Source organism: Actinomadura sp. 6K520 (assembly GCF_004349245.1).
Classification (GTDB): domain Bacteria; phylum Actinomycetota; class Actinomycetes; order Streptosporangiales; family Streptosporangiaceae; genus Spirillospora.
In genome coordinates this window covers 1-57,671 of record NZ_SMLC01000026.1, presented here as the reverse complement: position 1 = coordinate 57,671, position 57,671 = coordinate 1, and the positions used below count along the sequence as shown (strand labels likewise).

Sequence of the window (57,671 nt, the reverse complement as noted above, 5' to 3'; positions counted from 1 at the left end):
GATCGGGACCGTCGTCGACACGCCGTCGCCGCCGCTGACGCCCTTCATCGCCCACATCATGCGGACCAGGTGATGCAGATGGTCGCCGTCGTCCACCAGGAAGTTGCTGGTGGAGTTCATCGCGAGCGGGATGCTCTTGAACGGGTTGAGCATCGTTCCGGGGCTCGCCGCCTTCTTCATCAGCGCGCCGAAGAACTGCTGCTGGTTCTCCACCCGCTGGAGGTCGGCGCGGGCGTAGGCGCGCGTCCGCACGTAGCCGAGCGCCTGGGCGCCGTTCAGCGTCTGGCAGCCGGCCTTGAGGTCGAGCCCCGCCTTCGGGTCCTTGATGTCCTCCTTGACGCACATGTCCACGCCGCCGATGGCGTCGACCACGCCGACGAAGCCGCCGAAGCCGATCTCGGCGTAGTGGTCGATGCGGATCCCGGTGGCCCCCTCCACGGTCTGGACGAGCAGCTTGGGGCCGCCGAACGCGAACGCCGCGTTCAGCTTGTTGCGGCCCTTGCCGGGGATCGGGACGTAGGAGTCGCGCGGGAGGCTGATGAGGGACGTCCCTCCGGAGCCGTAGTGCAGCAGCATCATCGAGTCGGTCCGCCGTCCCGACGCGAAACCGGTCTTCAGCTTGCGCTGCTCGGCCTTCGACAGGCCCTCGCGGCTGTCGGAGCCGACGATCAGCCAGTTCGTGCCGGGGGTGTCGGCGACGCGGCCGGGGTAGTCGACGAGCACGGCCTCCCGCTTCAGCCGCGAGTCGAGGTAGAAGTAGCCGCCGACGAGGACCAGCAGCAGGACGACCACGATGGCGCCGAACACCCGCCCGGCGCGGCGCCGGCGGCGCCGCCGGGGCGGGGGCCCGCCGTACGGGTCGCCCTGGTCGTACCGCCCTCCGCCGCGAAGCTGGTCGCCGGCGTACGGGTCGTCGTACGGATCGTAGGAGTCTCCGTGCCGTTCCCGCCCGTAGGCCGCGGGCTGGTGGTGCTCCGCCCGAACGGAGTGATGCCTGCTGCGAGCCACGCGTTCGCCCTCCTTGCGTGTCCAGCCCTCCGGCCAGCCGTCGCTCATGCCGTAGACCTTAGACTTCCCGGGCGTTCCCCGCGTCCTTCTCCTGCATGATTGTCCGCTGGTATAAATCACCGCTCTATGTGACACATGCAGCGGAAAGCGTCCTCCCTGGGGCGCACACTGCCCTTGGCGGGCAGGACGTGCGGAGGGCGGCGCATGGGTACACGACGGCGGTTTTCCAGACGGTCCACGTCGGGCGGGCGGAGGAACCGGCGCCTCCGGGGAGCCCGTCCCGGGTCCGAGTTGCCGGAACTCAGCGTGCACACGTGGCACGCCAAGGACCGGGAACTGGCCGAGACCGGCCTCGTCACGGTGGCGCGGCGGCTCCCGGCGGTGATCGTCCAGGCGACGCGGCTGGCCTGGCGGGCGAGCCCCGGCGACACGGCCGCGACGATCTCGCTCAACCTCCTCGCGGGGATCTTCACGGCGTTCTGGCTGCTGGCGACGACCGGCGTCCTCACGGCGCTGTTCAGCACCGGGCCGACGCCCGACCGGGTCCGCGACGCGCTGCCCTCGCTGGCGCTCGTCGCGGGCGCGGTGGCACTGCGCGCCGGGCTGCAGGCGTGCGCGGGCTGGTCGCAGTCGCGGCTGAACCCGCAGGTCCGGCGGCTCGCCGAGCTGCGGTTGTACGAGGCGACGACGGCGGTGCACCTGGCGGCGCTCGACGACTCCGAATTCCTCGACGAGCTGCAGCGCGCGCAGACGCGCGGCCTGACGTCGGCGCCGCGGGTCGTCCAGCAGGCGGTCGACGTGCTCACCGGGGCCGTCGGGATGATCGCTGCCGCGGGAACGCTCGGCGTGCTGCATCCGCTGCTGCTGCCGCTGCTCCTGCTGACGGCGCTCCCGGAGGGCTGGGCGTCCGTGCGCAGCGCCCGGATGCAGTACCTGACGATGTTCTCGCTGGTCGAGGTCGCCCGCCGCAAGTGGATCCTGTCCGACCTCATGGTCGAGCGGGAGCACGCCGCCGAGGTGCGCTCGTTCACCATGCGGCCGTTCCTGCTGGAGCAGTACGACCGGCAGGCCGACCACCAGCGGGTCGTCGAGCTGGACCTCGCCCGCCGCCAGACCATCGCGAAGGTCAGCGGGGACGTGCTGAAGGGCTTCGCCACGGCGGCCGTCTACCTCGCGCTCGGGCTCATGCTGTGGAAGGGGGCGGTGCCGCTGGCGGTGGCGGGCACGGCGGTCCTGGCGATCAGGTCGGGCCAGTCGTACCTGGCCAACCTGGTGTTCGCGGTCAACCAGTGCTACGAGGAGGGGCTGTACTTCGGCGACTACCTGTCCTTCTGCGAGAAGGCGGAGCGGCGGATCCCGCGGCGCGCCCTACCCGGCGCGCGGGAGGCGCGGGAACGGCTCCCGGACGACTTCGGCCGTATCCGCGTCCGGGACGTCATGTTCACCTACCCGGGGGCGGACGTACCGTCCCTCAACGGCATCTCGCTGGATCTGCGCAGGGGCGAGGTGGTCGCGCTCGTCGGCGAGAACGGCTCCGGCAAGACGACCCTCGCCAAGATCATGGCCGGCCTGTACGACCCGGACGCCGGCGAGGTCCGGTGGGACGACGTGCCGCTGACGAAGGTGCCCCCGCGGGAGGTGTGGGAACGTATCGCCGTCATCGCGCAGGACTACACGCACTGGCCGATGACCGCCCGGCAGAACATCACGATGGGGCGCGGCCGCGAGCACGTCCCCGGCGAGGACGAGAGCCCGGCCCTGCTCGCCGCCGCCCGCGCCTCCGGGGCCGCCGAGGTCGTGGACGATCTCGCCCGCGGGTACGACACGCTGCTCGACCGCCGGTTCAAGGGCGGCGCGGAGCTGTCGGGCGGGCAGTGGCAGCGCCTCGCCGTCGCCCGCGGCTTCTTCCGCGACGCGCCGCTGCTGATCTGCGACGAGCCGACCGCCGCCCTCGACGCGCGCGCCGAGCACCAGCTGTTCGAACGGATCCGCACGCACGCCGACGGCCGGACGGTCCTGCTCATCACGCACCGGCTCGCCAGCGTCCGCTACGCCGACCGCATCTACGTCCTGGAGCACGGCAAGGTCATCGAGGAGGGCGACCACGCCGCGCTGATGGCCCGGGGCGGCGTGTACGCCGACCTGTACTCCCTCCAGGCCGCCGCCTACGGCGCCGGCGCGTCCGCCGCCGACCCGCGGGCGCCGGCGGGCTAGCCGCCGGGCGGGCTAGATGTAGGGGCCGAAGCCGATGCCGGGTTCGCGCCGGGGCGCGTCGGGGAGGTCCGCGGGGCGCAGCGTCCCGACCTCGGCCGCCGCGACGCCGTCCGGCTCCGCGTCGTGCTCGGCGGTGATGCGGCGCGCCTGCCGGGAGATCGCCGCCTCCAGCAGGTTGCGGACGAGCCGCGCGTTGCCGAACGAGGAGCCCCGCGGCTGCGCGGCGACCAGCCGGCGCACCCCGTCGAGGATTCCGGGTGCCAGCGCGAACCCCGCCTCCGCCGCCATGAACTCGAAGATCGTGACGAGCTCGTCGTCGGAGTAGTCGGGGAAGTGCAGCACCTTCGGGAACCGGGACTTCAGCCCCGGGTTGGCGTCGAGGAAGCGCTCCATCTCGGCGTCGTATCCGGCGACGATGACGACCAGGTCACCGCGGTGCTCCTCCATCAGCCGCAGCAGCTCGGCGACCGCCTCGTGGCCGAAGTCGCGCCGGTCGCCGCCCGAGGACGACAGCGTGTACGCCTCATCGACGAACAGCACGCCGCCGAGGGCGCGCTCGACCGCGCCCCGCACCCGCGGCGCCGTCTGCCCGATGAACTCGGCGACGAGGTCGGCGCGGGTGACCTCCACCAGGTGGCCGGACGACAGCAGCCCGAGCCGCGCGTACACGGCGGCGATCAGCCGGGCGATCGTCGTCTTGGCCGTGCCCGGGCTGCCCATGAACACCATGTGGCGGGACGGGGACGCCGGGGACAGCTTGGCGTCGCGCCGCAGCTGCTCGGCGCGGACCTCGGCGACCAGGGAGGACACCTCCCGCTTGATGTCGGCCAGCCCGATCAGCCGGTCGATCTCGGCGAGCGGGTCGCCGGGGACGTCGTCGCGCCCGCGGCTGAGCGTGTCGGGGAGGTCCGCCAGGAGGATCTCGTCCAGCGACTCGGTCTCGTCGACGATGCCGTCGGCGAGGACGCGCCGCCCCTGCATCGCCACCGCCCGGTCGAGCAGGTTGATCATGGCGCGGGCGTTGCCGAACCCGCGCTCGCGCGGCGCGGCCTCGGCCAGCTCGCGGACCCGCTCCAGCACCCCGGGCGCCAGCTCGAACCCCGCGTCGGCGGCCTTGGCGGCGAACACCTCGACCAGCTCCTCCTCGGTGAGGTCGGGGAACCGGACGGTGCGGGGGAAGTGCGCGGCCAGGTCGGGACGCGACTTCAGCAACCCGTTCAGCTCGGCCTCCGGGCCGGTCAGCACGACGAGGAGGTCCTCGGTGCGGGCCTGGAGGCCGGTGATGAGGACGTCCAGGACCTCGCGGCCCCGCGCGGCGTCCGCGGCGGCCGAGACCAGGGCGTGCGCGTCACGGACGACCAGGACGCCGCCGTGGGCCTCCTCCACCGCCCGCCGGACCCGCAGGGCGCTCTCGCTGGCGTACTCGCCGAGCAGGTCGGCGCGCTCCACCTCGACCAGGTGGCCGGAGGACAGCACGCCGAGGTCGGCGTACAGCCGGCCGAGGATGCCCGCGACCTTGCTCTTGCCGGTGCCGGGGTTCCCGATGAACACCAGGTGCCGGGGCAGGTCCCTGGCCTTCATGCCCGCCTCGCGGCGCAGCCGGGCGGCCTTCGCCTCGGCGACCAGCGCGTCCACCTCGCGCTTCGCGGGCTCGATCCCCGCGCACGCGGCCAGTTCGGCGAGCGGGTCGGTGCCGGCGGAGCGGCCCGGGATCAGCCGGTGCGGCAGGTCCGCCGCCGTGACCTCCGGCGGGCCGGCGGGCGCGGCGCCCGCCTCCCCGGCCGCATCCCCCGCCTGAGTCTCCTCCGCGGCGCGCAGGGCCGCGGCGGCGACGGCCTGCCCCGCCATGTGCTCCACCAGCCGGGCGCCGCGCAGGTTCAGCAGCGGCGGGGTGCGGCGCAGCATGCCCGCGGCGGTCGCGGCGGCCTCCGGCCCGACGCGGGCGCCGCGCCGCGCGACGGCCAGCGTGAACAGCTCGGCGAAGTCGTCCTCACCGAAGTCGCGGGTGCGGGCCACGTCGAACGCCCGGACGAGCGCCGGGTTGGCGTCGAACAGCCGCCGGTCGCCGCCGGGACGGCACAGTGCGACGACGCCGAGGGACGGCGAGCGGGCCATGAGGCGCCGCAGCTCCTCGACGGCGGCGGCGCCGCAGCGCTCGTGCGCGGCGAGCTTCTCCAGGTCGTCCACCACCAGGAGCATCCGCCCCTCCAGGCAGTCGCGGACGCGGGCCTGCAGCCACAGGACGGCGTCGCTCACCCCCAGCGACGCGAAGACCTGGTCGGAGATCCACAGCGCCTCGCGGGCCGCTCCGCCCTCGGCCAGCCGGCGCTCCGCCACCTCGGCGGCGGTGCCCTTCCCGGTCCCCTCCGGGCCGGCGATCAGCAGGCGGACGGGGCGTTCCCCGGCCAGCCGCGCCCGGACCGCGGCGTCCAGGACCCGCGACAGCTCCGGCTGCCCGACCAGCGGGTCCGGGCCCCCGCCGGCAGCCTCCTCGGCGCGCCGTGCCCGGCCGGTCCCGGTTCGCTGGGGGTCCTCGCCGCCCAGCGAGGTGCCGAGCGTGTTGCGGACCCGCCGCGCGGTGAACAGCCGCCGCAGGTCGGCGTGGAACGCGCGCACCGGCACCCGGCAGCGCGGGCTCACCGGGGAGTCCGGAAGCCCCTGCACCGAGCCCGTGATGCGGACCGCCATGTCCAGCCACGCACGCGCGGCGTCGGCCTCGCCCGCGACCAGCCCCCGGGCCAGCCACGCGCGCACGTCCTGCTGCCACGCGTCCGTCGCGAAGCCCTCGCGGGCCGCGCGGAACCGCTCCTCCACGTTCTCGTAGCGCGTCGTCCCCAGGACGACGGCCAGTTCCGCCGGGACGACCGGAGCGTCGGCCGCGAGCAGCAGCCGGGCGAGGGCGGTGTCGGGCTCGTCCCCGTCCGCGACGGCCCCCGCCAAGCGCTCGTGTGCGGCCTCCAGGCCCGCGCACGCCCACCCGAGGTAGCCGACGGGCCCCGCCAGCTCGGGCAGGACGGCCAGTTCCTCATCGGTCAGCCCGGACGTCCACGACTCCTCCAGGCGCCCGATGGGGACGCTCATGTCCAGCTCGCGCAGCTCCGGGTCGGCGGCGCGCCGGTCGAACAGCTCCATCAGCGCCCGCCGGCGCCGCTCCACCGGCTCCAGCCCCGCGAAGACGTCCAGCCCCGCGCGCGCCAGCTCGAACATCACCGCGCGGCGCTCGCGGTCGTCCCCGGCCGGTTCGGGAAGCCACAGGCCCGGCGGACGCCACCGCCCGCCCTGCGTGAACCAGGCCAGCGGGTCCCGGACGGCGGTCTCGGGCTTGGCGAGGAACGCCGACAGCAGCTCGTAGTCGACGTCGCCCCGCGACCCGCCCCGGACGGCCGACGCGCCGAGCAGGAACGTCAGCAGCGACCACTGCTCCGCCCCCGCCGCGCTCGTGCCGCCGCCGTAGAAGTCGCTGAGCTGCCTGGTCAGCACCACCGCGCGCGGGTCCCGGTTGTACTCCACGGCGCGTTCGCGCATCTCCTCGTACAGCCCGTCGGGCACCCGCCATGGACCGTGCGCGTACACGTCCAGGACGGGCTCCTCGGTGAGCAGCACTTCGAGATGGTCCGGCAGCCGGGGGGAACTCACCTGGGGGGTCCTTCTCCTACACAGCGGATCGGGCACTGTCCGACAGCACCCTACGGCCGGGCACGACCGCGCACACCCCCCGGCGCGCGGCGGGTTGGCAGGGGGCCGCGCCGTCCGCAATAGTTGTCACATGGAAATGATTCGCTTCACGAACTTGCACGGACCCGAGGAAGTCCCCGCGTGCCGCTCCTGGAAATGACCACCCGGCCGCACGCCGGACGTGCCGTCGTGCGGCTGCGCGGAGACCTCGACATCGCCTCCTCGGAGGACCTGCGCGTGTACCTGGACGCCGCCCGCCGCGAACACGGCGAGCGCCTCGTCCTCGACCTCGCCGGCCTGGAGTTCATGGACTCCGGCGGCCTCTCGGTCATCGTCTCCTGCTACAAGGCCGTCACGGCCGCCGGCGGCAGCCTCACCATCGCCGCGCCCCCTCCGCTCATCCGCCGCACCCTCGCGATCACCGGCCTGCACCGCCGGATCCCGGTGGCCGACACGCTGGAGGAGGCCATCGGCGATCCCGACCCCGCCTGACCCGGCGTGACCCGACCACGCGGGGAAGGACGCTAGTGCTCGGAGCGAGACGGTCCCTGGCACCGGGCCGCACCGTTCGAGCCCCCGTCCCCCCGGAGGGCGAGGTCCCCGCTCCACGCCACCAGGGCGGGGCGCTTGGGGCCCCGGCCGTCCCCGGAGGAACGGCCGGTGGCGCGGCGCCCGATCCACGGCAGGAGGTAGGTGCGGGCCCAGCGGACGTCCTCCCGCCGCGAGGTCAGCCAGTCGGCACGGTCCAGCGGCGGCCAGGGCTCGCGCCAGTCCTCGCCGGCGGCAAGCCCGATCGCCTCGGCGACGCACAGGGCCATGCGGCGGTGCCCCTCGGACGAGAGGTGCAGGCGGTCCTCGTACCAGGCGCGCGGGTCGTCGAACACGCGCAGCGGCCACAGGTCGACGACCGTGCAGCCGCGGCGGTCGGCGATGGCGCGCAGGTGCATGTTGTAGGTGGCGGCCCTGCCGCGGATGCGGCCGCCGCCGCGCAGCCCCCGGGTGTCGAAGCCGGTGAAGACGACGACGCGGGAGCCGGTGGCGCGCAGGCGGCGGACGGCGTCGTCGAAGACGACCGCGAGCGCGTCGGGATCGGCGCCGGGGCGGATGATGTCGTTGCCGCCCGCGCACAGGGTGATGAGGTCGGGGGCGAGGTCGACGGCGCGCGGGACCTGGTCGTCCACGATCTGCCGCAGGACCTTGCCGCGGACCGCGAGGTTGGCGTACCGCAGGTCCGGGTTCCGCGCGGCGAGGAACTCCGCCAGCCGGTCGGCCCAGCCGCGGAAGCGGTCCTCCTCGCCGGGGTAGGGGTCGTTGAGGCCCTCGGTGAAGCTGTCACCGAGGGCCACGTACGTCTGAATCGGCTCCAATTCGCTCATCGCAATCCCCATCACCGGTTCATGGTCGATCACGTAGAGAATGATGCATCCTGCACACGACCTACGCGACCGTAACCCGGCCGGTTCCAGGGGGCGCCGTGTCCGCGCCGGGCGTCAGGTCCAGCTGGGCGACGCCGTGCCCACCTGCCCGCCGGACGCGGCAGGCGGCGCGGACGCCCCCGCGGGCGGCGAGGCGTGCATCGACATCGCGTGCTGGACGAGCGTGATCAGCACCTGCTTGGTGGACTCGCGGCTCCGCGCGTCGCACTGGACGATGGGCACGTGCGCGCTGATCGACAGCGCGTCGCGGATGTCCTCGACCGCGTACTGGAACTCCCCGTGGAACCCGTTGACGCCGACCACGAACGGCAGGCCGAGCTCCTCGAAGTAGTCCACCGCGGCGAAGCAGTCCTCCAGCCGGCGGGTGTCGACCAGCACCACGGCGCCGATGGCGCCGCGGACGAGGTCGTCCCACATGAACCAGAAGCGGTGCTGCCCGGGCGTGCCGAACAGGTAGAGGATCAGTTCGCTGTCGAGCGACACGCGCCCGAAGTCCATCGCGACCGTGGTGGTCGTCTTGTCCGGCACGGCCGACAGGTCGTCCACGTCGGCGCTGGCCGCGGTCATCACCGCCTCGGTGGTGAGAGGCATGATCTCCGAGACCGACCCGACGAAGGTGGTCTTGCCGACACCGAAACCGCCGCCGACGACGATCTTGACCGAGGTCAGCTCGGCCTCTCCGCCGTGCGACCCCGGGGCCGGAACCTGGTCAGAGCTTCCGAAGGCCACTGAGCACCCTTTCTAGCAAGCGGAGGTCCGGCTGTCCGCCGGTGGTCGTGGCGGGCTGGGACTGGTGCAGCCGCAGCAGCCCCTCGACGGCCATGTCGGCGACGAGCACCCGTGCGACGCCGAGCGGCAGGCGCAGCAGGGCGGAGACCTCGGCGACCGAGCGGGCCGACCGGCACAGGTCCATGATCGCCCGGTACTCCGGGGTGAGCACGGCCACGTCCCGCGGCGGGTAGGGAGCCGCGGTGACCAGCGCCTCGATGGCGAGATCGTAGCGCGGCCTGGTGCGTCCCCCCGTCACGGCGTACGGGCGCACCAGCGAACTGTTCTCGCTCTCCGCCCGTTCGGGGGGGCGTCCCGGCGCGGGCGCCCGCCCATGGTCACCCGGCCAGCGCCCGGGGCCCCCGGGACTGCCTCCGAAGCTGCCTCGATCCATGTCGCCGACCTCCGTCAGAGTCAGTCACGGTCAATAGCGGGCGGGGCCGGCGCCCATCTCCGTCACCGGAGGACCCGAGTACGGAGGCTGCCCCTGCTCCGGCGCGCGCAGCGCGGGCGACAGCACGCGCCCCACCCGCTCCACCAGCAGTGTCATCTCGTACGCGACGAGTCCGAGGTCGCAGTCCGGCGCCGCGAGCACCGCGAACACCGACCCGTTCGTGATCGACATCACGAACAGCAGGCCGCGGTCCATCTCGACGACGGTCTGGTTCACCCCGCCCGCGTCGAAGATCTTCGCCGCGCCCTGGGTCAGGCTCATCAACCCCGAGGCGATCGCCGAAAGCTGGTCCGCACGCTCGGGCGGGAAACCCGACGAGTACGCCATCGGCAATCCGTCCGAGGAGACCACGACGGCGTGCGCGACCTTCGGGACACGGTCCGCGAAGTTCGTCACCAACCAGTTGAGATCCTGCCCGCTCACCGGGTGCCTCCTGTCTCGCCGTCACCCTGTGACGGCGCCTCACCTGACGTGCCTGCGCCGCGGGCCTCGTGGCGTCCCCGATGGACGCCGCGCTGGAGGCTCGCGAAGCGGTTGCGTACGACGTCGGCCGTCTGGCCGTATCCCTGCCGTTCCTGCGCCGGGCCGCCGGGCGCCTGCCCGCCCGGCACAGCCTGCCCTTGAGCGGGGCCCTGTGGCAATGCCTGGCCCGCCGCCGAACCGGCTCCGGCCTGCGGGTTCCCGGCCGGCGCGGCCGCGCGGCCGACCGCCCCCGGGACCCGGTTCTTGCCCGGCACCCGCTTGGGCAGCCCGACATTGGTGCGCGTCGTCGCGACGGGCTCGCGGGCGGCCTCGGCGGCGCGGAAGCCCGCGTCCGCCGGGGACTCCCAGCCCCGCGCGGGGTTCTCCCCCGGGTTGTCTCCCGACCTTCGCATGAACCACTCCGATTGCATCGCGTCGAAGATGGGCGAACGCTCGGGCCCTCGCGGTGGCGCCTTCTGCTCGGGCGGCGCCTGCACCGGCGGTGCCTGGGGCGCCCGCACGGACGGTTCGGAGACGGGCGGTTCCTGGTACGGCTCCTCCGCCGGGTGCCGCCTCGGCATCCCGCCCGGCTGCGGCGCCAGGTCGCCCGTGTCCCACTGGGACGTGCGCCGCCGCAGCCCGGGGCCGGTCTGCGAGGCGTCGCCGTAGGGGTCCCGCGGCCCCTGCCCGGTCTCGCCCACCTGCTCCAGCGGCCCGGTCTCCCACGGGATCTGCCGCGAGCCGCCCGGCTCGGGCACCATCGGCTGGGCCTCCGGGACGACGGACTGGGGCCCGCCCTGGGGACCGCCCTGGCCGTAGACGCCGTTGGCCGTGCCGTCCTGCCGCTCGTTGCGGGGCTGGAAGAGGCCGTTGGGACCGTCGTCGACCGGCCGTCCCGGCAGCTGGGCGCCGGGCCGGCGGATGGGCAGCTCGCCCGGCCGGCGCGGCGGCTGCCGGTCGCCGGGCTGGTACGGGTCGTCGGCGGGCCGTCCCTGGTCGCCGTGCGACACGGTGGGCAGCGGCCCGGTGCCGGGGAACGAGCCGTGGCCGCCGCCGGCGGCGGGGATCGGGCCCGTCTCGTTCATGGCCGGCTGGGGGCCGGTCCCACCCCGCAGGGAGCGCAGCGGCCCGGTGCCGCCGACCATCGGGTGCGCCCCGGTCCCGCCGCCCATCGGGGCGCCGGAGGGCCCGTAGTCGTCCTGGGCGAACCCGCCGCCGGTGCCGATGGCGGGCGGCTCGGTGGTCGTGGTCAGCGCGGCGAGCTGCTGGCCGTCGCTCTCCCGGCCGCTCAAGCCGCGCCCGCCGAATCCGCCGGACTCGCCCGGGGTGATCACCGCGTCGGGCAGCACCACGAACGCGGTGAGGCCGCCGCCCTGGGCGGCGCGCAGCTCCACGCGGATACCGTGCCGGACGGCCAGGCGGCCGACCACGAACAGGCCCATGCGGCGCGCCGCGGAGAAGTCGATGACGGGCGGGTTCGCGAGCCGCCAGTTGGCCTGCTCCAGCTCCTCGGCCGACATGCCCACGCCGTTGTCGGTGATCTGCAGCATGGCGCCGCCACCGCTCAGCATCTGGCCGGAGACGGTCACCTTGGTGTGGTCGGCGGAGAAGACCGTGGCGTTCTCCACCAGCTCGGCCAGCAGGTGGACGAGGTCGTTGACGACCGGGCCGCCGACGGTCATGTCGCCCTGAACCCGTAGCGCGACCCGTTCGTACTGCTCGACCTCGGACAGCGAGGCGCGGACGACGTCGATCAGCGGAACGGGCTGGTTCCACCGGCGCACCTGGTCCTGGCCGCCGAGGACGAGGAGGTTCTCATTGTTGCGGCGCATGCGGGTCGCCAGGTGGTCCAGCCGGAACAGGTTCCCGAGCTGCTCCTCGTCGCGCTCGCTCTGCTCCAGCTCCTCGATCAGCTTCAGCTGGCGCTCGATCAGGGACTGGCTGCGGCGCGAGAGGTTGACGAACATCGCGTTGATGTTGCCGCGCAGGACCGCCTCGTCGGCCGCCAGCCGGACCGCCTCGCGGTGGACCTCGTCGAACGCCCGCGCGACCTGGCCGATCTCGTCGGTGGAGTCGATCTCGATGGGTTCGACCTCGATACCGCCCGCGGCGGCCTCGGGATCGCGCAGCCGGTCGACCAGGCCCGGCAGCCGGGTGCCGGCCACCTCCAGCGCGCCGGACTGCAGCCGCCGCAGCGGCCGCACCAGCGAGCGGGCCACCAGGATGACGGTCGCCAGGACGATCGCGAGGACGAGGAACAGCAGCACCCCGTCCCGGATCGCGTCGGTCTGGGCGCTGGACTTGGCGTCATCGGCGCCGGCGGCGAGGTCCGAGGCGATCTTCTGCTCGACCGTGCGCAGCTTGTCGATGCGCACGCTGGAGTCCGACATCCAGTTGGTCGCGATGCGGCTGCCCAGCCTGACCTGCAGCTCCGGGGAGGCGTCGGCGACCGCGAGGGCCCGCAGCCGGGTGACCTCCGCGCGGTCCAGCTCCGGGCCGGTGACGGTGTCCTCGAAGAGCTGCAGCTGCGCCACGGTGGCCGAGCTGCGGAACGCCTCGATGCTCGTGTTGAGGTCGGCGCGGGCGTCGTCGACCGAGGCGCGGTCGATCGGCAGGAACTGCCCCTCCCACAGCGCCGCGGCGATGAGGGCCCGCTCCCGGGACGCGGCATCCTTGGCGCTCGCGAGGTCGGCGAGCGCCAGCGCCCCCTGCGCCAGCTCGGGCGTCGGGGCGTCCTGGGAGACCAGCAGGTGGTAGCCGCTGAAGTCGTCGACGAACTCGCCGTACTTGTCGATGATCGGGCCCGGCGCCAGGCGCGCGGACAGGGCCCGCAGCGCCGGCAGGTCGTTGACCCGGTCGAGGACGTTCCCGAGCGCAAGCTCCAGCCCGGGCGCGCTGATGTCAAGGCCCTCGGCCGCCGCCTGTACCTTGCGGGCGGCCGCGTCCACCGCGGCCTGGCGCTGTTTCAGCTCCTCGTCGTTGACGGCGCGCGCGCCGCCCGCGGCCCGGCTCGCCATCGCGTCGCGCTCGTTCTCCACCTCGTGTGCGAGCGCAGTCAGTTCCTTACCGAGCGTAGCCATCTGGCCCGTCCGGCGGTAGGCGTCGGCGTCCTCCATGGAGACCTCGACGCGAAAGCCCGCAAGGAGTGCGGCCACGATGGTGGGCACCGCGATGAGGGCGAAAAGGCGCGTCCGCACGCGCCAGTTGCGCAGCTTGAACCGGCCTCCCAGGAAGCCTCGCTTGGGGGCGTCTTCGCTGGCAGACGGGCCTGGCTGAGGGGACTGCGGGGCCATCTCGGCCCCTTCGGCTTTCCGCACTGCCCTCCGCTACCTCTCAATGGGTCGATCGCTCGCGGCGCACAGTGACCCTGAACGAGATCCGGGTCGTGTCACCTGCCCGCACCACTGTGGGCAAGCGCGGAACATTGCAACACAGAGCAACCATCATGGCCAACCCGAATGATCACACAGGTCTAGACTTGTGATGTAGGAGACGTAAATGTCACAGCTTGCTCATGTGTGTTCACATATGTGCACGTAAAGCTGGCATCTCCCCCATAGCGCGCCCGCGGTGCGCTACGCTCCCCGCTCGTTGAAAGATCAGCTTTCAGCCAGCTTCCCCCGCAAATGGAGCATTGATCATGTCTGCTTCCCACCGCCGCACCATCCTCGGCGGCGCACTGGCCATCGCGCTCGGGCTCACCATGGTCGCCTGCGGCGACTCCGACGAGGGCTCCTCGGCCAACGGCCTGGAGAAGACCGATATCACCCTCGGCACCATGACCATCGCCGACACCGCCCCCGTGCAGATCGCCATCGACAAGGGCCTGTTCAAGGCCGAGGGCCTGAACGTGAAGACGGAGGTCATCCAGGGCGGCGCCGCGGGCATCCCGCTGCTCAAGAGCGGCCGCCTGGACTTCAGCTTCGGCAACTACGTCTCGCTGCTGACCGCCGGCATCAAGGACCCCGGCTTCAAGCCCAAGATCGTCGCCGAGGGCTTCCAGAGCGCCTCCAAGACCCACACCGTGATGGTGCGCAAGGACTCGCCGTACCGCACGATCAAGGACCTCGAGGGCAAGAAGATCGGCGTCAACACCCGCCGCAACATCAGCACGCTGCTCGTCCGCGCCGCCGGCAAGCCGCAGGGCGTCGAGCTGGACGAGGACAAGAACTTCGTCGAGGTCGCCCCGCCCGCCATGGAGCAGGCTCTGAAGTCCAAGAGCGTCGAGGCCGTCCAGGCGATCGAGCCGTTCGGCACCCAGATGCAGCAGTCGATCGGCGCCCGCATGATCTCCGACCTGTCCAGCGGCCCCACCGCCGACTTCCCGATCGCCGGCTACGCCGCCACCGAGAAGTTCATCCAGGACAACCCGAAGACGACCGCCGCGTTCCAGCGCGCGCTGCAGAAGGCGCAGGGCATGGCGGCCGACCGTAAGCTCGTGCAGGACATCCTGCCGACCTACGCCAAGGGGATCACCGAAGAGGTCGCCTCGACCATGAGCTACGGCACGTTCCCGACCACGCTGAACGCCACCAGGCTCCAGCGCGTGGCGGACGTGATGCTCCAGTTCGGCTACGTCGAAGAGAAGATCGACGTCAAGAAGTTCATCGCCGAATCGGCCGCATGAATCATCGCCGCATCGTCTTCGGCGCCGCCGGGGTGGCCGGTGCGGTCGCAGTCCTCGAGGTCGTGAGCCGTACCGGCCTCGTGGACGCGTCCGCCCTCCCCCCGGCGACGACCGTACTGGGGGAGGCCGGGAAGCTCGCCGTCGACGAGGAGTTCCTCGTCGACGTCGCGGCGACGCTGCAGGCATGGTTCGGCGGGCTCGCGCTGGCGGTGCTCGTGGCGGTGCCGCTGGGCGTCCTGCTCGGCTCGGTACCGCTGCTGGGCACCGCCGCCCGCGCGCTCGTCGAACTCATGCGGCCCATCCCCTCGGTCGCGCTGATCCCGCTCGCCATCATCCTGTTCGCGGACCCGACGCAGATGAAGATGTCGCTGATCTTCTACGCGTGCCTGTGGCCGATCCTCATCAACACCCTGTACGCGCTCCGCGACGTCGACCCGGTCGCGAAGGACAGCCTGCGCAGCTTCGGCTTCGGAACGCCGTCGGTGCTGTGGCGCGTCTCGCTGCCGAGCGCCGCGCCGTTCATCACCACCGGCGTCCGGATCGCCGCCTCCGTCGCGCTCATCGTGGTGGTCAGCACCGAGCTTCTGGCCGGCGGGGTCGACGGCGTCGGCATCTACCTCAGCTCCACGCAGGCCGGCGGTGGCCGCACGGACCTGCTGCTGGCCGGGGCCGTCTGGGCCGGTGTCCTCGGGCTACTCGCCAACCTGGCCCTTCTCGGGCTGGAACGGATCGCGTTCAGGTGGCACTCGGCGAAGGTGGAGGGCGTCACGTGAGCCTCATGAAAGCCCTGCGCGGGTTCGTCGAGCGCGCCTGGCTCGTCGTCCTGGTCTTCGTGCTGTGGGAGGTCGTCACCCGCGCGGTGAACGAGACCTACTTCCCGCCGCCGACCCGGATCGCCCAGGCGCTGCACGAGCTGTGGTTCTCCGGGCCCGCGTCCAGCCTGTTCCTCACCGAGAACGCCACCGACGACTTCTCCACCAGCCTCACCCACCTGTTCATCGGGTGGGGCGCCGCGGGCGTCGCCGGCGTCGTGGTCGGCGCGGCCATCGGCCGGTCGCAGATCCTCTACGACATGGCGAGCCCGGTACTGGAGTTCTTGCGCGCGGTGCCGCCGCCGACGCTGCTGCCCTTCTTCATCATCGTGTTCCAGCTGGGCGCCACCATGCAGATCGTCACGATCGCGTTCGGCGTGGTGTGGCCGGTGCTGCTGAACACCTGCGAAGGCGTCCGCACCGTGGAGTCCCTGCAGCTGGAGACGGCCAAGGTGTTCGGCATCGGCCGGTTCCGCCGGCTGGTGACCATCATCCTCCCCGGGGCCTCTCCCAAGATCTTCGCGGGGCTGCGGGTCGCGCTGTCGTTCGCGCTGATCCTCATGGTCATCTCCGAGCTGTTCGGCAGCACCGCGGGCATCGGCTCCGAGCTCATCGGCGCCCAGCGCTCGTTCGAGCTCCCCCGGATGTGGGCCGGCATCGTCATGCTGGGCATCCTCGGCTTCGTGTTCAACGCCGTGTTCATGCTCCTGGAACGCCGCGTGCTGGCCTGGCACATCGGTGCCCAGCGGCTCGCGACTTGACCGATGCCCCCACGCTGACGACCCTCATGACGTACACACAGAAAAGGTGGCCGTGATGCTTCAGATAACCGGCCTCACCCACTCCTACGGAGGAGACGGGCTCAAGGTCCTCGACGGCCTCGACCTCACCGTCCCGGACGGGCAGCTGGTCAGCATCGTCGGGCCGTCCGGCTGCGGCAAGTCCACGCTGCTGCGCTGCATCGCCGGGCTGATCCAGCCGACCGGCGGCAGGCTCACGCTGGACGGCAAGCCGGTCAACGGCGTGCCCGACGACCTCGCGGTGGTGTTCCAGGACTACAGCCGGTCGCTGTTCCCCTGGCTGAGCGTCCGCGACAACGTGGCGCTGCCGCTGCGCCGGCGCGGGAAGTCGCGCTCGGAGCGGCGGGCCGCCGCGGAAGAGGCCCTGGAGTCGGTGGGCCTCCACGACGCCGGACGCAAGTACCCGTGGCAGCTGTCCGGCGGCATGCAGCAGCGCGTGTCGATCGCGCGGGCACTGGCCTACCGTCCCTCGCTGCTGCTGATGGACGAGCCGTTCGGCTCCGTCGACGCGCAGACCCGGGAGGACTTGGAGGACCTCGTCCTCCAGGTGCACCGCACGGAGAAGATGACGATCCTGCTGGTCACCCACGACATCGACGAGAGCGTCTACGTCGGTGACCGGGTCGTCGTCCTCAACCGCTCGCCCGCCCGGGTGCACGCCGACCTGCCCGTCGGGCTGCCGTCCGTCCGCGACCAGATCGACACCCGCGGCCTGCCGGAGTTCGTCCAGCTGCGGGCCGAGGTCGGGCGGCTGGTCCGCGGCGGCGCGCGGGTGCCGGGCGCGGCCCCCGCCGACACGCGGCCGGCCGGGGCGGCGAAGGCGGAGGGGGCCGGCGCGAAGCCGGCCCGCTGACGCACGGCTCGACTGCACGAACCACCGCCGTGCGCGGCGGTCGAGGAACGAGACCGGGGCGGGCGGGGCCGCCGGCACACCGGCCCCGCCCTGCCCGGACAACGGAGGGCGATTCATGCGCGTACTCATCGTGGGTGCGGGGATCGGCGGTCTCACCACCGCCCTGAGCCTGCACGCGGCCGGTGTCGAGGCGCTCGTCGTCGACTCCGCCGTCCGGCTGCGGCCGCTCGGCGTCGGCATCAACCTGCTCCCGCACGCCGTGCGGGAGCTCACCGAGCTGGGGCTCGGCGACGAACTCGCCGAGACCGGCGTCCCCACCGCCGAGACGGTGCACTTCGACCGGTACGGCGGCCGGATCTGGGCCGAGCCGCGGGGACGCGCCCTCGGCTACCGCTGGCCGCAGTACTCCATCCACCGCGGCGAACTGCAGATGCTGCTGCTGGACGCCGTCGTGGCGCGGCTCGGCGAGCAGGCCGTCCGCACCGGGACCGTGTTCGAGGGCTTCGAGCAGGACGGGGACCGCGTGCGGGCCCGGCTGCGCGACCGCGCGTCCGGCACCGCCGACACCGGCACCGCCGACGTGCTGATCGGCGCGGACGGCCTGCACTCCGCCGTCCGGGCCCAGCTGAACCCGGGCGAGAAGGCGCCGCTGTGGAACGGGATCAGGATGTGGCGCGGGGTCACCGAGGGCGAGCCCTTCCTGACCGGGCGCACCCTGGCCATCGCGGGCAGCAACGCCGCGTCCAAGATGGTCGTCTACCCGATCTCCATGCGCGCCGAGCGCATGGGCAGGGCGCTGCTGAACTGGGTGGCCGAGGTGAGGCTCAGGGACGACCGGCTTGAGGAGGCCGCCGACTGGAACCGGACGGGCCGCCTGGAGGACGTGCTCCCCCACTTCGCCGACTGGACGTTCGACTGGCTCGACATCCCGGCGATGCTGTCCGGGGCGGCGGAGATCCTCGAGTACCCGATGGTCGACCGCGATCCCCTCGACCGCTGGACGTTCGGCCGGGTGACCCTGCTCGGCGACGCCGCCCACCCGATGTACCCGATCGGGTCGAACGGCGGGTCCCAGGCGGTGCTCGACGCCCGCGTCCTGGCGCACGAGCTGGTCAGGGCCGCCGATCCCGCCGCGGGTCTGCTCGCCTACGAGCGGGAGCGCCGCGAGACGGTCAACGCCATCGTGCTGGCCTGCCGCGACATGCCCGCCGACCGGATCCTGCAGACGGTCAGCGAGCGCGCCCCGCGCGGTTTCGCGGCCATCGAGGACGTCCTGGCGCCGAACGAGCTGGAGACCATCAGCGGCGCCTACCGGCAGACGTCCTTCGACGACGTCGACGCCCTGAACACCCGCGCGTCCTACACGATCGCCGGCTGAGCGCACCGGCCGCGGGCGAGCGCGGGCGGCTACTTGGCGTCGGCGTACCGGTCCACGATCGCGATCTCCATGGGGAACACGACGGGGGTGTCGCCGAAGAGGAGCCGCCGCGCCTCCCCGGCCGAGTCGCGGACGGCGGCGGCGACGTCCGCGGCCAGCTCCGCCGGGGTGTGCACGATGACCTCGTCGTGCTGGAAGAACACCAGGCGGGGACCGGCGGACGGGCCGGAGCCGAGCGCGGTGAGGCGGCGGCGCAGCGAGGCGAGCAGGGCGAGCGCCCAGTCGGCGGCGGTCGCCTGGACGACGAAGTTGCGGGTGAAGCGGCCCCGGCTGCGCAGCGCCTGCGCGGCCGGGCTCCGCCGCTCCGGGTGGGGGCCGTCGTCCCCCGCGGCGGTCAGCTCGCGCCAGCCGGCCGACGGCGGCGGGCAGGTGCGCCCCAGCCGGGACCGGACGAGCCGCCCGCGCTCCCCCGCCCGGGCGGCGGCCTCCACGTACTCGAACGCGTCGGGGAACCGGTTCTTCAGGACGGCGAGGAGCCGCACGGCCTCACCCGTCCCGCCGCCGTACATGGCGGACAGCAGCGCTAGCTTGGCCTTGTCCCGCGCGCTCATCCCGTCCTCCGGCACCGTCGCCGCTCCCGGCCCGGAGTCGAAGGCGCCGGAGAGGGCGGCGTAGAGGTCGCCGTGGGCGGCGGCCTCGGCGAACGCGCGGTCGCCCGCGAGGGCCGCCAGCACCCGGGGTTCGAGCTGGGCCGCGTCCGCGACGACGAGCGACCAGCCAGGGTCGGCGACGACGGCGCTGCGCAGGACGCGCGGGATCTGCAGGGCGCCGCCGCCGCTCGTCGCCCACCGGCCGGACACCACCCCGCCGGCCACGTACTCGGGGCGGAACCGCCCGCCGCTGACCCAGGTGTCCAGCCACGCCCAGCCGTGCGCGGTGTGCAGGCGCGCGAGTTCCTTGTACTCCAGCAGCAGCGGCACCGCGGGATGGTCGACGCCCTTGAGCACGTGGGCGCGTGTCGAGGGGATCGGGTGCCCCGCCGACGCGAACGCCTTGAGGAGCTGCGCCGGGGAGTCGGGGTTGACGTGCGTGCGCGGGCCGAACGCGGCGCCGATGCGGTCGGCGAGATCCTGGAGCCGGCGGGGACGCAGGCCGCCGGAGGGGCGCGGTCCGAGCAACTCGGTGAGCAGCGCGTCGTGCTCGGCGGCCGACCAGGGCAGCCCGTCGTGCCCCATCTCGGCCGCCGCCAGCGCCCCCGCCGACTCCGCCGCCGCGAGCAGCGCGAACCGTCCTGCGGCCCCCGGCCCGCCACCGGCCGATCGGCGAGTTCCGCCCGGCTCACCCTTCAGCCCGGCGATGGCGCGCTGCTGCTCGGCGTGCACGGCGACGACCTGCGCGATGTCGTCGGCGGGCTCGTCCCGGTCGGCATCGTCGTCGAAGAGCGACGCCTGCGCCGGTTTCTCCCGCGGCGGTGCGTCCGCGGGCACCGGCTCCCCGCGGGCCCGCGCCCACGCCGCCCGGACCGACCGCGGCTCCCCGTACCGTCCCGCGTGGCCGAGCAGAAGGCTCTCGACCAGTTCCAGGTCGTGGCAGCGCCCCACCCGCACGCCCGCGTCCAGCAGCCGGGGGTAGAGCCGCACGGTGGACGGCCACACCCAGCGCGGCGCCTCGGACCGCTCCCGCTCCCCGATGGCCGCGACGAGGTCGGGAACGTCCTGGGCGGGCCCCGCGGGCGTCCCGTCCTCGGCGAGCGGCCGGAGCGCTCCCCCGCCGCGCACCCCCACCGCCACAGCGACCTTCACGGGCTCATTCTGACGCGCGCCACCGACACGGCGCGCACGCGAAGACCCCTCCGCGACGGGTGGGGCGGAGGGGTCTGCGGCGGGGCCAGGGCCGTAGCCCCCGGGGTGTGCGGCCCGCCGGTCAGGCGACGAGCGAGACCTGCTGGCCGGGCGGGGTGTCGCCGTAGCGGTCGACGACCTTGTTGAGCTGGAGCTGGTAGTAGAGGACTCCGAAGCCGAAGATGCCGAGCAGGAATCCGATGCCGCCGCTGCAGGTCGCGGGGAGGCCGGCGGCGCGCTGCGCCGCCGCGATGCGGCCGCCGAGCTTGACGAACATGACCAGCGGCCAGATGCCGAGCGTGACCGCGCCGAAGAGCATCGACAGCAGCGCGTTGACCGCGGAGTCGCCGACGCGCCGGTCGTACGCGTGCAGTTCGGCGTGGACCTTGTAGAACCACACGAGGCCGTAGATGCCGAAGGTGATGATCGGCAGGCCGAGCCAGGCGGCGACCGGGTTGCGGCGCTTCATGTTGGCCCCGGCGCCCACGGCGGCGGGTGCCTGCTGCTGCTGCTGGTGGACGGGCGCGTGACCGCCCTGGTGGACCTGCTGCTGGTAGTGCTGGCCCTGACCCTGCTGTGGGTAACTCATGGTGGTGCTCTTCTCCTGTGACGCGGTCTCTTTCCGGCCGACCGCCTGTTACCGATCACCCGTCTGACGAGCCACGACTGTAACGGCATTGCCGCACGTCCCGCGCCAGGAACACCCCTTTTGCCAACTCTTCTGGGCGATTCTCCAATCTCAGCGGCCCGGGCACCGCCCCCGCCACCGCCGCGACCACGCGACGATCCCGACGATCAGCGCAGCGGAATGGCGACCTCGTCCTCGCAGGGCGGGTTGGTCTCCTGGTCACCGCAGCCGGTGGCCGCGTGGCAGCGGATCCGCAGTTGCGACTCGGTCACGTCCACGCGCAGGAAGCTCTTGAAGAACGGCGGGTCGTCCCAGTCGGCCAGTTCCGAGCGAAAACGCTGCGGCAGCTTGTGCACCGGGGCCCGCAGGAACCGGGGGCGGTGCCGGCCACCGCGCGGGACGCCCAGGAGCGCCGCGACGAACCGCGCGCGGAAGGAGGGGTCGGGGCTCTGGTATCCGCGGGCGGGCGTGATGCCGAGCCTGCGCCGGACGGCGGCCGTGGCCTCCTCCGGGGTCAGCTCGAAGAGCTTCGGCAGCCGCAGCCAGCGGCCGTACAGCTTGCTGTAGCGGGACAGGGAGTCGCCGCGCAGCGGGTAGCAGCGGAACCGGTCCTCCTCGACCACGCGGGTCCGGGGGATCGTGTGGGTGGCGTGCATGAACGCGCCTCCGCCGCCGGAGACGATGTACTGGATCGTCCGCCCGTCGCCGGCCGGGACCGGGTAGCGCTGGTAGTTGTGGATGTCGCCGCCGATCGCGGCCACGTAGTTGTGGGCCGGGTCCCGGACGATCTCGTCCACGGTCCCGCCGCCCTCGATCTTCCCGGGCCGGTGCTCGTCGTCCACGTACAGCGGTTTTCCGGTCACGAGCAGTTTGGGTTTCGGACCAGCGGAGACCTCACGCAGCCAGCGGCCCTGGCCGCGGTCGATGGTGCCCGTGATGCCGGTGTCGATGCCGATGACGCGCAGCGACGGCGTGTCGATCGCCCAGTACGGGCCCGGCTGGACGGACCGCTGGCCCGGCGCACCCCGGTACCGGCGGCGGGCCTCCTCCAGCGCGCGGGCGTCCAGTTCGCCCGGTGAGCGCCACAGCAGGCGGGGCACGAAGGAGAGCGGGCCGCGCCACGGCGGCGGGGAGCAGTCCGTGTCCAGCTCGCAGAAGACGTTCAGGAAGCCGCGCAGGCCGTCGTACCAGTCGTGGTTGCCCGGGATGGCGTAGATGGGGGCCGGATAGTCCTTGTAGGGGCGGAAGAACTTGCCCGGGTACTGGTCCGCGTCGCCCGCCGGGTAGATCACGTCGCTGGCGATGATCATGAAGTCGGTGCCGGCGGCGGCGTTCAGCAGCGGCGGGACCACGGCGTACTGCGACCGGTCGCCCTCGCCGGTGTCGCCGAGCAGGGCGAACGAGAACTCGGGCTCGGAGCGGTGGACGGTGAACGCGGCCGGCGTGCCCCGTTCGCGCAGCGCGGCGACGCAGCGGCGGCGGATCGCGTTCGAGGGATCGCCGAACAGGTGCGCCACCACGTCGTTCCGGGAGCGCCACAGCACCCTCGGGCGGCGCCAGGAGAAGTCGGGGACGCGCTCGGGCAGCAGGTCGTGGAACGTGCCGGGTTTCCGGCAGACCCATCCGGCGCCTGCCTCTGAGGTGCGCGAGTTGTCGGGGTACTCCTCGGCACTCACGGGGACGCCTCCGGGGGGAGAGCCGTTCCGTCCGGCGCGTGTCCGCGCGCAGGCTCCGGGCAGCCTGCCGTGGGCGAAAGGCTCGGGTAGGGGTTCGCACAGCCTGGCCGGAGGCGATCTCGGCCGTCAAGCGACTCGCCGCGGCCGGCGTGTGATCTTCACGCGGGCGGCCGGTCGCGCGTGTGCGTGGTGGACGCCGGCGCCACCCCCAGAGACGCCGGCGCCACCACGACGAGGGCGCCCGCGGGTGGTCATGAGTCCCCCCAGAACGGCGAGCAGTCGCCTTCTCATGACCCCGTCCGCAGACGGCCCCAACGGTCCCTAAGCGGGACGTAACTGACGCTATCCGAGGAGCCGTAATGCGGGCGTAAACAGACCCAAACTTCCCGGCCAACTCGGGGACATGACGTTCTCGCAGGTCAGAGGCGGATGCGAGGGGTCAGGGGGCCAGGACGCGGAGCGCGCCGGGCATCACCCGGGCGGTGACCGGCAGCACCCCGGGCAGTTCGCCGTCCGCGCCGTACGGGAGCGTCCTCCCGGGCGGCCCGGTCAGCTCGATCCGGACCTCGCGGCCCCGCATGACCTCGACCTCCGGCCGCCGTACGTGCGTCCCGTCCGCCAGCTCCCGCATCACGGAGAAGAACAGCTTCTTCGGCGCGCTCCGGATGAGGATCACGTCGAGCATCCCGTCGTCCACGCGGGCGTCCGGCGCGATGTGCTTGCCGAATCCGTAGTAGCCGGAGTTCGCCGCGACGACGGTGTAGCCCTTCCGGGCGAACGACTCGCCGTCCACGGTGATCAGGTAGTCGGCGGCGCGCCACGAGATGATCGCGCGCAGCGCCCCGACGTAGTAGGCGGCGGAGCCGCGCAGCAGCCGCGTGTTGTTGGCGTTGTCGTTGGCGACGGCGTCCACGCCCGCGTAGACGCTGCCGAGCACGGGCGTGCCGTTGGCCTCGATGGCGTCCACCGCGCGCGGCTCGCCCTCCAGCAGCAGCTTGGCCAGCTCCTCCGGGTCGGACGGGACGCCGAGCTGCCGCGCGAAGTCGTTGCCGCGCCCCGCCGGGACGATGCCGAGCACCGCATCCCTCCCGGCGTCCAGGCCGGCCAGGGCGCCGCCCACGCAGCCGACCATGCCGTCGCCGCCGACGCCGAGCACGACCCGCCCGGTGCCGGCGGCGGCGCGGGCGACGTCGTGGGCGTGGCCGAGGCCGCGGCTGTACTCGACGGCGACGTCGGCGCCCGCCTCACGCAGCAGCCGGGCCAGCGTGATCAGCGACGAGGCCGAGGCGGCGTCGCCCGCCGCCGGGTTGACGATCGCGGTGAACGAGCGCGGACCTTGCTCGGGGCCGGGCATGTGCTGTGCTCACTCCTCTGCGGCCAGCGGGATGAGCACGCCCGGGTTCAAGATCCCGGCGGGATCGACCCGCTCCTTGACGGCGCGGAGCACCGCCGCGCCCAGCGGCCCGATCTCCCGGGCGTACCAGTCGCGGTGGTCGGTGCCCACCCCGTGATGATGACTGATCGTCCCGCCCGCGTCGATGATCGCGTCGTTGGCGGCGCGCTTGGCCGTGTCCCAGTGCGCCACCGGATCGGCGCCCTGCGCGGACACGACGGTGAAGTACAGGGACGCGCCGGACGGGTAGACGTGCGAGATGTGGCACATCAGCAGCGGTGGCGTGCCCCCTCCGGACAGCGCGCCGATCAGCGCGGACCGGACGGCGTCGTACAGCCGGGGGATGTCCGGCCAGAACGCGGCGGTCTCCAGCGTCTCCACGAACGCGCCCGCGTCCAGCAGGGCGTCGCGCAGGTAGGGGGCGTTGAACCGGCCGTGCTCCCACTTCTCGCCCGGCCCGGTGCCGAGCGGCTCGCCGCCGGCGGCGCGCAGCACGTCCGCCGCCTCGGCCCGCCGTTCGGCGACCCGCCGCGCGGTGCCCTCGAACCCGAGCACCGCCAGGCATCCGGCGGCCCCGGCCTGGCCGGCTCCCTCCTCCGCCCCCCGCCCCGGCGTTCCGATCGCGGCCGGGTCGGCGAGCCCGACCATGGTCTCGGTCTCGTCGGAGAGCCGCAGGACCGCGGGCAGCGGCCCGTCCTGGGCGAGCCGGCGCAGCGCGGCCGCGCCCTCGCCGAACGACGCGAACCGCCAGCCCTCGTACTCCCGCGCCTCCGGGACGGGATGGATCCGCACGGTCACGGAGGTGATCACGCCGAAGGCGCCCTCGGAGCCGAGGACGAGCTGCCGCAGGTCGGGACCGGCGGCGGACTTCGGCGCGCGGCCGAGGTCGAACGTGCCCTCCGGGGTGGCGGCCGTCAGGCCCACCACCATGTCGTCGAAGCGCCCGTATCCCGCGGACGCCTGCCCGCTGGACCGCGCCGCCGCGAACCCGCCGATCGACGCCCACTCGAACGACTGCGGGAAGTGCCCGAGGGTGTAGCCGCGCTCCCCCAGCCGCGCCTCGGCGGCCGGGGCGCGCAGGCCGGGCTGCAGGACGGCCGTCCGGGCGGTCTCGTCGACCGAGACGACGGCGTCCATGCGCCGCAGGTCGAGCGCGATGAACGCGCCGGCGCCCGCGCCGTCGCCCCTGCCGCCGACCGTGCCGTCGAGCGAGGGCGCCAGCCCGCCGACGACCGAGGTGCCGCCGCCGAACGGGACGACCGCGATCCGGCGCTCCGCGCAGGACCTCAGCACGGCGAGGACCTCGTCGTGCGAGCCCGGGAGGACGACCGCGTCGGGCGCGTCCGCCGTCTCGCCGGCGCGGATGCGCAGCAGGTCGGGCGTCGACTTGCCGCGGGTGTGCCGGACGCGCGTCTCGGTGTCGGCGCGGACGTTGGAGTCCCCGACGATCTTCGCCAGCGCGGTCAGCTCGCCGTCGCCGAGGCGGCAGCCGGGGACCTCGACGTCGGCGAGGGCGGCCGGGGGCCGTTCGGCGGGCCGCACCCCGAGCATGTCGCGCAGCAGCCCCGCCACCGGTTCCGGCAGCGGCGCGGCCCGGCCCGGATCGCCCCAGCCGCTCCACAGCATGTCCCGCGTCTCCACCCGCGCCTCCCGTCACCGGCCTGCCGCCGGCCTCGAAACTGTGCTTACACTGTGACACATGACGTCGAATCGTCACAAGAAAGCGGGCCGCGCCCTCCGGGTACGCCACGGGGCGGAGCGTGACGGCACGGGCGGTGCACGCACCGCCGACGACACCGTCCTCGACGCGGCCCGCGACTGCGTGCTGGCCGTCGGGGTGCGCCGCACGACCCTGACCGACATCGCCCGCCGCGCCGGGGTGTCCCGGATGACGCTGTACCGCCGCTGGCCGGACGTCCGCACGATCGTCGCCGACCTGATGACCCGCGAGTGGGTCGGGCTCGGCGACTCGCTGCAGCCCCCCGACGACGGCCGCCCCGTCCGGCCCCGCTTCGTGTCGGGCCTGGTCACCGGGGTACGGACGTTCCGCGACCACCCGCTGCTCCGCAAGATCATCGAGGTGGACCCGGAGCTGCTGCTCCCCTACGTCCTGGACCGCTGCGGCGCGAGCCAGCTGGTGTTCCTGGAGCTGTTCGAGGAGGCGCTCCGGGCCGGGCACGCCGACGGCACCGTCCGCCGCGACCATCCGGCCCGGCAGGCGCGGGCGGTGCTCCTGGTCGTCCAGTCCTACGTCCTGTCGGCGCCGACGATGCTCGACGACGCCGACCCCGACCTCGGCTCCGACGCCTTCGACGAAGAACTCCGCCACATCCTGGAGAGGATGCTCGCGCCGTGAACACTCCGGAATTCGACGCACGGACGTCGCTCAACGCGGCGCGCAGGGAACGCGAGCTCGCCGCACTGCCCGGCGAGGTGGTGGACGTCCTCGTCGTCGGCCTCGGCGCGACCGGCGCGGGCGCCGCACTGGACGCCGCGTCCCGGGGGCTGTCGGTCGCCGCGATCGACGCCCACGACCTGGCGTTCGGCACGTCCCGGTGGAGCTCCAAGCTCATCCACGGGGGCCTGCGCTACCTCGGGTCCGGGCAGGTGGACGTGGCGTACGAGAGCGCGGTCGAGCGCGGCGTCCTCATGCGGCGCACCGCCCCGCACCTCGTCCGCGCGCTGCCGTTCGTGATGCCGATGACCCCGGCCGTGTCCGGCTCCCGCGCGCTGGCCGTCGGCGCAGCGGTGCGCGCGGGCGACGTGCTGCGGCTCGCCGCGCGCACCCCGCGCTCGGTGCTGCCCGGCCCGCGCCGCCTTTCGCCGGTCGAGACGCTGCGCCTCGCGCCCCCGCTGCGGCCGTACGGGCTGCGCGGCGGCCTGCTGTCCTGGGACGGCCAGCTCGCGGACGACGCGCGCCTGGTCACCGCGCTCGCCCGGACCGCCGCCGGTCATGGCGCCCGCATCCTCACCCGCTGCCGGGCGGTCACGCTGACCGGGGACGGCGCGCACGTCCGGGACGAGCTGACCGGCCGCGAGTTCGGCGTCCGGGCGCGGTCGGTGGTGAACGCGGCCGGCGTCTGGGCGGGCGGCCTGGTGGACGGGGTGCGGCTGCGCCCGTCGCGCGGTACCCACATCGTGGTTGGGGCGGACACGCTGCGCGGGCTGTCGGCCGGGATGCAGATCCCCGTCCCGGGCGCCGCCAGCCGGTTCCTGCTGGTGCTGCCGCAGGGCGACGGCCGGGTCTACGTGGGCCTGACCGACGAGGCGGCCGACGGGCCGATCCCGGACGTGCCCGAGCCGACCGAGAGCGAGATCGGGTTCCTGCTCGACATCCTCGGTTCGGCGCTGGACGTCCCCGTGCGGCGGGCCGACGTGATCGGCGCGTACGCCGGGCTGCGTCCCCTGCTGGATCTCGGCCGCGGGGGCGACACCGCCGACATCTCCCGGCGGCACGCCGTGCTGACCTCGCGGGACGGCGTCGTGACGATCGTCGGCGGCAAGCTCACCACCTACCGGCGGATGGCGCAGGACGCCGTCGACGCGGCGGCCCGCGCCGCCGGGCTCGACGTCGCGCCGAGCCGGACCGCCCGGCTGCCGCTCGTCGGCGCGGGCCCGCGGGACCGCCTGGACGCGCTGGACGCGCCGTCCCGCCTCGTCCAGCGGTACGGGATCGAGGCGCCGCTGCTGACCGCGCTCGCCGCGGAGGACCCCGCCCTGCTCGAACCGGTCGTCCCGGGGCTGCCGGTCCTCGGCGCCGAGCTGGCCTGGGCGGTACGGCACGAGGGCGCGCTGGACGCGGGCGACCTCCTCGACCGCCGCACCCGGATCGGGCTCGTCGCACCGGACCGCGCGGCGGCGCTCCCGGCCGCCGAGGCGCTGCTGCCCCGCGCCGCCCTGCGCTGACCAGCCCCGTTTCCGGGGGGCGGCCCCTGATCACGAATTCGGCCCGCCGTGTTTGCCCGCCGTGCGTTAGGTTACCCTTACCTAATCGACGAAGATCGACGGGGGGTCTCCTTGACGCGTGGCAACGGCTGCGGGCACTGCCCCGGCAGCCACACCGGAGAGCGGCCGTGCCTGGCGAGCGCGACCGCCAAGGCGGGCGCCTGGCTGCTCATCGAGCATCCGGGCCCGTGGCCGGAGCGCGTCGAGGACCTGGCCCGGCCCGCGCCCATCGCCGAGGCCGTGCGCGCGGCACAGCGGGCGGGCGTGCGGCCCCAGCTGATCCGCCGGCCGGGACGCCGCCGCGGCATCCCGCCCGTCCAGGTCTACGCCGCGTTCTCGCGCGGCACCGAGGTCTGGATCGAGGGCCGGGAACTGGCCGACCCCGCGGAACTGCGGGAACTCGACCTGGGCGCGCTGGCCGCGGGCCGGTCCCCCGGCCTCGGGGAGCCGGTGGCCGAGCCGGTGCTGCTGGTCTGCACGCACGGGCGCCGCAACGCCTGCTGCGCCCGCACCGGTGCGCCGCTGGCCCGGGCGCTCACCGCACGTTTCGGGCGCCTCGTCTGGGAAACCACCCATGTCGGCGGTGACCGATTTGCAGCGAATTTGGTATGTCTTCCCCACGGGCTCTACTACGGCGACCTGGACGAAACCCACGCGGTGACGGCGGCGGACGCCTACCTGCGCGGCGAGGTCGCCCTGGACCGGCTGCGCGGGCGCGGCGGGACGCCGGAGCCGGCGCAGGCCGCGGAGCACTTCGTCCGCGCGCACACCGGCCGCCTGGGGCTGGACGAGGTGACCGTGGTGTCGGTCACCGGGGGAACATCTCGGTACGAAACGGTCGTTGCTCTACAGGAGAGCCGTTACCGGGTCGTCGTCGAGAGCGTCCGGCAGTCGTCCCCCTGCGGGGCCGACTGCGGGGAGAACATGAAAACCTACGTTGTTAGGGAACTCACCCTTCTCAACGAGGCGGCACTCGTGTAATCTCTCTGAGGCCCCATTCGAGGGTCTCCGGCCGCACGTCCCCAGGTTTCCCGGTGCAACCGGGCGGGGAACAGAGCGGCAACTCTGGACGTTGGACCATTCGGCGCTTCTGGCTTCATGTCATCCGAAGCATGTCGGGCGTCCATGTCCTGAAATTGTTCGAAACCAATCAAGGTGGGTGTTCCATGGCTCAGGTACGTCGGCAGGCAAACCTCCCTCGTCCCAGCTGGGGCTGGCAGGACGCCGCGGCGTGCCGGGGGGAAGACCTCGTCCTCTTCTTCGGTCCCGACGGTGAGCGTCAGCCCGAGCGAGAGATCCGCGAGCGCAAGGCGAAGCAGATCTGCATGGGCTGCCCCGTCCGCACGGAGTGCCTGGACTACGCGGTTTCCAGGCCCGAGAAGTACGGCACGTGGGGCGGTCTGAACGAAGACGAGCGCGCGTCCGAGCGCCGTCGCCGGATGCGTCGCGCCAACGCCGCCTAGCCGAGCACGCAGGCCGCCAGAACGCTCCCATCGCGAACCCCGGCACGCCACCGAAAAACGACACGGCCCCGCCCTGCGGGGCCGTTTGCGTTGCCCGGACCCGGTCCATCCGCCCGGGGAACCGGACACTTCGCCCCCGGGTGCGCCACCTGTGACTCAGATCGCTCCCCGACTTTCCACCGAACCGGCGCTTTTACCGCAACCGCCCCCGCGGTGCGGCCATTTTTCAGAAAGTGGCCGCACCATTTTTCCGCGGCGTCAGCTCGGCTCCCGGCTCCGCGCCGCGCGGTCCAGCCAGGCGATCACGTCGTCGTCGGTCAGCTGCTCGAAGTCGCGGTACCACTGGCCGACGGCGCGGAACTCCGCCGGCGCGGCCGGCACGACCAGATCGTCCACCTCGGCCGCCAGGCCGCCGACGGTCTCGGCGGCGCCCACCGGAACCGCGAGGACCAGTCGGGACGGCCCGCGCTCGCGCAGCGCCCGCACGGCGGCCCGCGCGGTGCCGCCGGTGGCGAGGCCGTCGTCCACCACGATCACCGGCCGGCCCGCCGTCTCCGGCAGCGGCCGCCCGCGCCGGTAGACCTCGACCCGGCGGCCCAGTTCGGCGCGCTCCGCGGCGACCGTGGCCTCCAGGTCCTGCTCGCGCAGCCCCAGCCGGTGCAGCAGCCCGGCGTCGAACACCGGAGCGCCGCCCTCGGCGATCGCGCCGACGCCCAGTTCCGGCTGCGGCGGGTATCCGATCTTGCGGGTCACCAGGACGTCGAGCCGGGAGCCCAGCCGCCGCGCGATCTCGTAGCCGACGGGCACGCCGCCCCGCGGCAGGGCCAGGACGGCCGCGCCCTCCAGGCCCATCAGGGCGAGCCGCTCGGCGAGCACCCGGCCCGCCTCCGCGCGGTCGGTGTAGGGGAGCCGGAGGCCTTCGCCCCGCCGGAGGTCGTCACGTGCGGATCCGCTCCAGGACATCGGCACAACCCCCTTCCGAGGGTTGCCCTACCCACTCCACGGCCCTTACAGGCGCGTACAGCGCCGATTACGGGCGGATGAGAGGCGCCCCGGGACGGCCCGGGACGGCCCGGCCGCCACCGGCGGTTCCGCGCGGGCGCGGCCGGCCGGCTAGGAGCCGGTGAGCCAGCGGAGCGGGTTGTCGCGCAGGATCGCCGCGAGGGTGGCGTCGTCGGCGCCCGCCGCGCGCAGCGCGGGCAGGAACGTGTCGAACAGGTACCCGAAACCGGCGGCGCCGTAGCGGGTGAGCTGGGCCCGCCGGGAGATGCCGGTGCTCAGCAGTACCCGGGAGGCGTGCCCGGCCTCCAGGAGGTCCATGACGCAGCGGACCCGGGCGCCGATCGCCGCGTGGTCCTCCCCCGCGAGGCCGAGCGTGCCGAACGAGACGTAGCCACCGGTCTCGGCGATCTTGCGGTGCTGGCCGGGGTCGTCGACCCGGTCCTGCTGGCCGACCGCGACCCGGTCCGGGGCGAGCCCGGCGGCGGTGAGGATCTCCAGCTGGGCGAGGCCCGCGCGGCCGTAGGTCGCCACCGACAGCCCGGAGTAGCGGGCGGCGCGGGCGGCGGCGCGCAGGCACAGCTCCTCGGTCTCGGTCGGCGCCTCGCCCCACGTGCCGATCTCGCCGATGACGCCCGGCAGGGCGTTGGTGCCGTCCATGCCGAAGCCGACCTCCGCCAGCAGCCGCTCGGCCAGGCGCTCAACACCGGACGGCCCCTCCGGCTCCTGCCGGGGGGTCTGGGGGTTCGTCCCCCCAGATTGATACCGCCCGGTCCCCTGCGCGAGGGTCTCGCGGACGAACGCGGGGTGGAAGGGCTCGGTGAACACGCCCGTCCCGGCGACCACGGCCACCCGGGAGCCCGCGCTGATGCGGGCGAGGGCGGCGGCGTTGCGTCCCATGCCGGAGCAGGTGAGGTCCACGACCAGGCCGAGACCGTGCTCCTTGCGCAGCGTGTTCAGCTCCCGCTGGACGGTCTTCTCCTCGTCCAGCACGCGGCCCGGATCGGACTCGACGAGCTTCGGGCGCGCCGCCCAGCGCAGGTCCAACTGCAGGTGCTCGTGGGACAGCACCGGCCCGGTGACCTCGGACGTCGCGATCATACCGGTCACGGTCCGGAGCCGGCCGGTCTCCTCTCGGGGGGTCATGTCAGGCGAGGTTACGACATGTTTTGCCTTATCAGGACCTCAGGCGGGGTTTCGTTTGCTCTCCGTGTCCTCGTCGCCCGCCGGCTCGCCGGCCCGCGCGTCGCGGACGGCCCGCGCCCGCGCGGTGTCGGCGGACGGCCACAGCCGGTCGATCTCGGCGTTCAGCGCGGCCCCGATCAGCACCGCGAGCGCCGCCACGTACAGCCAGGCGAGGACGGCGATGGCGGCCGACAGCGACCCGTAGACCGACACGCCGCTGAGCGACCCGGCGAGGAAGTACCGCAGCCCGAAGCTGCCGACGATCCAGATGAGCAGCGCGAGGACGGCTCCGGGCAGGTCCCGCCACCAGGGCGTCCGCACCGGGACGCTCAGGTGGTACAGCGTCGCGAGGAAGACGATCGACAGGGTCACCACGACCGGCCAGTACAGCGCCTGGACGAGCCCGGCGCTCTCCGGCAGCGCCTGCTGCACCAGCGCGGGCCCCGCCACCAGCAGCGGGATGACGGTCAGCATGACCAGCAGGCCGATCAGGTACAGGAAGAACGCGCGCAGCCTCGTGCGGATCACGCCGCGGATGCCGGACAGCCCGTAGGCGATGCTGATCGTGTCGATGTAGACGTTCGTCGCCCGCGACCCCGCCCACAGCGACAGGAGGAAGCTCAGCGACACGATGTCCGGGCTCCCGCCGCGGATCACGTCGTCGATCAGCGGCACGACCACCGTGTCGACCGCGGGGCCGGTCAGTACCGTCCGGGCCTGTTCGATCACCCAGGTGCGGATCTCGGTCACGGTGCCGGGCTGGAACAGCCCCCGCAGGTGCCCCATCGTGCCGATCAGGCCGATGACCAGCGGCGGCAGGGACAGCAGCGCGAAGAACGCGGCCTCGGCCGCCAGCCCGGTCACCCGGTAGCGGAACGCCCCGGCCGCGGTGCCCTTGGTGAGCGCCCAGACGACTCCGGCCGCCGCGCCGATCCCGGCACGGGCGCGGTCGCGAATCCGGGCGGCGATGCCCGGCGCCGGGGCCGGCTCCGCGCCGGCGCCCTGCGCCTTCGCGACGCTCGCGCCGGGGCCGTCGGCGTTCTCCGCCGCGACGTCGTCCGCGTCCCCGGGCGCGTTGCCGGGCGAGTTCTCAGGCGCGTCGCCGGGCGGGCCTTCGGGTGGGTGGGCGGCGCCCGGGGCCGGGGCGCCTTGCCCCTTGCCCTGGCCCTCGTCCTGTTCGGAGTCCCCGCGCGGCGGGACGCCCTCGGCGTCGGAGACGGTGGTCACACCGCCCCACCGTAGAGCGTTGCGGGTCCGGAACATGTCCCCTCGCCCATTTCGGTGCCTCGCGCGTCGCGTCGCGTCGCGACCGCCTCCCCAGCCCTTCCGTCGCGCGGGCGCGTGGCCCGTCCCCCGCGCATCCCCTCGCTCATACCCGCTTCGACGACCGGGAACGTCATCCGGATCATGATCATTTCCGATGAACCGGGCATCGGCCTTCATAGGCGACAATGGAGACATGATCTGCCGGTCGTGCCGAGACCACCGCCACGGGGAGTGCCGTGGCGGCTCGTGGTGCGACTGCCAGCACCGTCCCGCTCCGGCCACGCCGGGGCACGGGCGCCGGGACACCCCCGCCGGCGACCGCGACGGCACCCCGGTGACCGGTGAAGAGGGCGAGCCTCCGGTGAACTGGCGGCGGCAGGGATGACGCATGTCACCCGTCCGCATGCCGGACGTCACTGGACAGCCCGCGAGACCGCGTGTCATGGTTCAGGTATGACTGCTGCGGACCCGTTGCTGGCCAAGCGCCGGCACGTGGACTTCCTGCGCGTCCGCAGCGCGATCTGTCGGTGACGCCCCGACCACGCAGCCCCAGTTCAGGCGGGCGCGTGGCGCATCGGCGTCACCTTTGACATCACCCTGCTCAGCGTCGAGCCGGCTGCCTCAGACTGCCGGTGCGCTACGCGTCCCCCACGACCACAGACGAGGACGCGCGCCGTGCCACCCGCGATCAAACGCAAGAAGGCCGAGGGCCAGTGGGCCCTCGGCTACCGCGAACCGCTCAACAAGAACGAAGAGAACAAGAAGAACGACGACGGCCTGAACGTCCGCCGGCGCATCATCGACATCTACTCCAAGACCGGCTTCGACTCGATCGACCCCGCCGACCTGCGCGGCCGCTTCCGCTGGATGGGCCTGTACACGCAGCGCAAGCCCGGCATCGACGGCGGCAGGACCGGCGCGCTGGAGGACGAGGAGCTCGAGGACCGCTACTTCATGATGCGGGTGCGGATCGACGGCGGGCAGCTGAGCGGCCCGCAGCTGCGCACCATCGCCGACATCTCCACCCGGTACGCCCGCGGCACCGCCGACATCACCGACCGGCAGAACGTCCAGCTGCACTGGGTGCGGATCGAGGACGTCCCGGCGATCTGGGAGGCCCTCGAATCGGTCGGCCTGCACACGATGGAGGCGTGCGGGGACGTCCCGCGCACCATCATCGGCTGCCCGCTGGCCGGGATCGCGGCCGACGAGGTCATCGACGCGACCCCGCAGCTGCGCGACATCCACGACCGCTACATCGGCTCCCCCGAGTTCTCGAACCTGCCGCGCAAGTACAAGACGGCGCTGTCGGGCTGCACCTCGCACTGCACCGTCCACGAGATCAACGACATCGCGTTCGTGGGCGTGGTGAACGAGGAAGGCGAGACCGGCTACCAGGTGTTCGTCGGCGGCGGGCTGTCCACCAACCCGATGTTCGCGCAGAGCCTCGGCGTGTTCGTCAAGCCCGAGCAGGCCACCGAGGTCTGGCACGGCGTCACCTCGGTCTTCCGCGACTACGGCTACCGGCGGCTGCGCAGCCGCGCCCGGCTGAAGTTCCTGGTGAAGGACTGGGGCGCGGAGAAGTTCCGCGAGGTGCTGGAGAAGGAGTACCTCGGGTACGCGCTGCCGGACGGCCCGGAGCCCGCCGCCCCGCTCGCCAGCCGCGACCACGTCGGGATCCGCCCGCAGCGGGACGGCAACTTCTACGTCGGGTTCGCCCCGCGCGCCGGCCGGGTGAGCGGCGAGATCCTCGGCGTCATCGGCGAGCTGGCCGACCGCTACGGCTCCGGCCGGGTGCGGACCACCATCGAGCAGAAGATGGTGATCCTGGACGTCCCGGAGGAGAACACCGAGGCGCTCGCCGACGAGCTGGCCAGGCACGACCTGCAGGTCCGCCCGTCCACGTTCCGGCGGCACACGATGGCGTGCACCGGCATCGAGTACTGCAAGCTCGCGATCGTCGACACCAAGCAGCGCGCCATGGACCTGATCGACGAGCTGGAGGAGCGGCTCCCCGACTTCGACCAGCCGCTGACCATCAACGTCAACGGCTGCCCGAACGCCTGCGCCCGCATCCAGGTCGGCGACATCGGCCTGAAGGGCCAGCTCGTCGTGGACGAGAACGGCGACCAGGTCGAGGGCTTCCAGATCCATCTGGGCGGGCAGCTCGGCGCCACGTTCGGCAAGAAGGTCCGCGGGCTGAAGACCACCTCGGCGGGGCTGACCGACTACGTCGAGCGCGTCGTCCGCAACTACGACAAGCAGCGCGACGAGGGCGAGACGTTCGCGGAGTGGGTGCAGCGCGCCGACGAAGCGGACCTCAAGTGAGCGCGGCGTCCCCGGGCGGCGAGCGGATGGCGCCGTTCTACTGCCCCTACTGCGGTGAAGAGCACCTCGAACCGCGTGCGGAGCACGGTTCGTGGTTCTGCCCCGACTGCGTCCGTTCCTTCACGTTGAAATTCCTCGGTGTCGGTGTTCCCGCCACCACGAGCAAGGAGATCCCTCGGTGACCCTTCTGGAGACCGACAGACCTACCCTTGACCTGGAAGACATCGTCGAATCCGCCTCCGCCGCGCTGGAGGGCGCGCCCACGCTGGAGATCATCCGCTGGGCCGCCGCCACCTTCGGCGACCGCATCTGCCTCACCTCGTCCATGTCGGACGCGGCGCTGATCCACCTGGTGTCGAAGGTGAAGCCCGGCATCGACGTGCTGTTCGTCGACACCGGCTACCACTTCGCCGAGACGATCGGCACCCGGGACGCGGTCGAGGCCGTCTACCCGGTGAACGTCGTCAACGTCACCCCGTCGCGCACGGTCGAGGAGCAGGAGGCCGCCCTCGGCCCGCGGCTGTTCGGCCGCAACCCCGACCTGTGCTGCCACCTGCGCAAGGTCGAGCCGCTCGGCCGCGCGCTGGAGGGCTACATGGCGTGGTTCAGCGGCATCCGCCGGGACGAGACCGCGACCCGCCGCGACCGCCGCGTCGTCGAATGGGACCGCAGGCGCGGGATGGTCAAGGTGAACCCCATCCTGGACTGGAGCCAGGAGGACATGGACAACTACATCGAGGACAACGGGGTGCTCGTCAACCCCCTGCACTACGACGGCTACCCGTCGATCGGCTGCGCGCCGTGCACGAGCCCGGTCGCGCCCGGCGAGGACCCCCGCAGCGGCCGCTGGGCCGGGATGGGGAAGGTCGAGTGCGGAATCCACCTTTGAGCCGGCCGGCGGTGCCGATGGTCGCGGTGGCGCACGGGAGCCGCGACCCCCGGGCCGCCGCGACCGTCGCGGACCTGCTCGGCGCGGTCCGGGAACGGCGCCCGGAGCTCCCGGTGCACGCCTCGTTCCTCGACCACGGCCCGCCCGCGCCCGACCGAGTCGTGGCCGGCCTCGCCCTCGACGGCGCGGAAGAGACGATCGTGCTGCCGCTCCTGCTCACCGCCGCCTACCACAGCAAGACCGACATCCCGGGTGTCCTGCACCGGGTGCGCGGGCGGCACCCCCGGCTGCGGCTCCGCACGGCCGGGACGCTGGGCCCGCATCCGCTGCTGACGGGCGCCCTGGAGCGCCGCCTGACCGAAGCCGGAGTGCAGCCCGGTGATCCGGACGTGGCCGTCGTCCTCGTCTCCGCGGGTTCCAGCGACGCCTCCGCCAACGCGACCATCGCTCGGCTCGCCCGCGAGTGGCGGCCGCGCGGCTGGTGGGGCGTGGTCCCCGCCTACGCGTCCGGCACCGGCCCCGGACCGGCCGCGGCGGTGACGGCCCTGCTGGACGCGGGCGCTCCCCGCGTCGCGGTGGCGTCGTACTTCCTGGCGCCGGGCTACTTCGCCGACAAGGTCAGGAACGCGGCGCTGGCCGCGGGCGCCGCCGCGGTGTCGCCCGTCCTCGGCGCGGCCCCGGAGGTCGCCGACCTGATCCTCCGCCGCTACGACGAGGCGCTCGTCACGTCCACCGCGGCCACGGCGGTCTGACGGCACCCGGTCGCACGGGGCCGGCCGGGGGCGTTCGACGCGCCGCTGGCCGGGTATGCGGCCTCCCATGGAACGGGAAGATCTCGGACACGAGCCGGAAGAGACCCACGACCGCGAGTTCGCGCCGGTCAACGAGCGCTCCGACGCCCGGGGCCGCACCGCCCCGGCCGGGGAGACGACCAGCGGCACGGGCACGCCGGGCGTGGACGTCGAGCACCCCGACACGCTCCCGCCCGACGAGGAGGGCGTCGCGGAGGCCGAACGCCACGACGACTCCCGCCGCCGCTAGCCGGGCGGCCGGCGGTCGCGCCACCAGTCCGTCAGGGCGCGGCGGAACGGCGCGTGGTGCTCATCGTCGACGATCTTGATGTCCCCCATGACGGCGTGGGCGGTGACGCGGACGACGGGCACCCGGGCGCCCGGCTGCGCCTCCCGGACGTTGACCTTGCGGTCGCCGAGGAAGGCGTGGCCGGACAGCACGACGCTGACGCCGTCCGGGACAATGATCTTCACGTCGCCCATCACGGCGGTGGCGGAGATGCTGATCTCGCCGGTGGGGACTTGGGCGCCGCGCAGGTCGAGCTGCACGTCGCCCATGACCGCCAGCGCCTCCAGCGGGCCGTCGATGCGTCCGACGAGGCGCTCCGTGCAGTCGCCCATCACGGCACTGAACTTGCGCTGGACCTGGCGGGGCGCGGGGTTGGCGCCGGGGGCGCCCATGCCGGGCAGGTCATCGGTGATGCGGTCGAGTTCGCCGCGGGTGACGGCCGCGTAGGCGGCCTCGCTGCGCTCGGTCAGTTCCTCGAAGGTGAGCCGCCCCTCGACGGAGGCGATCCGCAGCCGCTCGACGACGGCCTCCCGCTCGGCGTCGGAGGCCCGCATCGCGTCCGGCCCCGCCTTCCCGCCCGGGGACGGCGCGCCTCCGGGGGCCGCGTCGAGCGAGTCGTCGGTGCCGGGCCGGTCGGGGTACAGGTCCTGCCGCCGGTCCCGCGGGCGGCACGGGGACGGCCGCTCAGGCTGCGGACTGGACTGACTCATGCTTCCGAAGGTATGCCCCCGCGGGGGCGGGACAATCCGCCGCGCGGACGAGATCGCCTCACCACTTGAGGAGGATGGACCTCCGGCGGGGGTACGGGCAGGATCAATGGTTGCCCGAACCCGGTTCTGTATCCTGCGTGGCAGCGGAGTGAACATCATTTGAGCAGCGCGTGGGAGCGGCACGGTGACGCACGAGGTCTTCAATCAGGTCCCCCCGCTCGCCGGGCACGACGTGGCCGACGAGGCGGTCCTGCTGGACGGGCTGGGGCGCGAGGGCGCCGGATGGGCCGAGGCCGAGGTGCGCGAGCTCGGCCGGCTGGCGGGCACGGAGCGGGCGCAGGAGTGGGGGCGCCTCGCGAACGAGCACCCGCCCGTGCTGCGCACCCACGACCGGTACGGGCACCGGATCGACGAGGTCGAGTTCCACCCGGCCTGGCACGAGCTGATGATGGTCGCGGTGACGCACGGGCTGCACGGTTCGGCGTGGTCCGACCCGCGTCCCGGCGCCCACGTCGCGCGGGCCGCCAAGTTCTACACCTGGCGGGTGGACGCGGGCCACGGCTGCCCGATCTCGATGACGTACGCGGCCGTCCCTGCGCTGCGGCGGTCCCCCGAGCTCGCGGCGCGGTACGAGCCGCTCCTCGCCAAGCGGGAGTACGACTACGGGCTGCGCGCCCCGCTGACGAAGAACGCGCTGCTCGCCGGCATGTCGATGACGGAGAAGCAGGGCGGCTCGGACGTCCGCGCCAACACCACCGAGGCGGCCCCGCAGCCGGACGGAACCTACCGCCTCGTCGGCCACAAGTGGTTCACCAGCGCCCCGATGTGCGACGTGTTCCTGACGCTCGCCCAGGCACCCGGCGGCCTCACCTGCTTCATGGTCCCCCGCGTCCTGCCGGACGGCGAGCTGAACCCGATGCGGCTGATGCGGCTGAAGGACAAGCTCGGCAACAGGTCCAACGCGTCCTCCGAGGTGGAGTACGAGAACGCGGTCGCCTGGCGGGTCGGCGACGAGGGCCGCGGGGTGCCGACCATCATCGAGATGGTCAACATGACCCGGCTGGACTGCGTGATCGGCGCGGCGTCGGGGATGCGGCACGGCGTCACGTCCGCCGCCCACCACGCCGCCCACCGCAGGGCGTTCGGCGCGTACCTCATCGACCAGCCGCTGATGCGCAACGTCCTCGCGGACCTGGCGATCGAGTCTGAGGCCGCCACGATCACGATGCTGCGCCTGGCGGGCGCGACGGACCGGTCGGTGCGCGGGGACGAGACCGAGACGGCGTTCAAGCGGCTCGGCCTCGCGGTCAGCAAGTACTGGATCACCAAGCGGTGGCCCGCGCACGCCGCCGAGGCCCTCGAATGCCTGGGCGGCAACGGCTACGTGGAGGAGTCGGGAATGCCCCGCCTGTTCCGCGAATCCCCCCTGAACTCCATTTGGGAGGGCTCCGGCAATGTCGCGGCACTCGATCTCCTCCGCGCGATCCTACGCGAGCCGCAGACCCTGGACGCGTTCTTCGGCGAGGTCGACCTCGCCCAAGGAGCCGACAAGCGCCTGGACGCAGCCGTCCAGGACGCCAAGGACGCCTTCACCGACACCGCAACGATCGAACTCCGCGCCCGCCGAGTAGCCGAGCGCCTGGCCCTCGTTCTTCAGGCATCGTTGCTGGTCAGGCATGGCCACCCGGCCGTCGCGGACGCCTTCTGCGCAACCCGCCTCGCTGGCGACTGGGGAGCCGCCTTCGGCACCCTCCCGCAAGGTCTGGACCTCGCCCCGATCATCGACCGCGCCACCCCGAAACTCGGCTGAGCCCACACCCAAGCTCAGGCCCCGGCCCGCCATGCCGCCCCGCTGACCTGGCCAGTACCGCTCCGAGCAACATCACGGACCCGGCCGTGAGGACAGCTGTGCAGGGGGCCATCATTGCGGGTATGGACTGCGAGGTTGAACGTCCCGGAGCCATGCGGGACGCATCCCCCAAGAGTCTGTCGGGGTGCTGCCCCATTCGCAGGCCGGTCCGAGGTGATCGATCTCCAGAGTCGAGTTATCGGAATCAGCCGTGTAGAGTTCCAGATCTTCGGCGTAGCGGACAAGCAACTGCGTCCAGGACGGAGCCAGCACGTCCCACGAGGCGCATTCGACGTCAACCCGAACCACTTGTCCGGGCGTTCCTCCCGGTGCCGGATCCATGTCGAGCAGCCACTGCACGTCGCCATTCATGTCGCCCACGACCACTGCGCCCGGCGAACCGATGATCGGCCGTACCGGCCCGTTCAGCCAGAGCATCTTCGTATCGACCAGGTATGCCCAGACCTGAGGATCGTCCCAGTCCGGCTCCGGATGGTAGTTGTCGCGCCACATCCGGGTCATCTCGATGATCTCGTTGGTGTCGCAGAGGTGAGTCAGCGGTACCGGGCTGGGCTCAGGGGGCGACAGTGTCGGGCCTGGGTCGGTTCCGTTGTGAATGCGGAGACTAACGCGGAATTCCTGCGGCAGTGGTATGGCCAAGGCGGCCTCCACCGCGTCGATGGCCTGTACCGTGGCCAGCGCATTGAGCTGCGGCAGGGAAGCCGGCAGGACGCGACTCAGGCCGGCCTCGATCCGCGTCCACGCCTCGGCAACGCGCTTGTCGACGTCGGCTCCGATATCAGTCACAACGCAGACTCTAGACATCGCGACCGCAGGCGCAACTACCTCATTGCACGTGCACCTCTGGGTCGAGGGGGCGCCGACTTCATCCGGCTCGGCGGTCATGCCCTGAGAGTGTGCACCGATGACTACGCGCTATGCGGCCCCGCCCGTCTTCTCGCCCGGATCGTCCTGCCGAGCGGCCAGCCAGTCCATGACCAGCTTCATGCCGTCGTGCCAGTGGCGCTCGACGAGAGCGGCCGCGTGCTCCCGCTCGCCGGCGGTGATCGCGGCCAGGATCTCCGCGTGCTGCCGGTCGGCGGTATCGCGCCGCCAGACCTCGCGCATGTAGGCGAGTTCGTAGCGGGAGAGGTTGGTGCGCAGTTGGCCGATCATCGTCTGCAGGTGCCGGTTGCCCGCCGCGGCGGTGAGCATCGTGTGCCAGGTTGTGTCGAGTCGCCAGCGCTGTACCGGTTCCGTGCAGTGCGCGAGCTGGTCCAGCGTGCGGCGCAGGGTGTCGAGCGTGGTCTCGTCCAGCGAGGTGACCGATCGGACCGCCAGCCCCTCGAGGGTGGCGAGGACGGGGTAGAGCTCGGCTGCGTCGCGGGCCGCGAGTGTCCGCACAGTGAACCCGCGGGCGAGTGTGGACGTGAGCACCCCTTCGGCCTGCAGCCGCAGCAGCGCCTCGCGGACCGGCGTCCGCGACACCTGCAGTGTCCGGCTGAGCCCGGCTTCGGTCAGCGGGGCGCCCGGGGCGTACGCACCCGAAGAGATCAGCTCGACGATGCGCAGATAGACGGCCTCGCGCAGCGGCTCGGCGCGGGTGATCGGCTGCTGGGCGCCTGGGGCGGGCGAGGTCATCGGCGGTACGGGCTCTCGGCGCGGTGGCGGCGCTCGAACTCGGAGCGCATGCACAGGGTTTCGGCCGAGGTCATCCGGTCGACGGCGACCACGCCGTCGAGGTGGTCGATCTCGTGCTGCAGCAACTCGCCCAGTTCGCCGTCGGCGCGCAGGTCGTGCTGCTCACCGCGGGGGGATGTGTAGGTGACGTCCACCCAGGTGGACCTGCGGACCCTGCAGAAGATCTCCACCGAGAAGCTGAGGCACGCATCCCACGGCTCCCACGTCGACTCGGAGCGGGCCACGATGGCCGGGTTGACCAGCACCCACGGCCGGTCCAGGTGCAGGTAGACCAGCCGCACCGGGGCGCCGATCTGCGGGGCGGCGATGCCCCGCCCGTAGCCGGTGCGGCGCACCCAGTCGGCCAGGGTGTCGGCGAGGTCGGTCACGAGCTCCGCGGTCTCGGCTCCGCCCGGGTCCCGGATCTCGGCGCAGGGTGTGCGCAGGAGCGGGTCGCCCAGCTGGACGGTCGGTCTGACGGCCATTCGCACATCGTATACGATAATCAGGTGACCGAGCCACTGCAGGTGCAGCACGTAGAGGAAGCCGCCGCGTCGATCGATCCGGTTTTCCGGAACACGCCGCAGTTCGTGGACCCGGCGCTCGCCCGCCAGGTGGGCGCGGACATGGCGGTGAAGCTGGAGACGTTCAACCCGATCCGCTCGTTCAAGGGGCGCGGGGCGGATTACTTCATGCGCGGTCTGGGCGCGGGCCAACGGGTCCTGTGCGCGTCCGCGGGCAACTTCGGCCAGGCCATCGCTTACGCGGGCCGGTCGCGCGGAATCCCTGTCACGGTGTTCTGCGCGCGGAACGCGAACCCGGCCAAGGTCGCGGCCATGCGCGCGCTCGGCGCGGAGGTCGTGCAGACCGGCGACGATTTCGACGCCGCCAAGGACGCGGCCAGGGCGTATGGAGCGGACGACGAGGGCTGGCTCTTCGTGGAGGACGGCCGCGAGCCGCGGATCTGCGAGGGCGCCGGCACCATCGCCGTTGAGCTGGCCGCGCTGCGCCCTGACACGGTGCTGGTGCCCGTCGGCAACGGCGCGCTGGTCTGCGGCATCGGCTGCTGGCTGAAGGCCCGTTCACCGGCGACCCGGGTGGTGGGCGTGTCCGCCGCGGGCGCGCCCGCGATGGCCGAGAGCTGGCGGCGCGGCACCCCGGTGTCGTCGCCCGAGGTGCGGACCATCGCCGACGGCGTCGCCGTCCGGGTCCCCGTGCCCGCGGCGGTGGACTGGATGCGCGCGTACGTGGACGACGTCGTGCTCGTCGACGAGGAGCAGATCCGCGCCGGCCTGCGGACGGCCCGGGACACGCTCGGCCTGCTCCTCGAACCGGCCGGCGCACTCGGCATCGCCGCCGCGCTCAGCCACCGCTTCGCCGCCGAACGCCCGGTGGCCGTCGTGACCGGCAGCAACTACTGACGGCCCGGCCGCCCCAACCGGCCCGCCGGCCGGCTCCCGCCACCGTCAGCGCCCGCCCGGAACCCAGGGGGCGTCGGGGCAACCCCTCCGCGATCGCCGCACCTCGTTGAGATCCCCGGGCACCCGTCTCGCCTTCGCTGATGTCCAGTGAGGGCGATTGCACGGCTTGAAGTGTTCCGGCAACTTCACCTGCCGCACCACGTTGCCGACCACCTCGTCGGCGGAACTCTGCTCGGCTCCGCGAGAACCGCCGGGCCGGGTGCGGCTCTGATCACGGAGGACGATCTCCCGGAAGCCGTGGAACACACACGTCTGGCTACTCACTGTAAGCGAGGGTGCTCGTCGGACGCCAGGTGACCATGGGGGCCTGGATCGCCGGTAGGTGTGTTCAGGGGGTGGCTGGTTTGCGGGCGGTGAGCAGGCGGGTCGGGACCCATGGACTGCCCCACCACGCGCGCCAGCCGAGGCCGCGCACCCGGATGTCCTGGGCGTTCAGCCGGGCCAGCACCGCAGCGTACTCGCGGGGGGTCCGCGCCAGGTCGGCGATCAGCAGGCGGCCGCCCGGCCGCAGCACCCGGTACGCCTCGGCGATCGCCTGGGCGCGGGCGTCCGCGCCGAAGATGGTGTGCACCGTCAGGCTGGACACGACCAGGTCGAAGCTTGCCTCCGCGTACGGAAGTCTGCGCAGGTCACCCCCGTGCACGTGGACGCGGTCGGCGACGCCTTCGGCGCGGGCGTTGCGCAGGGTCGCCGCCGGGCTGTTGCCGGACTGGTCCCGTCCGCGCCACAGGTCCACGCCTACCGCCCTGCCCCGCGGGAGGTGCCGGGCGGCGGCCAACAGGACGGCGCCGCGTCCGCAGCCGAGGTCGAGCAGCCGTTCGTCGCCACGCAGGTCCAGCTCGTCCAGCACGTCCCACCAGACCAGGAACTTGCCGCGCAGCGTTGCGTGCAGGCTCAGGGTCAGGCATCCCGCCAGCAGGGTGCCGGAGACCAGCGCGGGCAGCGCGGCGGCCAGATCGGCGGTGACCGCCATCACCAGCCCGGTCACCCAGAACCCCAGCACGACCAAGCCCACGAAGCCGAACCCGTAGGGCGCATCCATCCCGTACCGCGCGCCAGGCATCCCGCCACTCTGCCACGAATTGACCGCTCGCACCCTCCCACCCGGCTTGGACCTGTCCCCGATCGTCGACCGGCGCTGCACGTGACGGAGGCGTTCGTCCCGGAGGCCGCCGACGACGTGAGCGCGATCAGCCGGCTGGTCCACGGCCTCAAGCCGCCCCGGCCCGCCCGCGGCTGAACCGGAAACTGTTCTTGGTCGTTTTAGGGGGATCAATCCCTTTAGCACTTCACGGCGCGCAGGCGTCATGCTCGTGGAGATCCTTTCTTGAATTGCTGGCCGCAATTGGTCAGAGACCTGCGTAGCGCCAACGGCCCAATGCAGGGAGTATTAATCAAGCGACAGCCGGTCACGGCGAACGGGGGCACAAAGTGCTGCAGTCGAACAAACTCAACCTCGTCGGAGAACTCCACAGCGAGAGCGATTCCCGCAGGGACGCCGAGAAGCGGTTCTGCCTCGCGACGATCAACGACCCGGGCTACTGGGTCGAGCACGAGTTCCCCGACGCGTACGAGGGGAACCTGTCGAACCTTCCGGGCGTCCCGGAGGCCGATCTGATGGAGTACCGGAGCACGCACGGCGTGGCCCTGGCGATCAAGGAGTTCGACAAGCTGGGCGACCAGGCGGTCGGCGTGTCGGCGACGCGGGCCGGTGACGCGCCCGCGGCACTCGGCGAGTTCCACACCAAGGTCGTCGACCTGCTGCGCTACACGCTCCGGGTCAAGAACTCCTGGCGCCCCTCCCGGACGACCGAGGTGAACTTGGCGGTGAAGGCGGTGTACGACCACGTCGTCGCGGCCACCCAGGCGTACCGGGACGCGCACCAGAACGCCTCGGTGCAGGACCAGCTCACAGCGCTGCGGGACTTCGCCAACAGCCGCATCATCCTCCGCGACATGGTGCCGACCCTGGCCAAGGCGGTCGGCGCCACCCTGACGGACGACCGCGACGCCACCGAGCTGGCGAACTACATGCGCCGGCAGCGCTCCGCCTTCATGGCGGTGGGCGCGGTCAGCTCGGGCCTGGTCGGCGTCTGGAAGGTCGGGGACGGGCACATTGCGGACCTGAAGAACGGCACAGCGAAGGTCGACGTACGGAGGATCAACGTCGTCACCCGGCAGGAGTTCAACACCGAATTCCAGGGGTGGCAAGGCAACTGACCCGTCCGGGTACATAGATCGCGAATTCGACCCCACCTGATATGCGGACGACCCTTTTGCCATCGCGACGGCCCCGCAATGTGTCACTCGAGCGAAGATCGCAGGACTGCCATCGGGGCTTCGCCGCGCGGGAAAAGGCGGTATCCGGTCTCCAGGCTTTCGGTGAGGCCGAGGGCTTTGAGGCGGCGAACGTCGGCCTTGAAACGGAGCTTTTCGCGGTTCAGATGTTCGGCCAAGCCCTGGGCCCGCGAGCCCGGATGCGTCGTCATGATGCTTCTCGGGGTTCGGCCTCGCGTGAGGGCGGAGGGGCGGCGTCGGGACGGGGGCGCCTGGCACGGGCCGTGAGGTAGACCGCCACCAGGAGGGCCGCACCGAGACCGGCCGAGGCGACTGGCAGGACGACCTGAAGCAGCACGATCACGCGGGCCGTCCGGTCCGCCCGAACTGCACGGTCCCGCCGGTCGGCGTCGGAAAGCCTCAGCTCGAAGTCGGCGACGACCAGGCGGTCGACCCCGTCCTTGGTGCGGAGCACCGTCCTGCTCTTCTGCCGCTGGTCGATGCGGGTGCCGGTGCGCGGGTCGACCCATGCCGTGACCGTCCCCTCGTAGACCTTGTCGACCTCGACGTCACCGCGGTCGGCGTCGAGGCCGGGGAGTTCACGGCCGGGTTCCTTCAGGTTCAGCAGTGAGACCGGAACCCGTGTGGGGGAGCCGATCACCGTCGGCTCTGTGCGCTGGACGAACCGGTAGACCATGACGCCCTCCACCCGGTCGACTCCGGCGAAGACCATCGGCTGCCGTGTCAGGGTCCTGGTGTCGAAGACGTGGTAGGTCCGTTTCTGCACGCCGATCGGCCAGAAGGGCCCGATCCCGGACTGCCGGACGCCCGTGTCGCCGTTCACCGCGGCGCCGCGCACGCCGGCCAGCTGTGCCGTCCGGCGGTCGAAGGCCATGCGCTGCGACTGGATCTCGATCTCGGCGCCGCTGTCCGCGTCCCCGATCCACGTGAAGGAGTCCCAGACAGCGGTCTTCTCGTCACTCGCGCGGACATCGCCGCGAATGGTATTGACGGCCCTGATCCGCGCGCCGCGCCTGACGGTGCGGCTCTTAGCGTCCAGGTACGTGGCGTCGACGGCCTGGAGCGTCGTCGTCTGGTAGAGGTCGGCGGGCGCGACGAGGATCCGCGGTGCCACCTGGAGGCGCACAAGCGGCGCAAGGGTGAGCAGGCACACGCCGGACGTGACGGCGGCGAGGCCGAGGGCGCGGGCCGGCCTCATCCCCGCACCGTTCCGGGGAGCGGGACGCGACCTGTGGTCATGAGCTCGAATCTCAACATGGGATCGACTGTTGCACTCTCAGTGCAAATGCGCCACCATTCACCACGAGGACATCATCCCGACGCAGCTACCAAGCCCGGACCGGCCCGGCTCGAAGGCGGGGCGGAGGGACCTGATCGCCAAACCCCCGAAGTATGGGAAAGGCAAATGATCAAGGACTACTTCGACATCCGTCGAGCGGGGGACCCCGAGCTCGCGGAGGCGACTTCGCCGTCGTGCACGTGTTCGGAGCGTCCGGACCGCTCGTGGCCGGGATCGTCTCGAACGCGACCGGCTCGATGGTCTCGGCCATGTACGGGGTGCCCGTCCCGCTCCTGCCGGGAGGTCTGATGACGATCGCGGCACGCCTGACCTTCGACCGTGACCGGAGCCGCGTGCCCGCAGGCTGACCCCGCCCACCTGCCCAGCACATAGGTCCGCACACCCGTCTCCGATCCATCGCCCGCCCGCACGCTGCACGGCGTGCCGGCCCATCTCGCCCTGCCTGGAAGGCATCGGGCTCCAGGCAGGCCCACCCCCGAGGAGGCAGTCAGATGGATTATCCGCTACGAGAAACGAGTCCGAAGACGACGGCGATCAGAGGTCCGATCCTCATCCTGATCACTGCGGTCGCCATGCTCGTCGGCCTGGCCCCCGGCGCGCTGGCGGCGGAGGCCGCACCGCCACCGCAGCCCGCGGCCGGCCCCGGCGGCGCGGACTACCCGTGGTCGGGTTCCACCGTCCGCAGCGTCACCTTCCCCGACCGCACCAAGGACTACTGGGTCTACGAGCCCTCCGGGTGGCAGGGCGGCGGACCCGCCCCCTCGACCGCGCCGCTGGTCGTCCTGGTGCACGGGTGGCTCGGCGACGACCCCGAGTACTACCAGGACTGGATCGCCCATCTCGCGCGCAAGGGCAACGTGGTCGTCTTCCCGCGCTACCAGACGAGCGCGCTGACGCCGCCGCGGGAGTTCGCGTCCAACGCCATCCACTCCATCAAGCACGCGCTGGCCGGATACTCCGACGACGCGCCCATGAGGCCCGACACCTCGCTGGGCATGACGCTCATCGCCCACTCCTACGGCGGGCCGACCAGCGCCAACATCGCCGCCCGCTGGTCGGCGGAGTCACTGCCCCGCCCGAGGGCGATCCTGTTCGCCATGCCCTACGACCGGACCATCGACGCGTCCCTGGCCGGCATCCCGGCCACGACCAAGATCGGCTGCGTGGTCGCGGACGAGGACACCACGACCGGCCGGACCGGCTGCGACGCGCTCTGGGGCCTGACCGGGCACATCCCGGCCGCCAACCGCAACTACCTGTGGATGTTCAGCGACGCGCACGGCGCACCCGCCCTCACCGCCGACCACCGCGTGCCGACGAGCAACAACGGCCAGTCCGTGCTGGACGCGCTCGACTGGCGCGGCCTCTGGAAGCTCGGCGACGCCCTGCGCGACTGCTCGGTCTACGGCACCCACTGCGACCACGCGCTGGGGAACACCGCGCAGCAGACCTCGCTCGGCACGTGGAGCGACGGTGTGCCGGTCCGGCCGCTGGCGGTCTCGACCGCCAAGCCCGCCTGCCCCGCCGGCAGCGGCGCAAAGGGCTGCTGACATGTCGGCCAAGCACCTCGGCGGAACGGTTCTCGCGCTCCTGCTGCTCGTCTCCGTGGCCGCGTCCTCGCCACCCGATCCGGCTCGTGCGGTGACAGGGCCGGCGTCGGTCTACGGAACGGGCTGGTCCACCGCCCACGCGGATGCGAGGAACTCCGACCACTCGCCGGTCAGCGGCGCGAGAAACCTGACCCTGGCGTGGCAGCGCAGCTTCTCGGGCAGCATCTACCTGGGCGCGACGAACGATGCTGCCGGGCGCGTCTTTGTGACCACGAACGGCACGGGATGCCACCTGCACGCCCTCGACGGGGCCACCGGAAGCACGATCTGGTGCTCCAGTGCGGTCGATGCCGAGGCCATCGCGTCCTCCGCCCTTCTGGACCGGGAGGGGCACATCTATCTGGCCGACGGCGAGGCGATGCACTCCTTTGCCGCCGATGGAAGCCTCCGCTGGGAGACGCCCATCGTCGGCACGCCGCTCTCCGCACAGTTCACCCCCTCCGGCAATCTCCTCTTCATCACCCACATCGGACGCATCTACGTGCTGGACCGCAACACCGGCGAGCCCGTCCTTCCGCCCGTGGAGCTCATTCCAGGCGCGCCCGACACCGACGACACACGGGCCTGCATGCGGGGCACGGAGGAATGCCCGTCCTCCAACACGCTCGCGGTCGACCTCGCCACCGGACGCTTCTTCTTCACCTTCTGGGACAAGGGCGCCCCGGCCGCCGACATACGGGCGATGCAGTTGACCGAGGGAGACGGCCCGTCGCTCCGGCCACTGTGGAGGAACCAGTCCCTGCCCGGCGGGAGCGCGACGAGCCCGGACCTGTCACCGGACGGATCGCGCCTCTATGTCGGCGACAACGAAGGAGGAATCCACGCGCTGGACGCCGCGACCGGCGCCACGATCTGGAGCCATGACACCGGCTACGCGGCCGGCGGCAGTCCGTCGACGTCCCCCGACGGCCTGATCATGCCGGCGGGCGGCGGAGACGGCGGCCTGATGGCGATCAGGGACATGGGCGACAGGGCCCAGCGGGTCTGGACGAAGGGAGGGCTGGTCAACCGCGGCCTCCCGACACAGGCCGCGGGAGGGGTCGCCTACGCGACGGTGTCGGCGACGCTCGGCAACGATCTCGTCGTGGTCGACACCGCGACCGGCGCCGTACTCGACCGGGAGCGGATACCGGGCTTGACCATCTTCTCCGTCGGCACGACCGTCGCCCCGGACGGAACCGTCCTCGTGCCGACCATCACGGGAGATGTGTTCGCGTTCCGGCCCGGCTGATCCTGAAACACCACCACCCCCGGGCCCGTCCGCACCCTGCCGCGCGGCGGGCCCGAGGTGTGCGAGTTGTCGAGATGACCGCCTGGAAGTACTCGACTGCCCGGCCCGGTCGTCCGCGGGGGCCGCTCGGCGCATCCGCGAGCGTTCGTGACGTGCCGCGCCCGGTGCGATACCGAAGGTCAATAGCTCGTAAACTGATAACCATGTCCGGCGATGGCCCCTCGTGCACGTGCGTGATCTGCCGTGACCACGGGGACCGGGACCGGCTGGACAACTTCCAGCTCCGCACCATCGTGCACGTGACGCAGTACGGGTGGAGCGTCGTCCTCGTCCACGCGGACGGCGACCGGCCCGGGTGGGCGTACACGGTCGGCCTCTGGCACAGCCACCGCGCGCCCGAGCTGGCGATGTTCGGCCGCGACGTCTACGAGACCGAGGAGATCCTCAACACCCTCGGGCGGCACACCGCCGAGGGGCGCGTCCCGGCGGACGGGGAGCGCCGCGACGGCGTCGTCCGCGGGCAGGCGGCCGCGTTCCGGGAGATCGACCCGCGCTGGTACGACGGGCTGTTCGGCGGCGCCGTCGCGTTCTACCGCCGGCCTCCGCTGCCGATGCTCCAGGTCGTCTGGCCCAACGGCGCCGGCCTGTTCCCCTGGCAGCCCGGCACCGACCTGCCCTTCCGCCACTCCCAGCCGTGGCTGTGGCTCGACCCGAAACAGCACTCCGCCGGGGTGTGGACACGGCGGCTCTGACGGTCATGGGCCTACCATCGGCGGGGTGTACGGGCCGCTCGCCGAGACCATCGGGACCCAGCGCCTCGTCCTGGAACCGCTGGCGGTCCACCACGCCGACGAGATGGCCCCGGTCCTGGACGACCGGCGCCTGCACCGCTACATCGGCGGCGCGCCCCTCGGCCGGGACGAGCTGCGCGCCCGCTACGCCCACCTGGTCGCCGGGCCCGCGCCGTTCCACCAGGAGTGCTGGCTGAACTGGATCGTCCGCCGGGTCCGCGACGGGCAGGCCGTCGGCTACGTCCAGGCGACCGTCACGCCCGCGCCGCCCGGGTTCGCCGTGGCGCCCGCGGCGACCGGCTCGACGGTGACGCCGGGTCCGCCGCGCCAGGTCGCGTCCGTCGCCTGGGTCATCGGGATGCCCTACCAGGGCTTCGGCTTCGCCACCGAGGCCGGCCGCGCCCTGCTCGGCTGGCTGCTCGCCCACGGCGTCCACGACATCGTCGCCACCGTCCACCCGGACAACCGGCCCTCCGCGGCCGTCGCCGCCAAGCTCGGCCTGCACCGCACCGGCGACACCACGGCCGACGGCGAGGACGTCTGGCGCCTCCCCCGCGCGGCGGCATGACACCCTGGTGTGGCGCGTAAGGGCCGGCAGACGGTCGCCGAGCGAAGCTCGTCTGCTGGATGGTGGCGGGTGGGGGCTGGCGGACGGTGGGTAGGCCACAATCGACGGGCCAGGACGGACCGGCGGAGGAGTTGGAACATGCGGGAGGTTTGGCCCGGGGACCCCTATCCGCTGGGCGCCACCTGGGACGGCACGGGCACGAACTTCGCGCTGTTCTCCGAGGTGGCACGGCGGGTCGAGCTGTGCCTGTTCGACGACCGCGGCCGGGAGACGCGGCGCGAGCTGCCCGAGGTGGACGGTTTCGTCTGGCACGGCTACCTGCCCGGCGTCGGCCCCGGGCAGCGGTACGGGTACCGGGTCCACGGGCCGTTCGACCCGCGTGAGGGGCACCGCTGCAACCCGTCCAAGCTGCTGCTCGACCCGTACGGCAAGGCCGTCGAGGGCGACGTCCGCTGGCACGAGTCGCTGTTCTCCTACCGGTTCGACGACCCCGACGCGCTGAACGAGGACGACAGCGCCCCCTACATGCCGAAGAACGTCGTCATCAACCCTTTCTTCGACTGGGCGGACGACCGGCCGCCGCGCGTCCCCTACCACGAGAGCGTCATCTACGAGGCGCACGTGAAGGGCCTGACGGCACTGCACCCGGCGATTCCCGAGGAGCAGCGCGGCACCTACGCCGGCCTGGCGCACCCGGTGATGATCGACCACCTGCTCGACCTCGGCGTGACGGCCGTGGAGCTGATGCCCGTGCACCAGTCGGTCCCCGAGCACGCGCTGGTGGCGCGGGGCCTGCACAACTACTGGGGCTACAACACGATCGGGTTCTTCGCGCCGCACAACTCCTACAGCTCGTCCGGGCAGTACGGGGAGCAGGTGCTGGAGTTCAAGGCGATGGTCCGCGCCCTGCACGAGGCGGGCATCGAGGTCATCCTGGACGTCGTCTACAACCACACCGCCGAGGGCGACCACCTCGGGCCGACGCTGTCGTTCCGCGGCATCGACAACGCCTCCTACTACCGCCTCCGCGACGACGACAAGCGCTACCACCTCGACTACACCGGCTGCGGCAACTCGCTGAACGTCCGGAACCCGCACGCGCTGCAGCTCATCATGGACTCGCTGCGCTACTGGATCCTGGAGATGCACGTCGACGGGTTCCGCTTCGACCTCGCCTCGGCGCTGGCCCGCGAACTCCACGACGTCGACCGGCTCGCCGCGTTCTTCGACCTCGTCCAGCAGGACCCCGTCGTCTCCCAGGTGAAGCTCATCGCCGAGCCCTGGGACGTCGGCGAGGGCGGCTACCAGGTCGGCAACTTCCCGCCGCTGTGGACGGAGTGGAACGGCAAGTACCGCGACACCGTCCGCGACTTCTGGCGCGGCTCCTACGCGACGATGCCGGAGTTCGCGTCCCGCCTCACCGGCTCGTCCGACCTGTACGAGCACAGTGCGCGCCGCCCGTTCGCGTCCATCAACTTCGTGACGTGCCACGACGGGTTCACCCTCACCGACCTGGTCTCCTATGACCACAAGCACAACGAGGCCAACGGCGAGGACAACCGGGACGGCACCGACGACAACCGGTCGTGGAACTGCGGCGTGGAGGGGCCCACCCGGGACCCCGCCGTCCTGGAGCTGCGCGCCCGCCAGCGCCGCAACTTCCTGGCGACGCTCTTCCTCTCCCAGGGCGTGCCGATGCTCTCCCACGGGGACGAGTTGGGCCGCACCCAGAAGGGCAACAACAACGCCTACTGCCAGGACAACGAGATCGCGTGGGTGCATTGGGAGGACTCCGACGACATGGAGTTCGTCCGGATCCTGTCCAGGCTGCGCCATGACCATCCGGTGTTCCGGCGCCGCCGCTTCTTCACCGGGAGGGGCAGCGGCGCCGCCGCCGACATCGCGTGGCTGACCCCGGCCGGGGAGAGCATGACCGACCACGACTGGAACGTCGGTTTCGCGAAGTCCCTCGGGGTCTTCCTCAACGGCGACGCCATCACCGAACCCGACCCGAGGGGACGCCGCGTCCGCGACGACTCGTTCCTCCTGCTCATCAACGCCGGCTCGGAGGCCGTCGACTTCACCCTCCCCGGCGGCGAGTACGGCGAGCGCTGGGAGTTCACCCTCGCCACCGCCGAGCCCGGCACGTTCGGCGAACGCCCCCGCCTCAAGGCCAGGGACACCGTGACGATCCCCGACCGCGCCCTCACCGTCCTGCGGCGGCTGCCCTAGCCGCGGGTCACCTCGATGGCGCTCAGCAGGACCAGGACGAACGTGGCGGCCGCGACGGCGGAGTGCACGGCGACGGCCGCGGCGGGGAACCGCTGGTCGGCGCCGCGGGCGTGCCGGCCGCCGCGTCCGACGAGCCAGCGGGTGAACAGCATGAAGCCCTGGAAGGTGACGACCAGCAGCGCGGCGAGGGCGAGCCATACGTACGCGGCCCGCGCGGTGGCCAGGTAGGCGATCCAGGCGGCCAGCCCGGCGACGCCGAGGAGCGGATGCCCCGCCACGACCAGGGCGGGGAACCGCGTCACCTTGGCCGGCGGTCCCCCCTTCGCCAGCCAGTTGACCAGCAGATGGCCGCCTCCCACCGAGGCCACCACCCAGGCGCCCAGCGCGGCGAACTCCACCCCCCGCTCCCTTCGATGAACATCCGCGTTCCCCATCCCCGGCCAATAAGTGTCGCCTCCCGATACTTCCGGGGTGACGGATTCGTGAAGATTGGTGCATGGGACGCCGTCCGCGCCGGTTTCTGGGCGTCGCGTAGCTTGGGGGGCCATGCGGATCCTTTCCCCGGAGCCCGGCGACGCCGACCTCGCCGAGAGCTACGCCTATCCGCCCGGCGGCGTGTGGCTGCGGGCCAACATGGTCGCCAGCCTGGACGGGGCGGCGCAGCGCGACGCGCGCAGCGGCGGCCTCGGCAACCCGGCCGACCGCCACCTGTTCCTGCTGCTGCGCGGGCTCGCCGACGTGGTCATCGTCGGTGCGGGCACCGTCCGCACCGAGGGATACGGGCCGGTGAAGCCGAGCGAGGGGTGGGACGGCGTCCGCGCGGGGCGGTCCCCCGTCCCGCCGCTGGCGATCGTCTCCCGCACGCTCGACCTGGACTTCGACGCGCCGGTCTTCACCGAGGCCAAGGCCCGGACGATCGTGCTGACCACGGCGGCCGCCGACCCGGCACGCCTGGAGGCCGCGCGGGCACGCGCCGACGTCATCGTCGCCGGGAGGGACACCCTCGATTTCGCCGCCGCCGTCGGGGAGCTCAAGGCACGCGGACACAGGCGCCTCCTGTGCGAGGGCGGTCCGGGCGTCCTCGCACAGGTGGTGGCGGCCGGCCTGCTGGACGAGCTGTGCCTCACGCTGAGCCCGCTCCTGCTCGCCGGCCACCCGACACGGATCCTGGACGGGCCGCCCCTGCCCGTCCCTCCGGAGCTGACCCTCGCCCACGCCCTGCAGGACGAGGACTTCCTCTTCCTGCGTTACACCCGCAGCCTGTAGCGGGTGAACAGCACGCCCTCATCCAGGTAGAGGGCGGCCAAGTCGAGTGCGGCCTCGGTGTCCAGGCCCTCCAGGAGGCGGGTATGGCGGGTGGACCCGAGGAGAGTCGGCGCGATGTTGAGGCAGAGTTCGTCCACGAGGGAAGCGCGAATCAGCGCCGCCGCCAGGGCTGGACCTCCCTCGCACAGAAGATGCCCGTATCCGTGGTCTTCACGCAGCGTCTTCACAGCCTTGGGCAGGTTGACCTCATCCTCCCCCGCATCGACCACCTGGAGATGGCCGGGAACCCCTTTCCGGGCGCTGCGTGATGTCACAACGATGGTCGGCGTCTCGGCTTCGGTGAACAGGGGAAGCGTCCAGTCGAGCTCCAGGGAACGACTCACCACGACGATGGGGGCGGGCGGGCCGCCGCGGCGCGCGCGCAGATCCTTGCGTAGGCGAGCGGGTCCGAGCCGTCCTGTGCGGACGGTCGCGGCCCCCACGAGGATCGCGTCGGCGAGAGCGCGCAGGGTCCGGAACACGCGGAAGTCGGCGTCGCCGCCGAGCGCGTCCGTCCAGCCGTCCGCGTCGGTGGCGGAGCCGTCGGCGCTCATCACCATGCCGACGCGCAGGCCGGGCGCGTCCGCGTAGGCGTCGTAGGGGTCGATGCCATCGGCGGCGGGCTCGGGCAGCAGACGGCGCATGACCTGCAGGTTATCCAATGGCCGTTTTGCGGACCCGGGATGTCCTTTTGTCGGTGCCGGGGCGCAAGATGGGGGGATGGATCTGCCGATCAGCCCGCCGCTGCCGCCGATGCTGGCCAAGGCGGTCAAGAGCATGCCCAAGGGCGACCTGCTGTACGAGCCGAAGTGGGACGGCTTCCGCTGCATCGTCTTCCGCGACGGCGACGAGGTGGAGCTGTCCAGCCGCGGCAGAAAGCCGCTCACCCGGTACTTCCCCGAGCTGGTCGAGGCGGCGAAGCGCGAGCTGCCCGAGCGGTGCGTGGTCGACGGGGAGATCGTCCTGCCGAAGGGGAACCGCCTCGACTTCGACGGGCTCCAGCAGCGCATCCACCCGGCCGCGTCGCGGATCAAGCTGCTGTCGGAGGAGACCCCGGCGTCGTTCATCGCGTTCGACCTGCTGGCCCTCGGCGACGAGTCGCTGCTGGAGGTTCCGCTGGGCGAGCGGCGGCTACGCCTGGTCGGCGCGTTGTCGGGGGTCAACCCGCCGATCCACGTGACGCCGGTGTCCGACTCCTACGACCTGGCGCTGCGCTGGTTCGAGGAGTTCGAGGGCGCGGGGCTCGACGGCGTCATCGCCAAGCCGCGCGACACCGTGTACGAGCCGGACAAGCGCGTCCTGTTCAAGGTCAAGCACGAGCGGACCTGCGACTGCGTGGTGGCCGGCTTCCGCTGGCACAAGTCCGGCCCGATCGTCGGGTCGCTGCTGCTGGGCCTCTACAACTCCGCGGGGAAGCTCCAGCATGTCGGGGTGGCGGCGTCCTTCACGATGAAGCGGCGCGCCGAGCTGGTCGAGGAGCTGGAGCCGTACCGGCTGCGGGATCTGGACGAGCACCCGTGGGCGGAGTGGGCCGCCCAGACCGAGGCGACCGTCGACCGCATGCCCGGCGCCATCTCCCGCTGGACCGGCAAGAAGGACCTCAGCTGGGTGCCGCTGCGTCCCGAGCTGGTCGTGGAGGTGGCCTACGAGGGAATGGAGGGCGAGCGGATCCGGCACACCGCCCGCTTCCGCAACTGGCGCCCCGACCGGACACCCGAGTCGTGCACGTACGAGCAGCTCGAAGTACCGGTCGCGTACGACCTGAACGACATCCTCGCCGGCCAGGCGACAAGCCCCCGCGCCGACCGCTGAGCCGCGGGGCCGGGACGCGGCGCGCGTCCCGGCCACGGGGCGTCAGGGCGGGGTCTTCTAGGGCTGGGTCTCGTTCTCGATGGTCCGCCGGATGATCTCCTGGTCCGATGGCGCCGATGTCTTCGCCGCGACGTGGGGACGCAGGTAGGTCTGGTTGACGCCGGGGACACGGTCCTCGATGACGAACGTCGCCTTGACGGAAGCCTCGGCGCCGGGCGTCCGGACTTCGCGCAGCGTCGTGAAGTCCGCCTTCAGCTCCTCCCTGCCGATCCTGGTGATCACGTAGCCGCGCTGGTTGTTGTAGAAGCGCAGGTGCGGGTTGATCCTGAGGAAGGGATGGTCGGCGGGGTCGGAGTCCTGGCCGTCACCGGTGCTGCTGATGGACGAGCACACCAGCTCGGAGCCGACCGTCCTGGAGTCCGGGTCGTCGTAGTCGGCCTTCAGGTCGCTCGCCCAGTGGGCGTGGACGTCGCCGGTGAGCACGACCGGGTTGCGCACCCCGGCGTCGAGCCACCCCTGGGTGATCCGGTCGCGGGACGCGGCGTAGCCGTCCCACGCGTCCATCGAGGTCTTCTTGACGGGGCCTTCGGTGTTGTCGCGCTGCGCGAAGAACACCTGCTGGCCGATGACGTCCCAGCGGGCGCGCGAGCGGCGGAAGCCGTCGAGCAGCCACTCCTCCTGCCGGTCGCCGGTGATGGAGCGCGCGGGGTCGGCGGCCTCCGGGCAGTCCTTGTACCCGTCGCCGCAGCCCTGGTCGTCCCGGAACTGGCGCGTGTCCAGCATGTGGAAGTTGGCGAGCCGCCCCCACCCGACCCGCCGGTAGAGCTGCATGCCGGGGCCCTTCGGGAGGGACCGGCGGCGCAGCGGCATGTTCTCGTAGTACGCCTGGAACGCGGCGGCGCGGCGGGCGCGGAACGCCTCGTGGGACGGGGTGTCGGAGTTGTTCTCGGGGACGTCGGCGGCCCAGTTGTTCTCGATCTCGTGGTCGTCGAACACGACGAGCCACGGCGCGGCCTCGTGGGCGGCCTGGAGGTCGCGGTCGGACTTGTACTGGGCGTGCCGCTGCCGGTAGTTCGCCAGCGTGACCGTCTCGGGGCCCTCGTGGTCGCGGACGTTGCCGCCGGGGCTGTTGTAGACGCCCTTCCTGTACTCGTACTGGTAGTCGCCAAGGTGCAGGATGAGGTCGGGGTGCTCCTCCGCCAGCCGCCGGTAGGCCGTGAAGTATCCGTGCTCGTACTGGGAGCACGAGGCGAAGCCCATCACGAGGGCGGGCCCGAAGGTGGCGGGGTGCGGGGCGGTGCGCGCCCGTCCGGCGGGGGACACGTGGTCGCCGGTGCGGAAGCGGTACCAGTAGTCGCGGCCGGGGCGCAGGCCGTTCAGCTCGACGTGGACGGAGTGGGCGGCGCCGGGGCGGGCGGCGGCGGTGCCGCGCCGTTCGATGCGGCGGAAGCGTTCGTCGGACGAGACCTCCCACCGCACGGGGACGGTCCGGTTCGGCATCCCGCCGAGGCCGTCTTCGGCGAGGGGGTTCGGCGCCAGCCTCGTCCAGAGGACGAACCCGTCGGGGTCGGGGTCGCCGGAGGCGACGCCGAGGGTGAACGGATCGCCCGGGAGGGCCCGGGGG

Annotated in this window: 52 protein-coding genes (1 of these 52 running past the window's edge); 27 read left to right on the top strand and 25 right to left on the bottom strand. The window is 72.6% G+C overall.

Features of this window, described 5'->3' with window-relative positions:
* Positions 1-1,056, bottom strand: partial view of an LCP family protein gene (locus E1289_RS09945; RefSeq protein ID WP_131977836.1) — the 5' portion only. Its footprint begins 126 nt before the window's first position; only the first 1,056 of its 1,182 coding nucleotides appear in the window; it begins with the start codon at positions 1,054-1,056; the stop codon falls past the left edge of the window.
* Between the two features lie 258 nt (positions 1,057-1,314).
* On the opposite strand from E1289_RS09945, the gene E1289_RS09940 reads away from it, so the two are divergent.
* On the top strand, positions 1,315-3,222 hold the full coding sequence (locus tag E1289_RS09940; RefSeq protein WP_243712727.1) for an ATP-binding cassette domain-containing protein: 1,908 nt from the start codon (positions 1,315-1,317) through the stop codon (positions 3,220-3,222).
* Between the two features lie 12 nt (positions 3,223-3,234).
* Here E1289_RS09940 and E1289_RS09935 read toward each other — a convergent pair whose 3' ends face one another.
* Entirely contained in the window at positions 3,235-6,858 is a 3,624-nt protein-coding gene (locus tag E1289_RS09935) for an AAA family ATPase (protein ID WP_131977830.1), read from the bottom strand.
* A 180-nt stretch (positions 6,859-7,038) separates the two neighbouring features.
* Between E1289_RS09935 and E1289_RS09930 the strand changes: the two genes are divergently transcribed.
* Positions 7,039-7,389, top strand: a complete 351-nt coding sequence (locus E1289_RS09930; RefSeq protein ID WP_131977827.1) for an STAS domain-containing protein — start codon at positions 7,039-7,041, stop codon at positions 7,387-7,389.
* A gap of 32 nt (positions 7,390-7,421) precedes the next feature.
* Here E1289_RS09930 and E1289_RS09925 read toward each other — a convergent pair whose 3' ends face one another.
* From E1289_RS09925 to E1289_RS09905, 5 genes are all read right to left on the bottom strand, one after another.
* Positions 7,422-8,273: an SGNH/GDSL hydrolase family protein gene (locus E1289_RS09925; protein ID WP_131977824.1), complete on the bottom strand. Its 852-nt coding sequence runs from the start codon at positions 8,271-8,273 to the stop codon at positions 7,422-7,424.
* 114 nt (positions 8,274-8,387) lie between these two features.
* Complete coding sequence (locus E1289_RS09920) at positions 8,388-9,002, bottom strand: ATP/GTP-binding protein (protein WP_131977872.1); 615 nt, start codon at positions 9,000-9,002, stop codon at positions 8,388-8,390.
* A 40-nt stretch (positions 9,003-9,042) separates the two neighbouring features.
* Positions 9,043-9,495, bottom strand: a complete 453-nt coding sequence (locus E1289_RS09915; RefSeq protein WP_131977821.1) for a DUF742 domain-containing protein — start codon at positions 9,493-9,495, stop codon at positions 9,043-9,045.
* A gap of 30 nt (positions 9,496-9,525) precedes the next feature.
* The gene (locus E1289_RS09910) at positions 9,526-9,978 is read right to left on the bottom strand and encodes a roadblock/LC7 domain-containing protein (RefSeq protein ID WP_131977818.1); all 453 of its coding nucleotides are present in this window, start codon (positions 9,976-9,978) and stop codon (positions 9,526-9,528) included.
* Positions 9,975-13,214 carry a nitrate- and nitrite sensing domain-containing protein gene (locus E1289_RS09905; RefSeq protein ID WP_207928887.1) on the bottom strand — a complete coding sequence of 1,080 codons (3,240 nt, stop codon included), beginning with the start codon at positions 13,212-13,214 and terminating at the stop codon, positions 9,975-9,977. The genes E1289_RS09910 and E1289_RS09905 overlap by 4 nt, the downstream gene beginning before the upstream one ends.
* 443 nt (positions 13,215-13,657) lie before the next feature.
* Between E1289_RS09905 and E1289_RS09900 the strand changes: the two genes are divergently transcribed.
* The 5 genes from E1289_RS09900 (at position 13,658) to E1289_RS09880 (ending at position 18,487) form a co-directional block, all read left to right on the top strand.
* Positions 13,658-14,644, top strand: coding sequence for an ABC transporter substrate-binding protein (locus tag E1289_RS09900; protein WP_131977812.1), 987 nt, complete (start codon positions 13,658-13,660; stop codon positions 14,642-14,644).
* On the top strand, positions 14,641-15,417 hold the full coding sequence (locus E1289_RS09895; RefSeq protein WP_131977809.1) for an ABC transporter permease subunit: 777 nt from the start codon (positions 14,641-14,643) through the stop codon (positions 15,415-15,417). The genes E1289_RS09900 and E1289_RS09895 overlap by 4 nt, the downstream gene beginning before the upstream one ends.
* Before the next feature lie 5 nt (positions 15,418-15,422).
* Positions 15,423-16,217, top strand: a complete 795-nt coding sequence (locus tag E1289_RS09890; RefSeq protein ID WP_131977869.1) for an ABC transporter permease — start codon at positions 15,423-15,425, stop codon at positions 16,215-16,217.
* Between the two features lie 55 nt (positions 16,218-16,272).
* A complete protein-coding gene (locus E1289_RS09885) occupies positions 16,273-17,109 on the top strand; it encodes an ABC transporter ATP-binding protein (protein ID WP_131977806.1) in 837 nt (278 codons plus the stop codon).
* A gap of 115 nt (positions 17,110-17,224) precedes the next feature.
* Positions 17,225-18,487 carry a flavin-dependent oxidoreductase gene (locus tag E1289_RS09880; RefSeq protein ID WP_131977803.1) on the top strand — a complete coding sequence of 421 codons (1,263 nt, stop codon included), beginning with the start codon at positions 17,225-17,227 and terminating at the stop codon, positions 18,485-18,487.
* Between the two features lie 29 nt (positions 18,488-18,516).
* On the opposite strand, the gene E1289_RS09875 is transcribed toward E1289_RS09880, so the two are convergent.
* The 5 genes from E1289_RS09875 to E1289_RS09855 all read right to left on the bottom strand — a co-directional run bounded on the left by E1289_RS09875 (position 18,517) and on the right by E1289_RS09855 (position 25,651).
* Positions 18,517-20,289 carry a bifunctional 3'-5' exonuclease/DNA polymerase gene (locus tag E1289_RS09875; protein ID WP_131977800.1) on the bottom strand — a complete coding sequence of 591 codons (1,773 nt, stop codon included), beginning with the start codon at positions 20,287-20,289 and terminating at the stop codon, positions 18,517-18,519.
* Between the two features lie 121 nt (positions 20,290-20,410).
* A complete protein-coding gene (locus E1289_RS09870) occupies positions 20,411-20,917 on the bottom strand; it encodes a DUF4234 domain-containing protein (protein ID WP_131977797.1) in 507 nt (168 codons plus the stop codon).
* A 206-nt stretch (positions 20,918-21,123) separates the two neighbouring features.
* Positions 21,124-22,632, bottom strand: a complete 1,509-nt coding sequence (locus E1289_RS09865; RefSeq protein WP_131977794.1) for a metallophosphoesterase — start codon at positions 22,630-22,632, stop codon at positions 21,124-21,126.
* Positions 22,633-23,071: 439 nt separating this feature from the next.
* Positions 23,072-23,986 carry a YegS/Rv2252/BmrU family lipid kinase gene (locus E1289_RS09860; RefSeq protein ID WP_131977791.1) on the bottom strand — a complete coding sequence of 305 codons (915 nt, stop codon included), beginning with the start codon at positions 23,984-23,986 and terminating at the stop codon, positions 23,072-23,074.
* 9 nt (positions 23,987-23,995) lie between these two features.
* Entirely contained in the window at positions 23,996-25,651 is a 1,656-nt protein-coding gene (locus tag E1289_RS09855; RefSeq protein ID WP_131977866.1) for an FAD-binding oxidoreductase, read from the bottom strand.
* A gap of 73 nt (positions 25,652-25,724) precedes the next feature.
* Here E1289_RS09855 and E1289_RS09850 point away from each other — a divergent pair, with 73 nt between their 5' ends.
* From E1289_RS09850 to E1289_RS09835, 4 genes are all read left to right on the top strand, one after another.
* On the top strand, positions 25,725-26,381 hold the full coding sequence (locus E1289_RS09850; RefSeq protein WP_131977788.1) for a TetR/AcrR family transcriptional regulator: 657 nt from the start codon (positions 25,725-25,727) through the stop codon (positions 26,379-26,381).
* Positions 26,378-27,931 (top strand): glycerol-3-phosphate dehydrogenase/oxidase, encoded by a 1,554-nt coding sequence (locus tag E1289_RS09845; protein WP_131977785.1) that lies wholly within the window; start codon positions 26,378-26,380, stop codon positions 27,929-27,931. The genes E1289_RS09850 and E1289_RS09845 overlap by 4 nt, the downstream gene beginning before the upstream one ends.
* Before the next feature lie 111 nt (positions 27,932-28,042).
* Positions 28,043-28,951, top strand: coding sequence for a sucrase ferredoxin (locus E1289_RS09840; RefSeq protein WP_131977782.1), 909 nt, complete (start codon positions 28,043-28,045; stop codon positions 28,949-28,951).
* A gap of 185 nt (positions 28,952-29,136) precedes the next feature.
* Positions 29,137-29,433, top strand: coding sequence for a WhiB family transcriptional regulator (locus E1289_RS09835; RefSeq protein ID WP_021600082.1), 297 nt, complete (start codon positions 29,137-29,139; stop codon positions 29,431-29,433).
* A 258-nt stretch (positions 29,434-29,691) separates the two neighbouring features.
* Here E1289_RS09835 and E1289_RS09830 read toward each other — a convergent pair whose 3' ends face one another.
* The 3 genes from E1289_RS09830 to E1289_RS09820 form a co-directional block, all read right to left on the bottom strand.
* The gene (locus E1289_RS09830; RefSeq protein WP_131977779.1) at positions 29,692-30,396 is read right to left on the bottom strand and encodes a phosphoribosyltransferase family protein; all 705 of its coding nucleotides are present in this window, start codon (positions 30,394-30,396) and stop codon (positions 29,692-29,694) included.
* A 150-nt stretch (positions 30,397-30,546) separates the two neighbouring features.
* A complete protein-coding gene (locus E1289_RS09825; RefSeq protein ID WP_131977776.1) occupies positions 30,547-31,578 on the bottom strand; it encodes an aryldialkylphosphatase in 1,032 nt (343 codons plus the stop codon).
* 39 nt (positions 31,579-31,617) lie between these two features.
* Positions 31,618-32,844 (bottom strand): YihY/virulence factor BrkB family protein, encoded by a 1,227-nt coding sequence (locus tag E1289_RS09820; protein WP_243712726.1) that lies wholly within the window; start codon positions 32,842-32,844, stop codon positions 31,618-31,620.
* Positions 32,845-33,558: 714 nt separating this feature from the next.
* Between E1289_RS09820 and E1289_RS09815 the strand changes: the two genes are divergently transcribed.
* The 5 genes from E1289_RS09815 to E1289_RS09795 all read left to right on the top strand — a co-directional run bounded on the left by E1289_RS09815 (position 33,559) and on the right by E1289_RS09795 (position 37,141).
* The gene (locus tag E1289_RS09815; RefSeq protein ID WP_131977773.1) at positions 33,559-35,211 is read left to right on the top strand and encodes a nitrite/sulfite reductase; all 1,653 of its coding nucleotides are present in this window, start codon (positions 33,559-33,561) and stop codon (positions 35,209-35,211) included.
* Positions 35,208-35,393, top strand: coding sequence for an Insertion element protein (locus E1289_RS09810; RefSeq protein ID WP_243712725.1), 186 nt, complete (start codon positions 35,208-35,210; stop codon positions 35,391-35,393). Before E1289_RS09815 ends, E1289_RS09810 begins: the two co-directional genes overlap by 4 nt.
* On the top strand, positions 35,390-36,100 hold the full coding sequence (locus E1289_RS09805) for a phosphoadenylyl-sulfate reductase (RefSeq protein ID WP_131977770.1): 711 nt from the start codon (positions 35,390-35,392) through the stop codon (positions 36,098-36,100). Before E1289_RS09810 ends, E1289_RS09805 begins: the two co-directional genes overlap by 4 nt.
* Positions 36,101-36,117: 17 nt before the next feature.
* Positions 36,118-36,852 (top strand): sirohydrochlorin chelatase, encoded by a 735-nt coding sequence (locus tag E1289_RS09800; protein ID WP_131977857.1) that lies wholly within the window; start codon positions 36,118-36,120, stop codon positions 36,850-36,852.
* A gap of 67 nt (positions 36,853-36,919) precedes the next feature.
* Positions 36,920-37,141, top strand: a complete 222-nt coding sequence (locus tag E1289_RS09795) for a hypothetical protein (RefSeq protein ID WP_131977767.1) — start codon at positions 36,920-36,922, stop codon at positions 37,139-37,141.
* On the opposite strand, the gene E1289_RS09790 is transcribed toward E1289_RS09795, so the two are convergent.
* Entirely contained in the window at positions 37,138-37,890 is a 753-nt protein-coding gene (locus tag E1289_RS09790; protein WP_243712724.1) for a DUF1707 domain-containing protein, read from the bottom strand. The genes E1289_RS09795 and E1289_RS09790 overlap by 4 nt on opposite strands.
* Before the next feature lie 184 nt (positions 37,891-38,074).
* Between E1289_RS09790 and E1289_RS09785 the strand changes: the two genes are divergently transcribed.
* Positions 38,075-39,700: an acyl-CoA dehydrogenase family protein gene (locus tag E1289_RS09785; RefSeq protein WP_131977764.1), complete on the top strand. Its 1,626-nt coding sequence runs from the start codon at positions 38,075-38,077 to the stop codon at positions 39,698-39,700.
* A 111-nt stretch (positions 39,701-39,811) separates the two neighbouring features.
* Here E1289_RS09785 and E1289_RS09780 read toward each other — a convergent pair whose 3' ends face one another.
* The 3 genes from E1289_RS09780 to E1289_RS09770 form a co-directional block, all read right to left on the bottom strand.
* Complete coding sequence (locus E1289_RS09780; protein WP_165970405.1) at positions 39,812-40,546, bottom strand: SMI1/KNR4 family protein; 735 nt, start codon at positions 40,544-40,546, stop codon at positions 39,812-39,814.
* Positions 40,547-40,675: 129 nt separating this feature from the next.
* Positions 40,676-41,380, bottom strand: coding sequence for a GntR family transcriptional regulator (locus E1289_RS09775; protein ID WP_131977759.1), 705 nt, complete (start codon positions 41,378-41,380; stop codon positions 40,676-40,678).
* On the bottom strand, positions 41,377-41,904 hold the full coding sequence (locus tag E1289_RS09770; protein ID WP_131977756.1) for a peptide deformylase: 528 nt from the start codon (positions 41,902-41,904) through the stop codon (positions 41,377-41,379). The genes E1289_RS09775 and E1289_RS09770 overlap by 4 nt, the downstream gene beginning before the upstream one ends.
* A gap of 24 nt (positions 41,905-41,928) precedes the next feature.
* Between E1289_RS09770 and E1289_RS09765 the strand changes: the two genes are divergently transcribed.
* Positions 41,929-42,840, top strand: coding sequence for a pyridoxal-phosphate dependent enzyme (locus E1289_RS09765; RefSeq protein ID WP_131977753.1), 912 nt, complete (start codon positions 41,929-41,931; stop codon positions 42,838-42,840).
* A 388-nt stretch (positions 42,841-43,228) separates the two neighbouring features.
* On the opposite strand, the gene E1289_RS09760 is transcribed toward E1289_RS09765, so the two are convergent.
* Entirely contained in the window at positions 43,229-43,963 is a 735-nt protein-coding gene (locus E1289_RS09760; RefSeq protein ID WP_131977750.1) for a class I SAM-dependent methyltransferase, read from the bottom strand.
* A 368-nt stretch (positions 43,964-44,331) separates the two neighbouring features.
* Here E1289_RS09760 and E1289_RS09755 point away from each other — a divergent pair, with 368 nt between their 5' ends.
* Entirely contained in the window at positions 44,332-45,120 is a 789-nt protein-coding gene (locus E1289_RS09755) for a hypothetical protein (protein WP_131977747.1), read from the top strand.
* A gap of 83 nt (positions 45,121-45,203) precedes the next feature.
* On the opposite strand, the gene E1289_RS09750 is transcribed toward E1289_RS09755, so the two are convergent.
* Both E1289_RS09750 and E1289_RS09745 read right to left on the bottom strand, forming a co-directional pair.
* Entirely contained in the window at positions 45,204-45,389 is a 186-nt protein-coding gene (locus E1289_RS09750; RefSeq protein WP_131977744.1) for a hypothetical protein, read from the bottom strand.
* Entirely contained in the window at positions 45,386-46,396 is a 1,011-nt protein-coding gene (locus E1289_RS09745) for a DUF3068 domain-containing protein (RefSeq protein WP_131977741.1), read from the bottom strand. Before E1289_RS09745 ends, E1289_RS09750 begins: the two co-directional genes overlap by 4 nt.
* 275 nt (positions 46,397-46,671) lie before the next feature.
* Here E1289_RS09745 and E1289_RS38095 point away from each other — a divergent pair, with 275 nt between their 5' ends.
* From E1289_RS38095 to glgX, 6 genes are all read left to right on the top strand, one after another.
* On the top strand, positions 46,672-46,845 hold the full coding sequence (locus E1289_RS38095) for a hypothetical protein (protein ID WP_165970404.1): 174 nt from the start codon (positions 46,672-46,674) through the stop codon (positions 46,843-46,845).
* Positions 46,846-46,989: 144 nt separating this feature from the next.
* Positions 46,990-48,048 (top strand): hypothetical protein, encoded by a 1,059-nt coding sequence (locus tag E1289_RS38090; protein WP_165970403.1) that lies wholly within the window; start codon positions 46,990-46,992, stop codon positions 48,046-48,048.
* A gap of 1 nt (position 48,049) precedes the next feature.
* Positions 48,050-49,339, top strand: coding sequence for a PQQ-binding-like beta-propeller repeat protein (locus E1289_RS09735; protein ID WP_131977738.1), 1,290 nt, complete (start codon positions 48,050-48,052; stop codon positions 49,337-49,339).
* A 203-nt stretch (positions 49,340-49,542) separates the two neighbouring features.
* Positions 49,543-50,091: a DUF4262 domain-containing protein gene (locus tag E1289_RS09730; RefSeq protein ID WP_131977735.1), complete on the top strand. Its 549-nt coding sequence runs from the start codon at positions 49,543-49,545 to the stop codon at positions 50,089-50,091.
* A 25-nt stretch (positions 50,092-50,116) separates the two neighbouring features.
* On the top strand, positions 50,117-50,698 hold the full coding sequence (locus tag E1289_RS09725) for a GNAT family N-acetyltransferase (protein WP_131977732.1): 582 nt from the start codon (positions 50,117-50,119) through the stop codon (positions 50,696-50,698).
* A 138-nt stretch (positions 50,699-50,836) separates the two neighbouring features.
* Complete coding sequence (glgX, locus tag E1289_RS09720; protein ID WP_131977729.1) at positions 50,837-52,930, top strand: glycogen debranching protein GlgX; 2,094 nt, start codon at positions 50,837-50,839, stop codon at positions 52,928-52,930.
* Here glgX and E1289_RS09715 read toward each other — a convergent pair.
* Complete coding sequence (locus E1289_RS09715; protein ID WP_243712723.1) at positions 52,927-53,328, bottom strand: hypothetical protein; 402 nt, start codon at positions 53,326-53,328, stop codon at positions 52,927-52,929. The two genes, glgX and E1289_RS09715, sit on opposite strands and share 4 nt — an antisense overlap.
* Before the next feature lie 148 nt (positions 53,329-53,476).
* On the opposite strand from E1289_RS09715, the gene E1289_RS09710 reads away from it, so the two are divergent.
* Positions 53,477-54,196 carry a pyrimidine reductase family protein gene (locus tag E1289_RS09710; RefSeq protein WP_131977723.1) on the top strand — a complete coding sequence of 240 codons (720 nt, stop codon included), beginning with the start codon at positions 53,477-53,479 and terminating at the stop codon, positions 54,194-54,196.
* Here E1289_RS09710 and E1289_RS09705 read toward each other — a convergent pair.
* A complete protein-coding gene (locus E1289_RS09705) occupies positions 54,178-54,879 on the bottom strand; it encodes a dihydrofolate reductase family protein (RefSeq protein WP_131977720.1) in 702 nt (233 codons plus the stop codon). The two genes, E1289_RS09710 and E1289_RS09705, sit on opposite strands and share 19 nt — an antisense overlap.
* Positions 54,880-54,955: 76 nt before the next feature.
* Here E1289_RS09705 and E1289_RS09700 point away from each other — a divergent pair, with 76 nt between their 5' ends.
* Positions 54,956-56,047 carry an ATP-dependent DNA ligase gene (locus E1289_RS09700; protein ID WP_131977717.1) on the top strand — a complete coding sequence of 364 codons (1,092 nt, stop codon included), beginning with the start codon at positions 54,956-54,958 and terminating at the stop codon, positions 56,045-56,047.
* A 57-nt stretch (positions 56,048-56,104) separates the two neighbouring features.
* Here the strand turns inward: E1289_RS09700 and E1289_RS09695 are convergent.
* Positions 56,105-57,671 (bottom strand): alkaline phosphatase D family protein (locus tag E1289_RS09695; RefSeq protein ID WP_131977714.1); only part of this gene is annotated, 1,567 nt, incomplete at its 5' end.

Coding starts and splice junctions, on each gene's coding strand:
- E1289_RS09925 (WP_131977824.1), bottom strand. CDS start 8,273: ATGAGCGAATTGGAGCCGATTCAGACGTACGTGGCCCTCGGTGACAGC.
- E1289_RS09915 (WP_131977821.1), bottom strand. CDS start 9,495: ATGGATCGAGGCAGCTTCGGAGGCAGTCCCGGGGGCCCCGGGCGCTGG.
- E1289_RS09900 (WP_131977812.1), top strand. CDS start 13,658: ATGTCTGCTTCCCACCGCCGCACCATCCTCGGCGGCGCACTGGCCATC.
- E1289_RS09895 (WP_131977809.1), top strand. CDS start 14,641: ATGAATCATCGCCGCATCGTCTTCGGCGCCGCCGGGGTGGCCGGTGCG.
- E1289_RS09890 (WP_131977869.1), top strand. CDS start 15,423: ATGAAAGCCCTGCGCGGGTTCGTCGAGCGCGCCTGGCTCGTCGTCCTG.
- E1289_RS09885 (WP_131977806.1), top strand. CDS start 16,273: ATGCTTCAGATAACCGGCCTCACCCACTCCTACGGAGGAGACGGGCTC.
- E1289_RS09880 (WP_131977803.1), top strand. CDS start 17,225: ATGCGCGTACTCATCGTGGGTGCGGGGATCGGCGGTCTCACCACCGCC.
- E1289_RS09870 (WP_131977797.1), bottom strand. CDS start 20,917: ATGAGTTACCCACAGCAGGGTCAGGGCCAGCACTACCAGCAGCAGGTC.
- E1289_RS09860 (WP_131977791.1), bottom strand. CDS start 23,986: ATGCCCGGCCCCGAGCAAGGTCCGCGCTCGTTCACCGCGATCGTCAAC.
- E1289_RS09855 (WP_131977866.1), bottom strand. CDS start 25,651: ATGCTGTGGAGCGGCTGGGGCGATCCGGGCCGGGCCGCGCCGCTGCCG.
- E1289_RS09850 (WP_131977788.1), top strand. CDS start 25,725: ATGACGTCGAATCGTCACAAGAAAGCGGGCCGCGCCCTCCGGGTACGC.
- E1289_RS09835 (WP_021600082.1), top strand. CDS start 29,137: ATGGCTCAGGTACGTCGGCAGGCAAACCTCCCTCGTCCCAGCTGGGGC.
- E1289_RS09830 (WP_131977779.1), bottom strand. CDS start 30,396: ATGTCCTGGAGCGGATCCGCACGTGACGACCTCCGGCGGGGCGAAGGC.
- E1289_RS09825 (WP_131977776.1), bottom strand. CDS start 31,578: ATGACCCCCCGAGAGGAGACCGGCCGGCTCCGGACCGTGACCGGTATG.
- E1289_RS09800 (WP_131977857.1), top strand. CDS start 36,118: ATGGTCGCGGTGGCGCACGGGAGCCGCGACCCCCGGGCCGCCGCGACC.
- E1289_RS09795 (WP_131977767.1), top strand. CDS start 36,920: ATGGAACGGGAAGATCTCGGACACGAGCCGGAAGAGACCCACGACCGC.
- E1289_RS09790 (WP_243712724.1), bottom strand. CDS start 37,890: ATGAGTCAGTCCAGTCCGCAGCCTGAGCGGCCGTCCCCGTGCCGCCCG.
- E1289_RS09775 (WP_131977759.1), bottom strand. CDS start 41,380: ATGACCTCGCCCGCCCCAGGCGCCCAGCAGCCGATCACCCGCGCCGAG.
- E1289_RS09770 (WP_131977756.1), bottom strand. CDS start 41,904: ATGGCCGTCAGACCGACCGTCCAGCTGGGCGACCCGCTCCTGCGCACA.
- E1289_RS09760 (WP_131977750.1), bottom strand. CDS start 43,963: ATGCCTGGCGCGCGGTACGGGATGGATGCGCCCTACGGGTTCGGCTTC.
- E1289_RS09750 (WP_131977744.1), bottom strand. CDS start 45,389: ATGACGACGCATCCGGGCTCGCGGGCCCAGGGCTTGGCCGAACATCTG.
- E1289_RS09745 (WP_131977741.1), bottom strand. CDS start 46,396: ATGAGGCCGGCCCGCGCCCTCGGCCTCGCCGCCGTCACGTCCGGCGTG.
- E1289_RS38090 (WP_165970403.1), top strand. CDS start 46,990: ATGGATTATCCGCTACGAGAAACGAGTCCGAAGACGACGGCGATCAGA.
- E1289_RS09735 (WP_131977738.1), top strand. CDS start 48,050: ATGTCGGCCAAGCACCTCGGCGGAACGGTTCTCGCGCTCCTGCTGCTC.
- E1289_RS09730 (WP_131977735.1), top strand. CDS start 49,543: ATGTCCGGCGATGGCCCCTCGTGCACGTGCGTGATCTGCCGTGACCAC.
- glgX (WP_131977729.1), top strand. CDS start 50,837: ATGCGGGAGGTTTGGCCCGGGGACCCCTATCCGCTGGGCGCCACCTGG.
- E1289_RS09710 (WP_131977723.1), top strand. CDS start 53,477: ATGCGGATCCTTTCCCCGGAGCCCGGCGACGCCGACCTCGCCGAGAGC.
- E1289_RS09705 (WP_131977720.1), bottom strand. CDS start 54,879: ATGCGCCGTCTGCTGCCCGAGCCCGCCGCCGATGGCATCGACCCCTAC.
- E1289_RS09700 (WP_131977717.1), top strand. CDS start 54,956: ATGGATCTGCCGATCAGCCCGCCGCTGCCGCCGATGCTGGCCAAGGCG.